Origin of the sequence: Streptomyces sp. NPDC052079, from assembly GCF_040680275.1 — a bacterium.
GTDB lineage: Bacteria > Actinomycetota > Actinomycetes > Streptomycetales > Streptomycetaceae > Streptomyces.
On the sequence record NZ_JBFAWL010000001.1, the window covers coordinates 1 to 55,662 of the forward strand.

Sequence of the window (55,662 nt, forward strand, 5' to 3'; positions counted from 1 at the left end):
GGGCTGCAGCGCGCTTACCGGGGGGGCCCCCCCCCTACCTCCCCCGGTCCCGGGGGCTCCGCCCCCTGGACCCCCGGCCTATGCCCACCCACCACCCGACTCGGTAAGCCCCCAGGGGCGCGGGGAACTGCGCGACGAGCCACCCACCCAGCCGCACCCGGCGCGTGTGAAGGGGGGCCGCCCCCTTTATCTCCCGCCCAGGGGGCGCCGCCCCCTGGACCCCCGGCCTATGCCCACCCACCACCCGACTCGGTAAGCAACAAGTCAAGGACCACCCGATCCCACCCAGGGGCGCGGGGAACTGCGCGACCGGCCGCCCACGGGCCCGCGTCCGGCCGCCCCTCGCGGGTACTCGTACCCCATGGCGACAGAAGACGCCTACACGGCGGAGCCCTTCGTGCCGGACCGCGGTGGCCTTTCCGCCCTGCGCAATGCGGCCGCCAACTGCCGGGGCTGCCCGCTGCACCGTGACGCCACGCAGACCGTCTTCGGCGACGGGAGCGCCGACGCCCGGGTGATGCTCGTCGGGGAGCAGCCCGGTGATCAGGAGGATCGGCAGGGCAAGCCGTTCGTCGGCCCCGGGGGCCGTGTGCTCCAGCGGGCGCTCCCGGAAGCCGGCCTGGACCCCGCGGACGCGTACTTCACCAACGCGGTCAAGCACTTCAAGTTCACCCAGTCCGAGCCCCGTAAGCGCCGCATCCACAAGGCCCCCACCCTGCGCGAGGTGGCCGCATGCGCGCCCTGGCTCGCCGCCGAGCTCGCCGTCGTCGAGCCGGAGCTGATCGTCCTGCTCGGCGCGATCGCGGGAAAGGCGCTGCTCGGCTCCTCGTTCCGGGTCACGCAGGTGCGCGGCACGGTGCTGGAGGAGGAGATCCACGGGCGCCCCGAGCGGCTGGTGCCCACGGTGCATCCCTCCGCGGTGCTGCGGGCGGACGACCGCGAGGCGGCGTACCGGGGACTGCTGGCCGACCTGAAAGTAGCTGCGCAAGCGCTCAAGTAATGGGTAGCATTCGCTCATGCCCCTTACCTTTACGCTCGATCCCGCGGTCACCCCCGCACTGCGCGACGGCATCCTCGACCTGTGGACCGATGTCAGCAACGCGGGCGGGGCGGTCGGCTTCGTGCCGCCGGTGACGCGGGAAGAGATCCGTCCCGAGCTGGTGCGGCAGTTCGCGTCCATGGCGGAGGGGCGCTCCCGTCTCCTCGTCGGGCGCGACGACGAGGGCCGGGTGGCCGCGACGGCGTTCCTCACCCTCAACACCCACCATCTGATGACCCACTGGATCTGGCTCTACACGGTGATGGTCCACCCCCGTCACCAAGGCGAAGGCCACGGCCGTGACCTGATGGCCGCCGCCGAGCAGGCCGCCCGCACCCTCGACGGCGTGGAGGCGATACGGCTCGCCTGCCGCGGCGGCCTCGGGCTGGAGCGGTTCTACGCCTCCTGCGGCTACAAGGAGGTCGGCCGGGTCCCGGACGCTATCCGCGTGGCCCCCGGCGACGACCGGGACGACGTGATCATGCTGCTGCCGCTGACCTGAGGCCCGTACCCCGCTGAAAGATCCCCTGCCGGTCGTGCTTCACTGGACGTCGTCCCTTTGGGACGTATCTGACCGTACGCACGGAAGAGTGGATGAGATGCTCCGCTACACGCTGATGCGCCTCGGGATCTTCGTGGGCTGCCTCGTGGTCGTCTGGGGCCTCGTCTACTCCGGTCTCGCCCCGCGCGGCCTGGGCGACTCCAACGGCCTGTGGATCGTGCTGCTCGCGCTGGTGTTCTCGGCCCCGATCAGCTTCGTGGTGCTCCGCAAGGAGCGGGACCGGGCCTCCGAGCGGCTCGTGCAGCGGGTGAACCGTGCCAAGGCCGGCCTCCAGGCCAACCGCACCATGGAGGACACGGCCGACGACACCGCCCGCTCGCAGGGGCAGGCGCAGGGCCAGACCTCGTAACGTCCGTCACACCCGCGCACCGCACGTCCGCGCCCCGGTTTCCAAACCTCTGGAAACCCGGGGCGCTTTGCGATGTAAGGATGCTTTCGACTCCACGCCTGTCAAAGTAAGGCTTTGAGGATCTCAAAGCTAGGGTGTTAAGGTATCCGGGTGAAGTCAGCAGCCGTGTTCCCCACGCCCCGGAGTGTTCCGCTCGTGGCGCGCCTGCATGTGGACCTCTGCCGGATCACCGCCGCGAACTGTCGTCCCTGACCGACCCTTCGCCGCATCGAGTCCGGCATCCCGCGTCCCGCATCCACGTCACCTTCCTCACGCGTCCCCCGCGGACGGATCACTACGGAGCATGTCCGTGTCCACGAACACGCAGTTCAAGCTGCCCCTACGCGCGCCCTTCTGGGCCCAGATACTCGCCGGCCTCGTCCTGGGCGTCCTGCTCGGCTGGCTCGCCCGCAGCCAGGACGTCTCCTGGCTGGTCACCACCCTGGAGAAGGTCGGCGGCACCTTCATCGGCCTGCTGAAGCTCGCCGTCGCCCCGCTCGTCTTCTTCGCGATCCTGGTCTCCATCACCAACCTGCGGAAGGTCAACAACGCGGCCCGGCTGGCCTCGCGGACCCTCCTCTGGTTCATGATCACGTCGCTGATCGCGGTGGCGATCGGCCTGGTCATCGGCCTGGTCACCAACCCGGGCGCCGGAACCGGCCTCACCCCGGCGGACGGCGCCGCACCGGAGAAGTCCGGCTCCTGGATCGACTTCCTGACCGGCATCGTGCCGACCGACGTCATCACGCCGTTCACCGAGCTGAACGTCCTGCAGATCGTCTTCATGGCCGCCGTCGCCGGTATCGCCGCCCTCCAGCTCGGCGAGAAGGCCCAGCCGATCCTCACCCTGAGCGAGTCCGTCCTCGAACTCCTCCAGAAGGCCCTGTGGTGGGTCATCCGCCTCGCCCCGCTCGGCACCGCCGGCCTCATCGGCAACGCCATCGCCACCTACGGCTGGGACCTGATCGGCAAGTACGCCACCTTCACCGCCGACATCTACGTCGGCTGCCTGATCGTCCTCTTCGGCGTCTACCCGGCGCTGCTGGCGACCGTCGCCAAGGCCGGCCCGGTGCAGTTCTTCAAGGGCGCCTGGCCCGCCATCCAGCTGGCCTTCGTCTCCCGCTCCTCCGTCGGCACCATGCCGCTGACCCAGAAGGTCACCGAGCGCCTCGGCGTGCCCAAGGAGTACGCGAGCTTCGCCGTCCCGTTCGGCGCCACGACGAAGATGGACGGCTGCGCCGCGATCTACCCGGCCATCGCCGCGATCTTCGTCGCCCAGATCTTCGACGTCCAGCTCGGCGTCGGGGACTACCTGCTGATCGCGTTCGTCTCGGTCGTGGGCTCGGCCGCCACGGCCGGCCTCACCGGCGCGACGGTCATGCTGACCCTCACCCTCTCCACCCTCGGCCTCCCGATGGAGGGCGTGGGCCTGCTCCTCGCCATCGACCCGATCCTGGACATGATCCGCACCGCGACCAATGTCGCCGGGCAGGCCCTGATCCCGGTCATCGTCTCCGCGCGCGAGGGGCTGCTCGACCGCGAGGCGTACGACTCCGTCCACGCCTCCCCGGTCGACGACGTCCCGGCCGACGAGTCCCAGCGGGTCCCCGTGGCCGCCTGACCCTCCCGGATTCCGCACGAGGGGCGCTTCCTGCAATCACCGACCGGTGACCGTTGTGGGGAGCGCCCCCTAACCCTGTCCCCCGCATGGTGGGCAATCACCTGCACTTCGCCGCCTGTGGCGGACGCTGCCGCTGTGGCTCGGCATGATGCCGACGCCGGGCGAGCCGGAGTCCTACGGTGCGTCCGGTCTCGCCCACAGCGCCCTGGCCACCCCTTCCCATGTCGTGGCCGCGGTGCTGCTGCTGATCGGCTGCTGCGGTGGTGGCGTTCCTCGATCGTCGAGATCGAGCAGGGGACCAACGAGGTGCCGACCCGCCACGGCGCCATCACCTGAGCCCCGGACGCGGGCCGGCACCACCTGTGGCGTCCCTGGCCGCGGGTCGACCTCGGCGTCGGCACGGTGACGGAGACGGACCGGGCGGACGGCGGCGGCCACGACCTGCGGTAGCGGCGGACCGTACGCTGTGTTCCATGGGTGCCGTGAAGACGAAGCGGATGCCGCGTGCGGTCCGTGAACAGCAGATGCTGGACGCCGCCGTACGGACCTTCGGGCAGCGGGGGTACATGGCCGCGTCGATGGACGAGATCGCCGAACTGGCGGGCGTGTCCAAGCCGTTGGTGTACCTGTACCTGAACTCCAAGGAGGACCTGTTCACCGCGTGCATCCGGCGGGAGGCGAAGGCCCTGACCGAGGCGGTGCGCGCGGGTGCCCGGCCGGAGCTGCCCGCGGACCGCCAGCTCTGGTCGGGCCTGACGGCGTTCTTCACGCACACCGCGCGGCATCCTGACGGCTGGGCCGTGCTGCACCTTCAGGCGCGCACCCATGGCGAGGTGTTCGCCGCCGAGGTGGCCGCGATGCGTGCGGAGATCGTGGCGTTCGTGACGCAGCTGATCCTCGATGCCGCGCGCGAGGCCCATAGGGACCCGGACCTTCCCGAGCGTGAGGTGTCGGGGCTGGCGGAGGCCCTGGTGGGTGCCGCCGAGTCGCTCGCGGACTGGGCCAACGCCACCCCCGGTGTCACGGCGCGGCAGTCGGCGGCCACGTTGATGAACTTCGCCTGGGCGGGGCTGGGCGACCTGATGGCGGGGCACCGCTGGACCCCGCCCGAGGACGACACCCGTGCCGGCGGGGCTCAGGCCGGGCGGACCTCGCCGGTCAGGTGAACCCGGCCGCCGGTGCCGCGCAGTTCGAAGCGGGAGCCCCGTGCCGCGTAGGTGACCGTGCCCGGCAGGAGCACCGGTGCCCTGAAGTCGGCCCGTATGTGCGTCGCGTCCGGGGTGCCGTGGGCGGCGAGGCAGCGGGCGACGGTCCACATGCCGTGCGCGATGGCGCGGGGGAAGCCGAAGAGCCGGGCGGTGAGGGGGTGGAGGTGGATCGGGTTGCGGTCGCCGGACGCGGCGCCGTAGCGCCGGCCGACGTCCCCGGCGAGGCGCCACTCGTCGACGTCGGGCAGGGGCGCGGGGTCCTCGTGGGTGTCGTGGGGGTCCTGCACGGCCGCGGGGGCGGTGGTCCGGTGCCGGGCCAGGTAGGTGCTGTGTGACTCCCAGACGACATCGGCGCCGGCCCGCATCTCCGTGACGACGGTGGCCTGCGTTCCGCGCCGGTGGGGGGCCAGTCCGTCGACGTACACCGTCAGGCCGTAGGTGCCGGCGGACGGTGTCGCCCGGTGCCGGGTGATCCGTATCGATGTGTGGACGAGTCCGAGGAGCGGCAGGGGGAAGGCCCGCCGGCTCATCAGGCGCATGGCCAGCGGGAAGCCCAGGACGTGCGGATAGGTCACCGGCAGCGCGTCCTCGCCGGTCGGAAAGCCGCACACCCGTTCGTACGCGGTGAGCGGGGCGGGGTCGACGCGCAGGCCGGGCAGCACCAGCCGGGTGCGGGGGTGCGGGGCGTCGGGGTGGGGCCGCTTGAGGGGCGACAGCAGGGCGCCGCGGGTGAGGAGCGGCGCGAGGGCGGGGGGACGGGGGAGTTCGACGGTGGGTGCGGGTGCGGAGGTCATGGTGTGTCACGCTCCCAGCAGGCTCTGGCCGCAGACCCGTACGACCTGGCCGTTCACCGCGCCGGAGGCCGGGTGGGCGAGCCAGGCGGTGGTCTCGGCGACGTCGATGGGCAGTCCGCCCTGCGCGAGGGAGTTCATACGGCGTCCCGCCTCCCGGATGAGCAGCGGCACGGCGGCCGTCATCTTCGTCTCGATGAACCCGGGGGCGACCGCGTTCACGGTCACCCCGTGCCCGGCGAGCGCGTGCGGGGCGAGGGAGCGGACCAGCCCGGTGATTCCGGCCTTGCTCGCGGCGTAGTTGGTCTGGCCCGCGTTTCCGGCGATGCCCGCGATGGAGGCGGTGGCGACGATCCGCCCGCCGCGCTTCAGGGCTCCGGCGGCGAGGAGCGCGTCGGTCGTGCGCAGCACGCTCGCCAGGTTCACCTCCAGTACCGAACGCCAGCGGTCGGCGGGCATGTTGACCAGCCGACGGTCGCGGGTGATGCCCGCGTTGTGGACGAGTACGTCGAGGCCGTCGGGGAGGGCCCTGGCGATCCGGGGGCCCGCGCCGGCGGCGGTGATGTCGAGCGGGAGCGCGATGCCGCCCAGCCGGTCGGCGACACGGCGGGCGTCCTCTTCGGCCTGGGGGACGTCGAGGACCACCACCTTGGCGCCGTCCCGGGCCAGTGTCTCGGCGACCGCCTCGCCGATGCCGCGGGCGGCGCCGGTCACCAGGGCGGTGCGGCCGGCCAGGGGGCGGTCGGAGTCGTGGGAGGCGTGCGGGGCGGCGGTTTCGTGGGCGCCGACCTCGATCACCTGGCCGCTGACGTAGGCCGACTTGGGGGAGAGCAGGAAGCAGAGGGTGGATGCGGCGGCGCGGGCGTCGGTGAGGCGGACCAGGTTCACGGTCCTGCCCCCGCCGGTCTCCTTGGCCAGGGAGCGGGTGAAGCCCTCCAACGCCTGCTGGGCGGCGGCCTGATGGTGGTCGGCGGGGTCGAGCGGGGCGCCGAGCACCACGATGCGGCCGCTCGTGGCGACCGACCGTACGACGGGGTGCAGGGCCGCGTGCACCTCGGCGAGCCCCTCGACGTCCCGTATCCCGCTCGCGTCCAGGACGACGGCGGCGGGCCGGCCCGTGGTGTCGTACGGGGCGTGGCCGGTGCGGGCGAGTACGGGGGCGAGGTCGAGGCTGGACGTGCCCGCGGTGAGGTGGAGCAGACCGCCGTCCGGCACCGGCCGGTCGGCCGACCAGCGGAGCAGCGGCGCGGGCCGGGGGAGGCCGAGGCGGCGCGTCAGGAAGCGGCCGGGGGCGGTGCCGGCGAAGCTCAGATAGCGGTCGGCCATGGGGTCTCCGTAAGTGGTCTCGCTGTGCTTACTCTGGAGTAAGGTTACCGGAGGTAATCCTAGTCACCGGTGAGGAGCAGGTCGAGATGAGCACCCCGAAGCCGACTGCCGTCCGGCGCGTCGCGGTCATCGGCGGCAGCCGTGTCCCCTTTGCCCGCTCCGACGGCCCCTACGCCACCGCCTCCAACCAGGAGATGCTCACCGCCGCACTGGACGGCCTCGTCGAGCGCTACCACCTCCAGGAACCCGGCTCGGTGGGCGAGTTCGTCGCCGGAGCGGTGCTCAAGCACGCCCGGGACTTCAACCTCGCCCGCGAGACGGTCCTCGGCTCAGCCCTCGACGCCCGCACCCCCGCCTACGACATCCAGCAGGCATGCGGCACCGGACTCCAGGCCGTCATCGCCGCCGCCAACAAGATCGCCCTCTGCCAGACGGAGGCGGCGATCGCCGGCGGCGCCGACACCGCGAGCGACGCACCCCTCGGCGTCAACGACACCCTGCGGAAGGTGCTGCTGGAGGCGCGGCGCGCGAAGACCTTGGGCGCCCGCCTCAAGGCGCTGGCGAAGGTGCGCCCCGGCCACCTCGTCCCCGACACCCCGCGCAACGCCGAACCACGCACCGGCCTCTCCATGGGCGAGCACGCCGCGGTCACCGCCCGCGCCTGGGGCATCACCCGCGAGGCCCAGGACGAGCTCGCGGCCACCAGCCATCAGCGGCTGGCGGCCGCGTACGAACGTGGCCTGTTCCAGGACCTGGTGGTGCCCTTCCGGGGCCTGACCCGCGACCAGAACCTCCGCCCCGGCTCGACGGTGGAGAAACTCGCCGCCCTGAAGCCCGTCTTCGGCCTCGCCCACCCCGACCCGACCATGACGGCGGGCAACTCGACTCCGCTGACGGACGGTGCGGCACTGGTGCTGCTGGCAAGCGAGGAGTGGGCGCGGGAACGGGGGCTGGAACCGCTGGCGTATCTGACCGCGTACGAGACGGCCGCCGTGGACTTCGTGCACGGGGACGTCGCCGACGGCGAGGACGGCCTGCTGATGGCCCCCGCGTACGCGGTCCCGCGCATGCTGGAGCGGGCCGGTCTCGGCATGGCGGACTTCGACCTGGTCGAGGTCCACGAGGCGTTCGCCTCCCAGGTGCTGGCCACCCTGGCCGCCTGGGAGAAGCGAGGGCTGGCGCCCGTCGACCGCACCCGGCTGAACGTGGCCGGCTCGTCCCTGGCCACCGGTCACCCCTTCGCCGCGACGGGCGCCCGTATCGTCGCCACGCTGGCCACGCTCCTCGCCGAACGGGACGCCCCCGGCCGCGGACTGATCTCCGTCTGCGCGGCGGGCGGCCAGGGCGTGACGGCGATTCTGGAACGGCCCTGACCCGGCCAGGACGTCGTACGTGAGTGATACGTGAGTGACCCTCACGTAACCTTCGACATTGCACAGGCCCGGCCCCGGACCACCCCCGTACCGGCACAGAGCCCCCACGTCACCGCCGTACGATCCCCGCACCGCCCAGTGACAGTCCCCTTCACCGGTGAGCGCCTCGGCGTGCGAGGCACGTACGTCGTGGCATCAAGCAGACGCACTGCACGCCCAGGAGCCGCCCGTGTCCACCGCGCATTCCTCCGCAGCGCATTCCTCCGCCGCTCTCGACGACGACGTCTACGGAGCACCCGTCCTGGTCGAGCCCGACACCCGGCGGCTGGACGGAGTCGTACGGGAAGCGTCCGTACCGCCGTTCGCGAAGCCGGTGCGGCACGGTTCGCTCGCCGACCTGCCGTTCGACAACGCGAACGCGGAACCGGACGCGGTGGTGCTCAGCCGGAAGACGGCGGACGGCAGCTGGCGGGACGTGACGGCGGCGCGGTTCGCCGCCGAGGTGATCGCCGTCGCCAAGGGACTGATCGCCGAGGGGCTGATGCCGGGCGACCGGATCGCCGTCATGGCCCGCACCATCTACGAATGGACGGTCCTCGACTTCGCCGCCTGGGCGGCCGGACTGGTCACCGTCCCCATCTACCCCACCTCGTCCGTCTTCCAGGCCCGCTGGATCCTGCACGACTCCGGCGCGGTCGCCCTGATCACGGAAACCTCCGGCCAGGCCGCCGCGATCGGCCCCGAACTCCCGCACCTGCCCGATCTGCGGCGGGTGTGGGTCGTGGAGAAGGGCCACGTCGACGCCCTGGCGGAAGCGGGAGGGCATGTCCCCGACACCGAGGTGGAGGTGCGCCGGGGCATGTCGGTCCCCGACACCCTCGCCACCCTCGTCTACACCTCCGGCACCACCGGCCGCCCCAAGGGCTGCGCGCTCACCCACGGCAACTTCTTCGCCGAGGTGGACAACGCCATCGAGCTGCTCTACCCCATCTTCCGGGCCCGGACCAGTGAAGAGGCGTCCGTCCTGCTCTTCCTGCCGATGTCCCACGTCTTCGGCCGCATGGTCGCCGTCGCCTGTGTGCGCGCCCGGATACGCCTCGGCCACGCGCCGAGCCTGGCGCCCGAGGACCTGCTGCCGGACCTGGCGAGCTTCCGGCCCACCTGTCTGCTGACCATCCCGTACATGCTGGAGAAGGTCCTCAACACCGCCCGGGCGAAAGCGGAAGCGGGCGGACGGGCGTCGACCTTCGACCGCGCGGTGTCCGTGGCCCAGCGCTACGGCGAGGCCCTGGAGGCCCGGCAGACCGGCACCGGCCCCGGCCCGTCCCGCTCCCTGAAGGCGGCGCGCGCCCTCTACGACCCGCTGGTCTTCCGCAAGCTCCGCAACGCCATGGGCGGCCGGGTCCGCTACGCCATCTGCGGCGGATCCCCGCTCGGCCGCGGTCTCGGCGCGTTCTACGCCGGCGCGGGCATCGAGATCTTCGAGGGCTACGGTCTGACGGAGACCACGGGCGCGTCAACGATCACCCCTCCGCTGAAACCCCGCCTGGGCACCGTGGGCTGGCCGCTGCCCGGCACCCGGATCCGCATCGCGGCGGACGGCGAGATCCTGGTCGGGGGCGAGCATGTGCTGCGCGGCTACTGGGACGCGCAGGCGGGCGGGGTCGTCCCGGCCGCCCCGGACGGCTGGCTCCCCACGGGCGACCTCGGCGAGCTGGACGACGAGGGCTATCTGACCGTCACGGGCCGCAAGAAGGAGCTGATCATCACGGCCGGCGGCAAGAGCGTCGCCCCGGCACCGCTGGAAAGCTGGCTGCGCTCACACCCGCTGATCTCCCAGGTCATGGTGGTGGGCGACAACCGCCCGTACGTCTCGGCCCTGATCACCCTTGACCCCGACGGCATCACCCACTGGCGCCGGATGAACGGCAAGCACCCGGTCCCGGCGAAGCTCCTCGCCGACGACGAGGAGTTGCTGGCGATCCTCCAGCGGGCCATCGACGAGGCCAACAAGATGCTCTCCCGCCCGGAGTCCATCCGCCGCTTCACCATCCTCCCGGAGGACTTCACCGAGGAGGCGGGCCACCTCACCCCGTCGCTGAAGCTGCGGCGCGGGGAGATACTGCGGGACTTCGCGGAAGAGGTGGAGGCGCTGTACGGGGGGTAGGTCACTGTGGCGTGCGGGCGATGAGGAACGCGTGCGGTGTCGTCTCGTCCCGATCCGGTTCGGCGGCGCGCACCGTGCGCTGGACGATGCGGAAGCCCGCCTCCTCCAGCAGCGTGGCGATGCGTTCCGGTTGCAGCCGGCGGAAGTCGAGGGACACCGGGCGGCCGAAGGGGCGGTCGTGGCGGCGGGGTTCGTCACCACACTGGAACGCGAGCAGCAGATGGCCCCCGGGGGCCGGCACCCGACGGAACTCCGCGTATATCGGGGGCAGTTCGTGCTGCGGGGTGTGAATGGTGGAGTAGTAGGAGACCACGCCGTCGAGGGCGCCGTCGGGGAGGTCCAGCCGCTGCATCGAGCCCTGTTCGAAGCGCAGGCCGGGATTCTCCCGGCGGGCGATCGCGAGCATCGCTTCCGACAGGTCGAGGCCGAAGACGGAGAGGCCGAGGGAGGCGAGATGAGCGGTCACCCGGCCGGGCCCGCACCCCAGGTCGGCAACCCGGCCCCCCGAGCCGACCAGTTCGGCGAATCCGGCCAGCTGCGCCCGGTCCAGGGGCATCGCGGCCAGGGCGTCGTGGAACAGGGCGGCGTAGTCCTCGGCGATGGCGTCGTAGAAGGTACGGGTGGCGACTGTGTGGTCGGCGTCGGCAGCGGTCATGGGCGGTGACCTTACCGGCGGCCACTGACACCCATGGAACCCGCCGAACGCATGTGGACAGACGAGCTCGCTACGCCGTCGGGGTGGAAGCGGGGGGCGTGCGCGCCTCCGGGCCGCACATTCCGGGGACGGTGGAACACATCGTGGTCAGCGCCGGACGGGTGAAGGCGGGACCCGGAGAGGAGAGCGCGGAACTGCGCCCGGGGGACTACATGTCGTATCGCGCAAATGTTCCGCTGGTTCCGCCCGCGTACGAGGCATTCGAGCCCGGCACGCAATTCGTGATGATCCTGCAGCACATTCGAGACGCGTACGAGAGAAATGCGCCCGGAATTCAACCAGGGCGCCGTGTCACGGAAAAGGCAGGAGCCCCGTTCGCCTGACGGCGTGGGGCTCCTTGGGTACTGCTAGTCGTTCCCGGATCGGAGGATCAGACCGGGGTGACGTTCTCCGCCTGCGGGCCCTTCGGACCCTGCGTGACGTCGAAGGACACCTGCTGGTTCTCCTCGAGGGAGCGGAAACCGCTCGCGTTGATCGCGGAGTAGTGGACGAAGACGTCGGGGCCGCCGCCTTCCTGGGCGATGAAACCAAAGCCCTTTTCGGCGTTGAACCACTTCACGGTTCCGGTAGCCATAAGCCCTCCTTGGGCTCAAAGGGTTGCCCTGCTCCAGAACCAGCAAGTGTGAAGACCATTCCGCACAACTGCATCCGTCTGAGAACGACGAGAGCCCGCGGTTACATGCTCCGCAGGCTCTGTACTGCAAGGGAAACCAAACTGCAACTTGCGTCGAGCCTAGCACGAGGGCCCCGGAATGCAAGAGAGGGCAAGATCACGTCACCCGAATGTTTGCATGCCCGTCCGTCACACCCGGCGGTTCGTTCAAAGCCGTACGAGGGGGCGCAAGCCCCGCCGCTTCGTGCGAGGGCTAGCCTCACGATGTGGACAATCCTCGCACCCGGCCGCGCGTCGGCCACATCCAGTTCCTGAACTGCCTGCCCCTGTACTGGGGGCTCGCGAGAACGGGCACGCTCCTCGACTTCGAGCTGACGAAGGACACCCCTGAGAAGCTCAGCGAGCAGCTGGTGCAGGGCGACCTCGACATCGGGCCCATCACCCTGGTCGAGTACCTCAAGCACGCGGACCGGCTCGTCGCCTTCCCCGACATCGCCGTCGGCTGCGACGGCCCGGTGATGTCCTGCGTGATCGTCTCGCAGCTCCCGCTGGACCGGCTCGACGGTGCCCGGGTCGCCCTCGGGTCGACCTCCCGTACCTCCGTACGGCTGGCCCAGCTCCTCCTCGCCGAGCGGTACGGCGTACGGCCCGACTACTACACCTGCCCGCCCGACCTGAGCCTGATGATGCAGGAGGCCGAGGCCGCCGTCCTGATCGGTGACGCGGCCCTGCGCGCCAACATGCTCGACGGGCCCCGTTACGGACTCGACGTGCACGATCTGGGCGCGCTGTGGAAGCAGTGGACGGGCCTGCCGTTCGTCTTCGCGGTGTGGGCGGCCCGGCGCGATTACGCCGAACGCGAGCCGATGATCACCCGCAAGGTGCACGAGGCGTTCCTCGCCTCCCGCAACCTCTCCCTGGAGGAGGTCGCCAAGGTCGCCGAGCAGGCGGCCCGCTGGGAGGCCTTCGACGAGCAGACCCTGGCCCAGTACTTCACCACCCTCGACTTCAGGTTCGGCGCGCCGCAGCTGGAGGCGGTCGCGGAGTTCGCCCGCCGGGTGGGACCGACGACCGGGTTCCCCGCGGACGTCAGGGTGGATCTGCTGCAGCCGTGAGGCCGACGGCCCGGCCCACTACCCTGCTGGAAGGTTCCGGCGTACGGGCGTGACGGGGGAGGGGTGGACGCCATGCGGCCGCTCGAAACGGACGAGCCCACGGTCGTGGGGCCCTACCGGCTGCTCGGCCGGCTGGGCTCCGGCGGCATGGGCCGGGTCTATCTGGGCCGCAGTGCCGGGGGCCGTACCGTCGCGGTGAAGATCGTGCACCCGCACTTCGCGCTGGACGAGGAGTTCCGCGCCCGGTTCCGCCGCGAGATCGACGCCGCGCGCCGGGTCGGCGGCGCCTGGACGGCGTCCGTCCTGGACGCCGACCCCGAGGCCCGGGTGCCGTGGGTCGCCACCGCCTACGCGGCCGGCCCCTCCCTCGCGGCGGCGGTCACCGACGCCGGCCCCCTGCCCGCCCACACCGTACGGACCCTGGGCGCGGGCCTGGCCGAGGCGCTGACGGCGGTGCACGAACTGGGCCTGGTGCACCGGGACGTGAAGCCGTCCAACGTGCTCCTCACCCTGGACGGCCCCCTGCTGATCGACTTCGGCATCGCCCGCGCCATGGACGGCACGGCCTCCCTGACCTCCACCGGCGTCTCGATCGGCTCCCCCGGCTATATGTCGCCCGAGCAGATCCTCGGCAAGGGCGTGACGGGCGCGGCGGACGTCTTCTCCCTGGGCGCCGTCCTGGCGTACGCGGCGACCGGCCGGCCGCCCTTCCCCGGCGACTCCTCGGCGGCGCTGCTGTACAAGGTCGTGCACGAACCGCCCGAGCTGGGCGAGTGGGACGGCGACGTACGAGAGCTGACCGAGGCCTGCCTGGACAAGGACCCGACCGCTCGTCCGGCCCCGGCCGAGGTGGCCCGCCGTCTCGCCCCCGAGGGCGGTGCGGCCCGCCTGGTCGCGGGCGGGTGGCTGCCCGGGCCCCTGGTGGAACAGGTCAGCCGGAGCGCGGTGCGGCTGCTGAACCTGGAGGCGGCGGGGGACGGGCCGTCGGGCCCGGTGGGATTCAGCAGGCCGTCGGTGGGCGAGGCGCCGGAGGACGGTCCTCCGGGGGCCGGCGGCCCGTCGGTCGCGGGGGCGGCGGGCGGCGGCTACGGCGGCCCGCCGCACGCCCACACCCCGGCAGCGGCGGCGACCGGAACCTTCGGCCCGCCACCGGTGACGCCGGAACCGGAGGGGCCGAACGCCTCCGGCATCCCGGGACCACGCGCCACACCGCCCGGCGGTCACGCGACGCCGGGGGCCGGTTCGCACTTGACACCGTCCGGCGGGCACGCGACCCCGGGCGCCGGTCCGCACCCCACGCCGGGCGCCGACGCGCGCGCGGCGCCGGGTGCGCAGGTGGCCGAGACCTCGTATGCGCAGGAGGCCGCGGGCTCGTACGCGCAGGGAGTCATGGCCTCCTCCGGGAACACGCCCCCGACCGTGTACGGGCACGGGCCCGCGGACTCGGTCCCGACGTCCCACCCGCCGACCCAGCCCTCGGCACAGCACCGCCCCGGCAAGCTCTCCGTCTCCGTCGCGGCCACCGCCTCCCCCGGGGCCGGCGGCAAGGGCCGGCGCGTGAGCTGCACGGTCGCCCTCGCCGTCGCGGGCGCGCTGGCGGCCGTGACCGTCGGTTCGGTGCTCGTGCTCGACATGTTGCCGGGCACGGGCAACTCGTCCGGCGGCGACGCGGGTTCCGAAGGCGGGGCCCAGGAGCCGCCTGGCACCGTCCTCGCCGGCTACCTCGGCACCTGGGAGGGGCAGGCGAGCTCCCGCGAGTCCATCGCCATTCCCCTCGGCACGTTCCGCGTGACGCTCAAGGAGGCGAAGGTGGGCGAGCAGGTGGGCACCCTGCGGCACACGGACATCTTCGGCGGCGTCTGCGACGACGTCCTGACCCTGAAGCAGGTCACGAAGAAGCAGCTCGTCACGACCTCCGTCGGCGCCAAGTCCAACCGTGACGTCTGCAACCAGGCCGCCCACACCGTCCGTCTCACCCCGGTCGGCGACGACCTAGTCTACGAGTCGGACAGCAAACCCTCCGGCCGCCCGAAGGCCCGGTTGTCGAAGGTCGGTTAGAGCTCACGAGCCGGACGGGGCGGCCTCGTGGAGCCGTACCGTGGCGGCGATCTTCCGTACGACGGAGTCCGGCACCTCGTCGGTCACGCCGTTGGCCCCGAGGAATGACCACCAAAGCAGGTCGCCTTCGGTGTTCTCGAAAGCGAAGGTCAGTGCCTTGCCGTGTCCTGCACGGTCCCGGACTCCGCCGGCCGGCGGCGTCAGCGCGTTTCACGGCTGGGGCTGGCGGTACGGGTTCGCCTGCTGTCCGGCCGACGGCTGCTCTCCTGGCCACATGCACCGCAACGAAACGGTGCCCGAGGTCAGCGCCGGGCAGCGGTGCGGCACCGGCTCACGCGGTTCCGAGCCCGTTCCCGCTGCCCGACTTGAGCCCTTCGACGAAGGCGTCGAACGTGGCAGCCGGGAAGGAGAGGGGACCGTGGGCGGGGCGCTTGGAGTCGCGTATGGCGACTCGGTTTCGCACTGGCGCCATCTCCACGCAGGTGTTGCCGTCGCCGCCGCCCGAGAACGAGGACTTCCGCCAGTGCAGGGGCTCGGTCATGGCACGACTCACAATTCCTTCGTCAACTGGTGGATGAAGTCCAGCGAAGCTGCGGGGTCCAGCGACGCCTTCTCCACTTTACGGAACAGCGTTCGAAGTTGATTCAGCTGAGGTTCTGCGTCGATGAAGGCGGTCCCGGTGGGGAAGTCACGGAGCACGGTGTCCAGTTGGGGCACGGGGCCACATGCGTGCATCATCGAGGCGTCGGCACCGGCGAAGCCGTCCTGGTCGGTGGGGATGACGCGCACCACCGCATGACCGTCCTCGATCTGCGTGAGGATCTGGCGGAGCTGCGCCTGGGCCACCCGGCGGTCGGCCACGCGGACCCGGAGTGCGAACTCGTGGATGATCGTCTCATACGGTGTCGGGGTGTCACCCTCGATCACGGTTCGCCGTCGCATCCGGTGTTCCACACGAGGAGCGAGTTCGGTCTCGGGCAGGCCCGGCATCATGTAGGTGTACACGGCGCGGGCGTAGTCGGCGGTCTGAAGCAGCCCGGGAACGTGCGTGACCACGATCTCGCGCAGGGCAGTGGCATGGTGCTCGACCTCGGCGGTGTCCAGGAACACCGGAGGTAGTACTCCCCGGTAATCCTCCCACCATCCACGCGTGCGGTCGGTGGCCATCGCGACGAGCGCGTCGATCAACCCCTCATCCGTGCAGGCGTAGTGAGCGGCGAGGCGACGTACGCGCTTTTCGCTCACCCCGGCGACGCCGGACTCGATCTGGCTCATCTGTACGGAGTCGGCGCCGAGCAGGTCCGCGACCTCTTTCGACTTCATGCCCATCGCCTCGCGCAGTTTGCGCAGTTCAGTGCCCAACCGCACCCTGCGGGCCGTGAGGTGTCTCTTCGGCGGCAATCCATGCCTCCTGGTTTCAAGTGCGCGGCTCACGTACCTCGTTCGAGTTCAGAGTACGGCAGACGCTTGTAGTTTCCTAAAGTTAGGAAATACCGTCGGTGATGTTCCGCACACGATGCGGAACGGTGTCGGAAGTGCACCGTTTCGCCATGCCTGTCGAAGCGGCGTTGCCACCGGTCGACATCCCTTTTCCTAGTGGAGCTCACTCATGCCCGAAACCGGTACCGAAGAGACCGCCGGCTCCTGGGAGTACACCTTGTCCATCCCCAACGACGCCCGCGCCGTGACCATCTGTCGCCGCACACTGCGGCTCATCCTCACGATGCACGGCCTGATCGGCCTCGTCGACACCGCCGAACTGCTGGCGACCGAGCTGGTCGCCAACTCCGTACGGCACACGAAGGGGCCGGCGGCGCTGCGCGTGCGCTGGGCCGGCGGCGTGCTGCGGATCGGCGCGTGGGACACGGACCCGGAACCCCCCGAGCCGCCGGGGCGCTGGGAGCAGCTCGCCGAGGCGGAGGAGGGACGGGGGCTGGCCCTGGTGCGGGCCTGCGCGGACCTGTGGGGCTGGCAGCCTCACGCGAGGGGCGGCAGCCAGGGCAAATATGTGTGGTGCGACCTCGTCGCGGCCTGACGCATTGATCACACCGACCCAGGCCCGGCTTCCGGGCCCGCTTCCGCCACGAGGCTGCACGTCCTACGGTGTGACGGAGGGGACCGGCCGGGGGACTGTGACAGTCCCCCGCCACGCTCAGCCGGCGCGGGAACGCGTCCTACATGGGGGTCGTGACCATCTGATGCTCTCCGCTGCCTAGGTGCAGCATCCCCTTGCCCGGTGCGATCGGCCCGCCGACCATGCTTCGTGTCGTACGGATGCCGATCAAATCCCCTGCGGACGAGTCCTGCGGCGACAGCAGGACGCCGCGGCGGGCCTTCTTCGCGTCGACCTGCCAGCCGGAGAAGCCATCGCAGATTTCCTCTTCGTCACCGGCGATGACGACGGCGAGCCCTTCCTCGGTACCACGCTCAACGATGCGCTTGAAGACGTCCTCGGCATCGCAGTCGTCCAGTACCTCGGCGTCGTCGACGAGGACGACGATCGGGTCGTCCGTCGTGGCCGACTCGACGATCTCCGCCAACTCGTCCTCGTCGATGTCGCGCCCGGTGAAGACCTTCAGCACACCTTCCCGCCCCTCGAGTTCCCGCAGGGGCGACTGGCGTGGCGCGGCAACTACGAGACGGACACCCTGAGCGAGGTACGACCGGGCGAAGTTCATCAGCACCGTGCTGCGCCCGGACTTGGCCGGGCCGCCGATCACGAAGGCCGGAACGCCTTCGGCCAGATCGGGGCCGAAGGCGGTGAGCTCGTCACCGCCGACGCCCACCAGGGCCCACAGCGGGGAGGCGCTCGTCACGGGGTCGCGCATGGCCCAGGCATCGGCGAAGGAGATCCGGCTGGGCAGGACGTCGACGCGGAACGGGCGGCGGGAGCGCGGCAGCCCGGCGTCCCGGGCGGTCGCCGCCTCGCCGATCGTGACAAGCGCGGCAGCCTGACCCTGACCGGTGGTGTCCTCGTCGAGCAGAGCGAACTGGGTCTCGGTCGCCGTCCCGCTCGCGTAGCCGCGGCCGGGCGGGATCTCCTCGGGGAGCTTGCGCGCGTTGATGTCCAGCAACGAGAAGTCGCCGCGGTCCGCGAGACGCAGGCCGTACTTGTCCTCGGTGAGGGAGGAGATCCGCCCCGTCAGCAGCTGGCGGTCACCGGTGATCACCAAGTGCAGGCCGACGCTCGCGCCCTCGCGCATCATCGCCATCACCTGGTCGGTGAGGTCACCGTGGTTGTATTCGCCGAGCGTGGGCAGCCAGCCTTCCCAGCGGTCGAGGAGGACCACGATGTGGGGCAGCCGCTCGTCCTCGGCCGCGGCGGCCCGCTGCTCCCCGATGTCGGCATAGCCCTTCTCCGCCAGCAGATCCTGTCGCCGGGTGAGTTCGCCGGTGAGCCGATTGAAGAACCGGATGACGCGCTCCTGCTGATTACGGCTGACGACCGCGCCGCAATGCGGCAGCCGAGTCAGCGCGTTCAGGGCGCCGTTGCCGCAGTCGATGCCGTACAAGTGGACGTCGGCGCTCGACAGCTTGCGGGCCAGGGAGCCCGCGATGGTACGCAATACCTGCGAGCGGCCGCTGCGTGGGCCACCGGCGACGAGCAGGTGCCCGAAGGTGGTGAAGTCGACGACCACCGGGCGGCGGGCCTGGTCGGACGGCAGATCCGCGATGCCGTACGGAGCCGCCGGCAGCGCCCCCTGACTGTGCACCTCGGGAATGTCGTTCAACAGCAGCGACTCGTCCAGAGCGGGCAGCCACGGAGAGTGCTGGGCCGGAATGCCCAGGGTCTCGTTGGCCTCCCGGATGGCGTCCACCAGGACCTTGAGATCGGTGATCTCGTCGTCCTCTCGCACCTCGGACTTGGGCTTGGTGAGCGCGGCCCGTCCCAGGTCCCGCCAGGAGAGCTGCCCGGCCCACGGGGCGAGTGCCGCCGGATCGGCGGCACCCGGGCGGCGGCCACCGACGCGGCCGGACTGGAAGGGGATGAGGGAGGCGTGGCCGAGGCGGACGTACGCGCGGCCCGGCGTGCTCTTGGCGATGTGACCGGCATCGGGAGCGTCGATGACGTCGGTCGACTCACCGGCATCGGTCACGCGCAGGGCGATCCGCAGATTGGTGTTGGCGCGGATCTCGGGCGATACGACACCACTCGGCCGCTGCGTGGCGAGCAGGAGGTGAATGCCGAGGGAGCGGCCTCGCTGGGCGATGTTGACGAGACCCGTCACGAAGTCGGGCAGGTCGCGGACCATGGACGCGAACTCGTCGATGACGATCAGCAGCCGGGGCACGGGTGCGTGGGACGGGTCCCGGCGCACCAGATCCTGGTAGTCCTCGATGTCCTTGGCGTCGGCGGCCGCGAGGATGTGCTCGCGCCGCTTCAGCTCCGCGCCCAGCGATTCCAGGGCGCGTTCGACGAGGTGGGCGTCGAGGTCGGTGACCATGCCGACGGTGTGCGGAAGTTTGACGCAGTCCTTGAAGGCGGACCCGCCCTTGTAGTCGACGAGGACGAACGTCATGTTCTCGGGCGTGTTGGCGACGGCGAGCGCGGCCACGATGGTCTGGAGCAGCTCCGACTTACCCGAACCGGTGGTACCGGCGATGAGTCCGTGCGGGCCGTCGCGCCGGATGTCGATGCCGAAGGGACCGTCGTACGACTCACCGATGACCGCCAAGGTGGACTGTCCGCCCATGCGCCAGCGTGCGGCGATGTCGTCGCGCGTCGGGGGCTCCAGCTGCAGCACGTCGAGGAGCCGGCTCGAGGACGGGAGGGCGGAATCCTCGGACTCGCCACTGATGTCACGCAAGGGCGACAGCGCCCGGGACAGCCGGGCGCACCAGGTGGGAGAGACGAGGTCGGGCCGTACATCGGTCCTGCTACGGGTGCCGGTCTGCTCGACGCGCAGCCGCAGTTCGAGGGCCTGCCCGACGGTCTGCTGACCCTGTTGGGCGCCTTGGTGCCAGGCCTGGAAGGAGGGGAAACCGCCGGCGGACGTCTGAGCGGAGTTGATGGGCGAAGCGGCGACGGAGTCGTCGTGGCGCAGCGGCTCGGCGACGACGAAGGCCTGGCACTCGCCGGGCAGGAAGCGCTCTTCCTCGTCCAGGCAGATCGCGTACATGGCGACCGCGGGCCCTTCCCGCAGCAGTCGTACGACACCCGGCAGCGACCTCAGCCGTCGCGAACCGTCCCATACGACGACGATGTCGGGGTCGGAGAAGGCGGGACCGCCACCGCTGCGGTTGTTCTCCTTCAGGGCCTTCTGCCTGGCGTCGAGCAACTGGGTCAGCTCACCGACCCGAGCGCTCACGGTCTCGGAGTCCGTTCCGATCAGGACGTTGACGTCCTGGCCGCTCGTCGGTCGGGCGTGCGGTAGCCAGCGGACCCAGTCCCAGCGCGGCTGTGCCTGGTTCTCGGTGAGCACGTAGAACTGCACGTCCATCGGGCTGTGCAGGACCGCCGTCTGCGCAACGGCCCATCTCGCGAGCGCCTGTGCCGAGTCGCCGGGCCCTGCGATGCCGATGATGCCGAGGTCCTTAAGAGGCAGCGCGACGGGTGAGTCCTCGATCTCCCAAGTGACCTGTCGCTTGTGCTCGTCCTGCTCCGGGTCGTCGAGAACGACCTCGGACGGCACGCGGCCGGTGCCGACCCGAAGGAGCAGATGGTCGGCGTCGGTGCGCCGCCGCTCCCACAACCGGGTACGGGGCCCGGTGCCGAATGCGAGCACGGAGGCGGGATCGGGAATGGAGCCGCGCCGGTCGAGTCGCTCCAGCCGCAGGGCGTCCTGGGCGTCCTTCTCGATCCGCTCCTTGGTCTCCTTGTACTCCTTGACCTGCTTCGCGTGGGACTTGCGTCCGTGCTTCTTGTCCATGAAGTAGTTGCCGAAGAGCATGAGCGGGCTCAACAGCGCCATGATCATGTAGTACCAGCGACCGAAGATCATGACGGACACGACCGCGCCGACCAGCGGGAACAGAGCCATCAGCCAGGGCAGCGGCCGGGCTTCGTACTCCCTGGGCGGAGAAGGCAGCCGAAAGTGGGTCTTGCGCTCCGCCGGGCGCAGTCGCGGAGGCCGGTTGTAGTCGAGCCCGGCGCCGTCGTCCGACCACTTCAGGGCAGCGTTGGGCGGGGAGTAGCGGTCGATCTCCAGAAGCGTGTTGCCGAGGGCGAGTTGGGAGCCCAGGGGCCAGGAGCCGCCGTCGAAGTCCTCGCCGTCGAGCCGGGGGTGGTTGCTGTCCCTGTCCTTCTCCTTCTCCTTCTTCTTGTCAGCTCTGTCCTTCTTCTCGATGCCGTGTAGGGTGACCTCGCAGGCGCCGTCCATGGGAATCGACAATGTCGCGGCGCGCGCGGCGAGTTCGGGATCGTCGATGCGGATGTGCGCGGCCGGGCCGCTGCCGATGTCGTACCGCCCGATGCCCAGCCGGTGCACGGCACCGGCGGCGGAACCGCCGGCCACTCGGAACTCCACCACACCAGTCGGTTCGCCGAGAACGCAGCCGACCGGATCGTGCAGGCTGACGACGGCGCCCTCGCGCAGTGGTGAGCCGGCGATGGTGGTGCCGGCGTCGAGGGCGTGGCCGTCGACGAATGCCTGCGGTGCCCCGCCCGGGCCCGGATGCCCGCTGATGGGGATGATCTGCGCACCACGGGCAACACCGACGTGCCGCGCCAGCTCCCGAGTGATGTCGCCGACCGACGACTCCGGATCGGCGTCGAGCACCACATCGGCGCTGGTCCCGCCGATCGGGTCGACGACGGTCAGACTCAGGTGCACGTTCGTCCTCCTCGCTGGGCTGAGGCCGCTCCCGGAACGCTGAACACAGTGGAGCGACCTTAGCCGCCCCACCTTTCCCCTGTGCAACGGGATGCACAACGGCTTCACCAGTCTGGGATGTGCACTGATTCACGCATCCATTGCCGAGCATCCCAGACATCCAAACAGCCCCACCCGTAAGATCTTTGCTCATGCGGACGTCCGGTGGATGACCGGGCAGACCGCGCCAGTCAAGCCACGGGGGAAGGCCCTGCGGCTACCGCAGCGGGAGGGAGAGGCGTCATGGCCAAGGACACAGACCTTACTTACGCCGAGATGGAGAAGAAGGCCAACGACCTCATCAAGGCGATGGGTGACATGGAAGACATGTTGAAGGCCATCGAGAAGGGCGTCGAGGAGCTCGTCGCCAACGGCTTCACCACCCAGAAGGCCTCCGGCGCCTACGACGAGTCCATCAAGGACTTCACCAAGGGCGCGGCGAAGACCGTCAAGGGGCTGGAGGGACTGTCCAAGTTCCTCACCAACGCCAAGAAGGCGTACGAGGACCTGGACGGTGAGCTGGCCAAGGCCGCCAAGGGCTGAGCCGGGCACAGGCAACACGGTCCGGTGTGACGGGGCGGCACTGCCCGTTGCACCGGGCTGTTTGCAATCGGTGCCGGCTCAGGGCCGGCAGATCGACATGATGGGGGCGCCGTGGCCGGCGAGAGCGATCAGCGGCTCGATCTTGAAGTGATCAAGGAGATGGGCAAAGGGCTCGGCAATATCAAGAAGGCGTTCGACGGCCTGGAGGATCTGGGCGGCAAGTACGAGGACGACTTCGGCAACGGCGAACTGGCCGACATGTTCGAGGACTTCGCTGACAACTGGAAGCTCAGTCGTAAGAGGCTGACCGAGGAGGTCGACGCGTTGGCCCAGATAGCCAAGGCTGCAGGCAAGGCGTACGAGGACATCGATCATCAGCTAGCTCAGGCGCTTCGCGATGCCCAGGATCCGAAGAAGGCGAACTGACTGATGGTGGGAAGGCCGCGCGACTGGCATCCGGTTGCGGACAGTGACCCCATTCCCGGAGACGCGGACCGCATGGCGTCCCTGGGCAAGCAACTACGCAAGACGGCGGACGAGCTCGAACGTCAGATCCGCAATCTGAAGGCCGTCGCAGAGGTGGACGCCTGGGACAGCAAGGCCGGCAACGAGTTCCGCGAAAAGGCCTCGGGCAATGTCAAGAAACTCGAGGCGGCCTTCAAGAGATATGACACCGCTGCCACGGCGATCGGCACGCGGGTCGAGGAAGTAGGCGGCGGACACCAGGACAAGGTCGTTGCCAGTCCGCGAGACTACGCCTCCGACCTCAACCGTGCCCAGGAGATCGCCGATGCTGCGCTCAAGGAGGCGAAGGACGCCGACGAGCGAAAGAGCGCGTCCCAGAAAAGTATTGACAACCTTTCGGGGAAGGACCGAGGGAAAGAGGACGCCGACAAGGACCGCAAGGAGCTTGAGGCGAAGCGGGACGCGGCCAGTGACGAGATCGATGCAGCACGCGAGAAGATCAATGACGCGAAGCGGATCCGTGACGACGCCGCCAAGCGTGCACGCGAGTCCCTGGACGCGGTCACCAACCATGACTCCCTGAAGGACGGGTTCTGGGAGACCTTGGTCGACGACATCGCGACGATCACATCCTGGGTCGCCACAGTATGTGGAATTCTGTCGCTGCTCGTCGGATGGGTCCCGGTCATCGGGCAGGCTCTGGCCGGAGTGCTGGGCGCCATAGCCATGATCGCGACGCTCATCAATTTCGTAGCCACACTCGTTCAGGTTGCCCAGGGAAACGCTAACTGGATGGACGTGGGCAAGGCGGCCCTCGGCTTCCTCATGATGGGTGTCGGTAAGGGCTTTTCCAAGGTCGCAGGCAAGTTCGCGAAGGGGACATTGGGTCGCCTCGGCAAGGCTGGAGGCGCCCGCACCGCACGTGAGGTGAGCCGGGCCAACAAGAACCTTCGCCGGGCGGCCTACAAGGACGCCAAGCTCGGAAGGAGCGACATCCTGAAGTCGCTCAAGGAGCCGTTCACGGAACCCTTCTCGAAGGCATCATGGGCGAAGAACCTGAAGACGCTGAAGCCGGGCAGCGGCAATTGGAGCGCGGTCAGGAACGAGTTGGGCCTGCGCGGTGGGGGAAGTGCCCTCAAGGGACTTCCGAAATCGTTCTCCATGGCCGATCCCGGTGTCGCCTCTGACCTGAAGTCGGTCAAGATGGGAACCGCGGCTTTGGGTGGGCAATTCGATGCCAACGCCGTCAATCAGATCTCCAAGACGGCCAGCCGTCTGTCTGTCGTCGGGTCCGGTATTACGCTGGGCGGGCTGGGCCTGGACGGAAACCTTCAGAAAATGGTTGGAATCGGCTGAGCCCCGTCCGTATCCGCAAGAAAGGACCGAGCATGACCGCACCGGACGATCCCGCTCCGCTGGATGAGACCTTCGAGTGCACCTTTGAGTTCCAGCCGGGCTGGATCGACCTCACGCTGCGCGAGGGGACTAAGGCCGAGGCCAAGGCGCTGGCCACGGAAGTCGTGAACAGGCTCAATCCGCTCGGCCTCGAGATCGAGAAGAGCGCGGTCTTCGACGACATGGTCGAGCGGGCCGTCGACCTCAACGACGACGTGCCCACCCTCGCGGCGGTGTACTACTCCGAGGCGGGGGAGGCCCTCGCCAACCTCATGGTCGACTCGTATGGCGACGAGGGCGTGCCCCGCCCCGGCGCGGAAGAGGTCATCCCTCTGCTTCTGCAATGGGGAAACGGGGAGGTCACAGGGACCCCTCAGATCACTCACCTCGAGTTGGCTGCCGGGCCCGCCGTACGCATCCAGGCCATGCTGCAGGTCAAGCGTATGTTGGGGTTCGGCCGCAAGCTGACCGAGTTCATCAAGTACGCCTTCTTCCCGCCCGGCATGGAGAGTCTCATCGTCGTCACGGTGACCTGGGAAAAGATCGCCCTCACCGAGCAGATCACCGACCTCGCTGATGAAGCGGTGCGGACCATGCGGATCACTCCGCTTTCGACCGGGGGTTCCCCGACTTCCGCCGACGGAGGTACGGCATGAGGACGGCCGACCAGTTCTCCTCGCCGCCCACGGACTACAACGTCGTCGTCCCGGACGGCTGGTTCCAGCTCGCACTCGACCCGCAGGACCGTGACCGGGGCATCGTCGCCCTCGCCGAGCTGACATTCCGCGGCCAGGACAATGTCCCGCACCTCAAGCATCAGTTCATGCAGGACCTCCAACGGAAGGCCAAGGACGCCTACCAGGTCGGCGGCACCGAGCTCTACCTCTCCACGATGGCCGTCGGCCCGGTGCCCCTGGCGTCCTCACTCCTCATCAGTGTCCCGGGTCCCGGTGAATGGCCCGAGACCTCGGACGCCGCTGCGCTGGCAGAGCACTTGGCCGACCGGGGCCGCGGCGAGGACGAAGAGATCAGCGTGGTGGAACTGGACGCGGCGGGTAGCGCGGTACGCCACCGCCGCCGCGAAGCACCCGACCCAGCAAGGCAGTTGGGCAACACGCTACCGACCACGACCCTCACGTACTACGTGCCGATCCCCGCCACCACCCGATGGCTGCTGTTGAACTTCTCAACCCCCGTCGATCAGCTTGCGAACCAGATGGTGGCGCTGTTTGACACCGTGGCGGGGACGCTGCACTGGGGATGACCCGCGATGGGTGAGCCGAGTCATGGGTGAGTCAGAGTGGCGTCCGAGCAGCCAGGGCGAGGTGGTGTGCTGCGGCGGCCGGACGAGCTGGTGGCACGCCCGGGAGGCATGCCGTTGCACAGCACTCACGTGCTACGCCGGGCTCGGCTGTATGCCGACGGGCCGAACTTGCTCGTACGCGACGCCCGATGCCGAGAGCGACGGTATGCCGTTGGTGCTGACGGCATTCGGCGCGTTTTGCTGCCGACCTCCGCATGGGCCATGCCGGTTGCTGCCGGGGCTATGTTCCTGTTCCCGGCAGCCGATGCGGTGGTACGGGTCCGGGCTCGGTGGCGCAACAGACAGCACCGTCGCCTTGCGGTCATGTGAGCTGTCCCGAGTTTCGTAGAGTCCGGTGATCTTGTTTCAGGCGGGCTGCGGGGTGGCTTCCTGTTGTCGCCACCAGTCGCGTTCGTACTCGGCGGGCGGTACGTAGTCGAGGGCGGAGTGGAGCCGTTCCTCGTTGTACCAGGTGACCCACTGGAAGATCGCCCGTTCGACCTGGTCGACGTCCTTCCAGGGACCCTGCATCTCGATCAGCTCGGCCTTGAAGGTGCCGTTCAGCGCCTCGGCCATCGCATTGTCATACGAGTCCGCGACCGAGCCGACGGACGCGGAGGCACCGATCTCGGTGAGCCGGTCGGTGTAGCGGATGGATACGTATTGCGAGCCGCGGCCGCTGTGGTGGATCAGCCCGGAGTCCTTCTTGATCCTCCGTCTCCACAGGGCCATCTCCAGCGCGTCCAGCGGGAGTTCGGTCCGCATATGGTTCGCGACCTGCCAGCCGACGATCACCCGGGAGAAGACGTCCAGGACGAACGCCACGTACGCCCAGCCGGACCAGGTGCGGACATAGGCCATATCGGCCACCCAGAGCTGGTCGGGCCGGCTCGCGGTGAAGTCGCGGTCGACCAGGTCCGGCGGCCTGGGTGCCGACGGCTCCGGCACGGTGGTGCGGCGCCGCTGACCACGGATGACGCCCTCGATACCCAGCTCGGCCATCAGCCGCTCGACGGTGCAGCGGGCGGACTGTGCCGGGCTTGGCAGAGGAGATGGAGGATGCTGCGGACAGTATTGCGGAGACGCTGACTGTGGGATTTTGATGACCGGTGCGACGTTGGCGGAGGGAGTGGTAGGAGCGCGGTGCGGACGCCCTGCGCTCGAAGGGGCCGGCCTCGGCGGAGCGGCTGAGCCCCAGGCAATGGGAGCGGCTGGAGCGGGAGTTGAAGCGGGGTCCGCTCGCGCACGGCTTGGACGACGAGTTCCAGGGGTCGACGCTGAAGCAGGTCAAGTTGTTGATCGGGCGGATGTTTCACGTCGGGTACATGATCCAGAGGGTGTGGAAGCTGTTGCGGCGGCACCGCTGGTCCGCGCAGGTGCCCCCGCGGCGGGCGATCGAACGCGACTGGGGCCCATGAGAAACCCGCGCCAGGCCATTGCCCATTCCTCGCGGTGGGCGTGAACCGCGGTAGCCGCAGGATGGCACGAGGCCGGTGCGATCAGCGGATCGTCAACGGTTGATGGCTTGGATCTCTTGCACTGTCACTGCCTGGTCGTTGCCGAAAGTCCCGTCGGGCAGGTCGCCGCCGGCGCCGCCCGTGCCGGTCCATGTGATCTCCCAGGTCACGGCCGCCTGGAGCTTAAAGGTTCCGTCTCCGGAGGAGCGGAAGTAGGTGATGCCGCAGGGAGGTGTCCGGTCGGCCGCGCCCTTCGCGTAGGGCTCGCCTATGGAGCCGTCCTCGTTGACGGTGCACTCGCCGGACGTGGGATGGGTCTCGGCATCCTCGGTGCCGGGCAGCAGTTCCAGTGCGATCGGTCTGGCTGTGGTCGTGGCCTGGATGTTGAGGCCGGGTGCGTCGAGTGACGCGGTGACGGACACGGGCGCGAACTCGCCCTTGTCCAGCCAGGCCCACGTAGGGAGATTCACCTTGGCCGTGCCCTCGGGGGCGAGTGTCACCTCGGTTCCGGGAACTTTGATCTGCTCATATGCCAGGCCGGCGAGGATCTCGGGGGTGATGGCGTTCTCGATGTCCGGCGTCTCGCCGTTCTCGGCCCAGAAGGGAAGCGTCGCGTTGCAGGCGGTGCGCTCGAGGATGGGGGCGTTCGGATTCTCGACAGGTCCCCACCACATCCCCTCGTCCTGCTTGTCGAGGTTGTAGTTCTTGTATTTGCCGTCCTTGTACATCTGGCGGAACTCGTGCGTGGCCTTCCTCGCATGAGGTGCCTGGTTGGGGTCGCCGGAGATCTGCTTGTAGCCGGCCTCGGTCTCCTTGGCGAACTGCTTCGCAGTCCACTTGGGTGCCAGCCAGCACGCCGGGGGCGTCCAGGAACCTCCCGCGACCGTCACGGATCCGGCGGCGGGGCCGGAGCCGTTCTTCGAAGTGTCGTACGAGATCGCCGTGGCCCTGGCGTAGAGGTCGTCGCCCTCGAGACCGGCGTCGGTTTCTGTACCCTTGTCGACGGGGCCGCCGGCGAACGCACTGTGTGCTGGTGCCAGGAGCAGAGTGGCTGCGAGGCCGATGGTGTACAGGCCGCGGTGGGTTACTCCTTGCACTGCGTGGCCTCCTTCTGGACCTCGATGGTGTCAGCGGTCCACAGGCCTTTTGCCTCGTGGGACGCCGTCATGACGATTTCGAAGAAGTAGTAGTCTTTGTCGCTCGGCTCTGTCTTGAGGACCTCCTTGGTCTTGACTTCTTTGCCGTAGAACTTCGAGTCGTTGTCGCAGAAGGAGACCGAGGCGCGGCTGCCGTCGCCCGCCATCTCGACCTTGGCCCGCGTGTAGCGCTGGACTCCGGTGATGGTCCAGCCGCCGTCGACGTACTGCTGAATCTGCTTCTTCGCATACGACTGGGCGCTGCTGCCGGGCGCGGAGTAGAACTTGTACGCTGCGTCCTCCGCGTCCTGCTGGACGATGCCGTAGTTGACGGCGCGCACGAAGTTCTCCGCGTCGGCGAGTGCCGCTGCCTGCTTGGCATCGGACGGCACGGCGCGGTCGAACTCCATCGTGAAGTCCGAAGGGAAGGTCATCTTCGGACGCTTGATGTGCGGGGCGTTCTCGGACGTACTGGGCGACACCGAAGGACTGGCGTTGCCGGTGTCGGCTCCGGCGATCTTGCCGCCGTCGTTGGAGCCGTCGTCTCCGCTGCCGCAGGCCGTCAGCAACAGGGCTGCTGTTGTGGCGAACGCGGCGGCAACGCACAAAGTGCGGTGCTTCACAGTGAACTCCCCGTGAGACAAAGGTTGGTCAAGAGCACAGACGCTAGCCATGAGGTTGCTGGTTTCGCCAGAGCGAACTATCTCGAGAACCAAGGCATTTCGGTTGTTCGGTGTCATTGTTGCGATGAGCTGTGTCCTGATTGTGCCCAAGCGAGCGACGGGCCCGGACGCTCGATGCGCTGCCTCCGGAGCCGTCGCTGTTCCTGTGCGTGCTTCCGCTCGTTACGGGGCAGGCACGCGCACAGAGGGTACGCCGACGAACAGGGGAGCGGTTTGGAGGGCCCGTTGGCCTGGACCTCGTGGACCAACCGACCGGGTCTCCAAAAGGGTCGCGCTGCCAGCGGGTACTGAGGGGCGTACGCCGAGCCCTGGTCACTGGCATTTCGTCGCTTTCGTCTCGACGAACACCTTGGACGCCTGCCATAGGCCCGTGCCAGCGGGGTGCTTGACCATAATGATCTTGTAACGGTCGAAGTCCTCGATGCTGGGCTCGGTCGTGAGGACCTTGCCGGTCTTGATCTCCTTGCCGTAGAACTTTCCGGCGTCCGCGCAGAACGCCACCTCTACCGACTTGCCGTTCGCGGCGGACTGAAGTTCTCCCGTGGGGCTGGACAGCCTGATACTGGGACGGTCGGTCCTGGAGGAAGCAGTTCCAGGTAGTGAGCAAGAAGAGCAATACGAGCAAGCGGTACACGGCCGAGTTCAAGCGGGACGCGGTCGCGCTGGTCCATTCGTCGGGGAAGACGGTGACGGAGGTTGCCCGGGAGATCGGGGTGAGCCCGGAGGGCCTGCGGAACTGGGTGAACCAGGACAGGGCGGATCGGGGCCAGGGGGTCGCGGGTGCTCTGACCAGCGACGAGAAGGAAGAACTGCGTCGTCTGCGGCGGGAGAACCGGGAACAGCAGCAGACGATCGAGGTCCTGAAAAAAGCTGCGGCCTTCTTCGCGAGGGAGTCGACGAAGTAGCCGTGCGCTACGCGTTCATCGACGCGGAGAAGGCTACCGAGACGAACCCCGGTGGTCACAGTGTCGCCCTGATGTGCAGAGTGCTGGGCGTATCTCGCTCGGGCTATTACGCCTACCTCGCCGCCCGTCCGGCGGCCGAGGAACGGGCCCGCCAGGAGGACGAGCTGGTCGCCGAGATCCGGCACATCCATGACGTGTCGCGGCGGGCCTACGGAGCCCCGAGGATCACAGCCGCGCTGCGGAGGAACGGGCACCGGGTCAACCGCAAGCGGGTCGAGCGGATGATGCGTGAGCACGACATCCGCGGGATCGCCCGCCGCCGGCGCCGCGGCCTGACCCGGCCGGACCGGAAAGCGGCCCCGTCACCGGATCTCGTCGGACGGGACTTCACCGCCACCGAGCCCGGCACGAAACTGGTCTCCGACATGACCTACCTGCCTACGCTGGCCGGCTGGTGGTATCTCGCCACGGTGATCGACCTGGCCACCCGCGAGGTCGTCGGCTATGCGATGGCCAACCATCATCGGGCCGGGCTCGTTGTCGACGCGCTGAGGTTGGCCGCCGGCCGAGGCGGGCTGAAGGAGGGCTGCATTGCGCACTCGGATCGCGGTTCGGAATACACCTCACGCGAATACCGCACTCTCATACGGGAGTTGGGTCTTCGGCAGAGCATGGGAAGAACGGGCTCATGTTACGATAACGCCGCAGCTGAGAGCTTTTTCGGGCTGTTGAAAGCGGAGATCGGGACCACGATCTGGGCATCCCACGAGGCGGCTCGCGCCGACGTCTTCCGCTTCATCGAGGTCGAGTACAACCGCACCCGCCTGCGGAAGCATCCCGTCTACGGATACGTCACCCCGGTCGAAACCAGGGCCCTGACAGCACAAGACCTCACCCCCGCAGCCTAACCATCTGCTGTCCACGATCACGGGGGAACTTCACCCGAGGGCTCCGCCGACTTGCTCGGCTTCTCCGTCCCCTGGCCGGCGCCGGCGATCTTGTCGCTGTCGCCGGATTTGTCGTCCCCGCTTCCGCAGGCCGTCAGCATCAAGGTCGCGGCGGCGGCGAACGCGGCGGCAACGGGCAAAGTTCGGCGCTTCACAGTGGGCTCCCCGTGAGACGAGACGTTTCCAGTGCAGTGACGATATCGGTGGGGTTTTCGGTTTCACCAACGCGAACTGTCCAACGAACAGGCCGAAATGCGGCTAGCGGTTGTGTCGACAGGGCGTACGGCGGAGAGTTGCTTCGCCTACGCTGCGGTCCGTGGTCTTCATCTCGCACCGTGCTCTTCAGGGCAGTCGTGGGCACCGGCTGGCCGCCGGCGTCATGCTCTTCCTCTTCTGGGTCTTCATGGCCGCCGGACTCACCGCCACGGCGGCCGTGGGCCGCTTCGGGTGGCTGCCCCGGCTGGGGTTCGGCGCCGGGGCCGTCTCCGCGTATCTGCTCGTGTGGTGGAGCGCCCGGTTCTGGTGGTCGGCCTTCTGCCAGGGGCGGCGTGAGGAAGCGGTGGCCGGGCCGGACACCTGGCCCTGGCTGTTTCCCCCGGTGCTCATCGGTGTCACTCTCACCGTCTCCGGAGTGGGGGCGCTGGGGCGCGGGGACGGCAGTGGGTGGTTCTCGCTGGGGTTTGCCCTGGTGATCAGTGCTCCTTCCCTCATGGTGATGGCCCTGCAGGTGGGGGAGTGGTTCTCCGGGCGATCGCGCCGCGACCCGGTCGCGCCGGCCCAGCCCGTGGAGCCGCCGCGACCACGGCGGGACTGGGGGCCGGTCGGGAGGTGAGGCAGGAGGCACGGGCGGCTTCCGCGGCTTCTCCGTGGTCAGGCCGCGTGGTCCTCGAAGCGGAATTCGGGGCTGGTGCGCGGATCGATGCAAGCTCCGGCCTCGAGCGCTGTGGCCAGGCGCTCGATCAGCTCGAGTGTGGGGTCGACGCCGCTTTCCTCGATGGCTTCGATGTCCTCTTCGGGGAGCGCCGCACGTCGGGCCAGCTCCGCTGTTGTCCAGCCGAGGGCCGAGCGCCGGTCGTAGACCGCTTGGGCGAAGTCCATGCGGCGGCCCGCGGCACGGTATGCAGGGTCCTCGCGGTGTTCCGGCGGGACCTTCCAGCTGGTGTGGTATCCGCTGCTCATCGGGCCTCCTCGTCCCTACTGTAAACGTCGTGCTCACCGGCCGGTGCGTGTTCCGCCTCGCATTCCTTCCTTGCTCGCTGCGCACGCACGACTTCGTCCCGCTCCCGCATCCTGGTTTTGCGGAAGACCGTGAGGAGGACCGCGCGGCGTCCCCGAGCGAGCCAGTAGGTGACGCGCACCGGTCCGATGCGTAGTTCTCGTAGGCCGTCGCCGAGGTGGCTGGCGAGCGGGAACGGCAAAGCGGGGCCGTCGGTGGCGAGCCGGTCCGCGAAGCGTTCGACGGCTCGGTAGTCCGAATGCGAGAGGGTTTCCAGCCAGGCGCGCACCTCCGGCTCCACTTCGATGGTGTAGAGGCCCGGGGCCGGTGGTTCCGACATGACCGTTCCGTTCGTGGGCGTGAGTTCGTGGACGCGTACGGCGTCCACGTAATCGGGTGGCCGCCGACCCGAGGGCCGAATTGCCCCGACAATCACCCGATCAGGGCCCAGCCGACCGTCCCCGCCTTCCGTGCGTTCCGCCACGAGCCGCGTAAGTCCGTTGGGCTGAGGTGACTGCAGGCCGTCCAAGGCCCTGTCGGGGAGTCAGCCCAGTTTCCCTTCTGTGCCTTCACCACCGCCGCCGGCAGCTTCGCGTCGCTCGGCCGGCCCTGGGCGAGGGAGAAGCCGTTGACCGAGAAGTGGACGGCGACCGTGTCGCCGCTGCGGGTGGCCTGGGTGTGGAGGGTGTGGCTCGCTCCCTGGAAGGTCATTTTCGCGTTGAAGGCCACCGTTTCGTCGCCGGCGCCGTCCGTCGGCTCCTTCGAGGCGACCGAGTCGTAGGCGCTGGTGCCGTCCGCCTTCGCGGTGAAGCCGGAACCGCAGGCGTCCACCGCCTTGCCCAGGCCGGACATCACTTCCTGCGCGCCGCCCGCCGCATAGGTGGTCAGGGTGATGTAGCTGCTGGCATCCCCGTACTTGTCCGTGTCGACGACCCGGGTGAGGTCCGCCTCCGGGTCTTCCAGGGGGAGTTGGTTCATCGCGTGGGCGAGTGGGGCGCAGGCCGGCTTGTCCAGGGTGACCTCGTCCTTGGACTTGGCGAAGAAGAAGTCGTCGGAGGGCTCCGTCACCTTGTAGCCGGTGACGTCGGCCGACGTGAGCATGAGCTTCGCCAGCCGCTCGGCCGGGGTGAGTTGCTTTGCCCGGGAGGTGGAGGGGCGGGGTTCACCGGTCGTCCCGTCCGGGTCCGTGTCGGCACCGCCGCACGCGGTGAGCGACAGCGCGGTGAGCAGGGACAGGGCGGAAGCGGCGGCCGACGTGGTGCGGTTCAAGTGGAGTGCTCCTCAAGGTGTTTGCCTGATGCAGTCCCGTACGTCCCGTTACCGGTCCGGGCGAAGATCACGGGATGTCGACAGCGGACCCTCGTGGGTGAAACGTGCAGGGCCGATGGGTGAGGCGTGCGAAGCGAGTACCCAAGCGCGGTTCGCGCCCGCACAGGCCAGGGCAAGGGTGCGGACCGGTTCCCAACGAGGTTGTTCAAGGGTCAAGTTGCTCCTGTGTAACGGTGTCTGCGATGGGCGTGGTGGGGCACGTCGTGCCTTGAGGGGCCCATGGGTGACTGATACGGTGCGGGGGCTTGACACTCATCTCAGCGTTGGATAGCCGCCCGGGTCGGGTCGGTATGTGTGGGTGAAGTGTCCGGAGTCTCGGGGAACTTGGCAGACATCGTCTTGGGTGTACGGGGAGCGGTCGCGTGAAGATCCAAGAGCGTTCGGGGGCGGGCGGCGGGCGCTCCGCGGCTCCGGTGGGGCCGGTCGTCGGTGACCGGCTTCCCACGCCTCCTCGCGAGCGCAAACCGGCGCTGGCCGCGCTCGCGGTGCTGCTGATCCTCGTCGGGGCGCTGGGCGTCACGACGCTCGTCCTGCGGGCGGGTGAGCGGATCGAGGTCATCAAGCTCACGGACACCGTGCCGGAGGGCGAGGCCATCACGGACGGCCAGATCACGTCCGTGATGGTGAACGAGGACTCCAGCGCCAACTTCGTGCCCTGGGAGCAGCGGGACAGCCTGAAGAAGCTCCAGGCGAAGTCGACCCTGTACAAGGGCACCGTGCTCGTCGGGGAGATGTTCGCCGAGGGCAGCGGTCTGCAGCAGGGTGAGGCGACCGTGGGTGTCTCGCTCAAGGAGGGCCAGTACCCCTCCCACATCAAGTCCGGCGACCATGTCGCCGTGTACCGGGTCGGCGACGAGGAATCCGGTGCCGCGGGTGCCGGCAGCGCCCTGCTCGTCGAGCGCGCCGTGGTCGCCGACGTCACGCGCGGCAATGACGATGTCGTGAGCAGCAGCAACCTGCCGGTCGAGCTGACCGTGGACGCCTCCCGGGCCGCGGCGCTGGCCCAGGCCGCGTCCGCCGGTGAGGTCGCCGTCGTTCTGATCCCCGGCGACTAGAAGGCATCCGAGCAGCCATGGCCCTCATCGCCCTCGCCGCCGACAAGGGTTCCCCCGGCGTCACCACCGCGGCCGTCGCCCTCGCGGCGGTCTGGCCGCGGCGTGTGCTGCTCGCCGAGGCCGACCCGGCGGGCGGTGACCTCGTCTACCGCAGCGCCGCGGCGCATGGCGGGCCGCTCAACCCGAACACCGGGATGCTGTCCATCGCCGCCACCGCCCGGCGCGGGCTGGTGCCCGAGCAACTCTGGGACCACGCCCAGCCGTTGAGCGGCGAACTGGACGTGCTCGTCGGGCTGGGGATCGCCGAGCAGGCCGCCGGGCTCGCCGGTCTGTGGCCCACCCTCGGGCACGCCTTCGCCGCGCTCGCCGACTCCCCGCACGCGCCCGCCGACGTCATCGCCGACTGCGGGCGGATCAGCGGGGACACCCCCGCCGTGGAGCTGTTCCCGCACGCCTCCCTCGTGCTGCTCCTCTCGCGCACCGAGCCGGAGGCGCTCGCGCGCGTACGGGACCGGGCCGCCGCGCTCGCCGGTCGGCTGCACGGCGGTCCGCGCGGTGCCGGAACCCTCGGCAACCCGGTGATCGGCGTCGTCCTCGTCGCCGACACGGGCAACGCCGCCAAGCTCGCCTCGCAGGTCAACGACATGCTCGTACACGCCCGGACGGGTGCCCGCGTCCTGGGCACCCTCGCCGATGACCCGGCCGGTGCCGAGCAGCTGGCCGGGCGCAGACGCGGGCGGCTGGACAAGTCGCTGCTGATCCGCTCCGCGCGCAAGGTCACGGCCGACGTGTACCAGCAGTACGGGGCCGCATGGGCGGCTCACGCGCAGCCCCAGCAGCCGCCCCAGGCTCACGGGGCCGGGCGATGACCGCGGTCGACCACCAACTGGTCAAGCGGTTCCGCCAGGATGCCGGCGACCGGATCGCCGAGCAGCGCCGCCTCGACCAGGTCAACGGCGTATCGCCGATGTCCACCGAGGACGAGCGGCAGTACGCCCGTGCCGTCATAGCCCAGATACTGGAGGAGTACGCCCGCGCCGAGATCAACGCGGGACGTACGCCGCTGGACGCCGCCACCGAGGAGCAGTACGCGGCCGCCGTGCACGCGGCGCTGTTCGGGGTCGGCCGGCTTCAGCCGCTGCTCGACGACCCCGAGGTCGAGAACATCGACATCAACGGCTGCGACCAGGTGTTCGTCGGCTACTCGGACGGGCGTGAGACCCGCGGCGAACCCGTCGCCGAGACCGACGAGGAGCTCATCGAGCTGATCCAGGTGCTGGGCGCGTACTCGGGTCTGTCGTCCCGTCCCTTCGACTCCGCCAACCCCCAGCTGGACCTGCGGCTGCCGGACGGTTCACGGCTGTCGGCCGTGATGGACGTGGCGCGGCGGCCCGCGCTGTCCATCCGCCGGGCGCGCATGGGCAAGGTGTTCATCTCCGACCTGGTGGGCAACGGGACGCTGACACCGGAGCTCGGGCACTTCCTCGCCTGCGCGGTCCGCGCCCGCAAGAACATCATGATCGCAGGCGCGACGAACGCCGGTAAGACCACCCTCCTGCGCGCCCTCGCCAACGAGATCCCGCCGCAGGAGCGCCTCATCACCGTCGAGCGGGCGCTCGAGTTGGGGCTGGACACCTTTCCCGACCTCCACCCCAACGTCGTGGCGTTCGAGGAGCGGCTGCCCAACTCCGAGGGGCAGGGCGCCATTTCCATGGCCGAGCTGGTGCGCCGGTCGCTGCGCATGAACCCCTCCCGCGTCATCGTCGGCGAGGTCCTCGGCGACGAGATCGTGACCATGCTGAACGCGATGTCCCAGGGCAACGACGGCTCGCTGTCCACGATCCACGCCAACAGCTCCAGCGAGGTCTTCAACCGCATCTCCACCTACGCCCTGCAGGCCACGGAGCGGCTGCCGATCGAGGCCAGCCAGATGCTGATCGCGGGCGCGGTGAACTTCGTCGTCTTCATCCAGCGGCGCAACGACCACCACAGCGGCGGCCGCCTCCAGCGCGTGGTCACCTCGGTGCGCGAGGTCAACGGCGTCGACGGACGCGTGCTGTCCAGCGAGGTGTTCGCGGAGGCCGCCGACGGGCGGGTCGTCGCGCACGCCCCCCTAGCCTGCCTGGAGGAACTGATGGCCCACGGCTACCGGCCCAGCGGAACGTGGGGGTGAGCCGATGACCACCGAGGCCGCGTTCGGTTCGCCGGGCGCCATGGGCGGACTGTTCTCCACCATCGTGCTCTACGCGCTCGCCTGCGGTGTCGCCGTCGGCGGCGGACTCGCGCTGCTGATCGTCGCCGTCCGCGGACTGCCGGCCAAGCCCGAGCACGAGAAGCAGAAGGCGGGCGAGCGCGCGGGCGAGCTGCTCCGGTTCGCCGGGCGGCGCGGCTCCCTCGCCGCCCTCGCCGGACTCGTCGTGCTGCTGCTCACCCGCTGGGCGGTGGCCGGCGTCGCCGCCGCCGTCCTCGTCTTCTTCTGGGACCGCCTCTTCGGCGGGGCCGCGGAGGAGCGGGCCGCGATGCGCCGCGTGGAGGCGCTGGCCTCCTGGACGGAGTCGCTGCGCGACACCATCGCCGGTGCGGTGGGCCTGGAACAGGCCATTCCGGCGTCCGCGCGTGCCGCCGCGCCCGTGCTGCGCCCGCACCTCGACGCGCTCGTCGACCGGCTGCGCGCCCGCACCCCGCTGCCCGAGGCGCTCCAGCAGCTCGCCGACGAGATCGACGACGCGTCCGCCGACATCATCGTGGCCGCGCTCATCCTCAACGCACGGCTGCGCGGCCCCGGTCTGCGGCAGGTCCTCGGCGCGCTCGCCAAGTCGGCACGCGAGGAGGTCGACATGCGGCAACGCGTGATGGCGCAGCGCGCCTCGACCCGGCGGTCGGTGCAGATCGTCGTCGCCGTGTCGATCGCGTTCGTCCTCGGACTGTCCGTCTTCAACCGGGACTTCGTCGAGCCGTACGGCACCGCGGTCGGGCAGCTCGTACTCGCCTGCGTCTGCGGTCTGTTCGGCCTCGGGTTCTGGTGGCTGCGGAAGCTGTCCACCATCGAGACGCCCGAACGCTTCCTCGTGCGCGACGAGCCGGCGGTGCGGTTCGTGCGGCCGCGCACGCCCGGCGCCGCACCGGAGCCGCAGCAGGTGCCGTTCCCGCAGGACGAGGGGGTGCGCCGGTGAGCGGCGAACTGACGATGCCGGTGGTCGTCGGCGCGGTCCTCGGACTGGGGATCTACGTCCTGATCCGCGCGCTGATGCCCACCCGGCGCAGTGCGCTCTCCCAGGTCGCCCGCATCGACGCGATGCGGGCGCGCGGCACGGCGCAGGAGTCGGCGCGCACGGCGGCGCGGGACACCGGCCGCTTCGGTTCCCTGCGGGCCGAAGTGGGCGAGCGGGTCGCCGAGTTCTATCTGCAGCAGGGTTGGGAGCAGCGGTCGCTGCGCGCGGACCTCGCCGTCCTGGGGCGCGGCTGGGAGAAGTTCCTGGCGACGAAGGTGCTGCTGGCCGTGACCGGCCTGTTCTTCGGACCGTTCCTCTTCGCCATCGTCTGGCAGCTCGGGTTCAGCGAGAGCCCGGTCGTCCCGGTGTGGCTGGCGCTGCTGTGCGCGGCGCTGTTCTTCTTTCTGCCCGATCTGGAGGTGCGCCGCGACGCCGCCGGGAAGCGGCGCGATCTGCGCCGGGTGATCGGCGCCTATCTGGACCTGGTGTCGATGAGCCTGGCCGGCGGCCGGGGTCTGCCGGAGGCGCTGATGGCGGCGGCCGAGGTGTCCGACGGCTGGGCGACACGGCGCATCCGCAACGCCCTCGCCGACGCCCGTATCACCGGCATCAGCCAGTGGCAGGCGCTGGGGCAGCTGGGCGAGGAGCTGGGGGTGGAGGAGCTGAAGGACCTCTCCGCCTCCCTGGCGCTCGTAGCGGACGACGGTGCCAAGGTGCGGGAGTCCCTCGCCTCCCGCGCCGAGACCATGCGGCACCGGGAACTCGCCGAGATCGAGGGCAGCGCGGGTGAGAAGTCCCAGTCGATGCTCGTGGCACAACTGCTGCTGTGCGCCGGGTTCCTCGTGTTCCTGATCTTCCCGGCGGCGATGAGGGTGTTCCAGGTGTGAGAACCGTGACCCCTGAGCCGTACGTCAGAACTTCCATGGACCGAATGCGAGAGGACAACGCGTCATGAACGGACGTACCTTCCACACCGGCGTCCCCGCCGTGGACTTCCTGGTCACCTTCCTGCGGGCGCGCGTGGAGCGGGCCCGCTCCGGGGAACTGGACCGCGGTGCCTCGGCGGTGGAGTGGGTCATCATCTCGGCGGTCGTCGTGGCGATCGTCGGTGTCGTGGCCGCCATCATCAACGCCGCGCTGAGCGAGGGCGCCAACAAGGTCGGCGACTGCATCAAGGGCGCGGACGCGGGCAAGACCTGCTGACCGCAGACACCTTTTCGACGTTCACGGACAGGTCGGTGCCCGTACGCCGTTGGGTACGCCGCCGGGTGGAGGCCGCCTCCGCCCGCGGCGAGTCAGGCATGACCGCGATCGAGTTCGTCGTGCTCACGCCCGTGCTCTTCTTCATGATCTTCGCGACGGTGCAGTTCGCGCTGTACTTCTTCGCCGATCATGTCGCCCAGGCGGCGGCGCAGGCGGGCGCGCGCAAGGCCCGTGCGACGGCGCACGACCAGCCGGGCGTCTGGCGTGGCGAGGCGCGGGACGTGGTGGACAGCTACATCCGGCAGCTGGGCCCGCGGCTGGTGCTGGCTCCCGATGTGCGGATGCTCCAGCCGGAGCAGAACACCGTGGGTGTGGAGATCACGGCACGCATCCCGACGGTGTTCCCCGGCCTGGACCTGACGGTGCACGCCCGGTCGATGGGGCCGGTGGAGCGGTTCGTGCAGGAGGGGGAGAACTAGATGGACCTCCGGGACCGCGGACTGTCCACCGTCGAGGTGGTCGTCCTCGCGCCGGTGATGATCCTGTTCATCCTGGTCCTGGTGGCGCTCGGGCAACTGGTCGACGGACGCGGCGCGTTGGACGGCGCGGCCCGTGACGCGGCCCGCGCGGGCTCGATCCAGAAGGACCACGGCACCGCGATGGCCGAGGCGAAGGCCGCGGCGGAGGCGAACCTCGAGGACGTCTGCTCGGGCCCGGTGACCGTCGTACAGACCAGCCGGGGGTTCGAGCCGGACACCCTCTTCAGCGTCGAGGTGAGCTGTGAGGTGCGGGGCCTGGCCATGCTGGGCCTGGACATCCCGACGACCCTGACGGCGAGCTTCAGCTCCCCGCTGGACCCGTACCGGAGGTCGGCATGAGAGCGGGTACGCGCGCCCGGCTGGACGACCGGGGCTCGGGCGCCGGGGCGGTCATCGTCTTCGCGCTGGTCTTCCTCTCCCTGGCGGCCTTCGTCATCGACGGGGGGATGTCCGTCTCCAAGCGGGAGCGCGCCGCCGACATCGCGGAACAGGCAGCCCGGTACGCCGCCCAGGACATCGACCGGGAGGCTCTATACGACGACGTGGGCGGCCCGGCGCCGATCAACCACGAGAACTGCGACGCCCGGGTGAAGGCCTTCGCCCGCGAAATGGGCATGTCCGGCCCCGACATCGCGGCGACGCACTGTGTGGCGGCGACCGCGGAAGCCGTGGAGGTCGAGGTGCAGCTGACGTACGCGCCGGTCTTCACGGGCCTGTTCTACGGCGGCGATGTGGTCGTGCACGGTCAGGCGGTGGCGGAGAACGAGGTGGGATAGGGCCTGTCCGACGGATCATGCCGGGGACGCGGGGTCTGGCACGCCCATCTGCGGCGTTGTCGTCGGTCGCCGACTCCCCCACTCCCGACTTCGCTCGAGCGATGGGGGTCCCCCCACTCCCGACTTCGCTCGAGCGATGGGGGTCCCCCCACTCCCGACTTCGCTCGAGCGGGGGGACCCCCATCGCGTCGACTCCCTCCTCCGCCTTGCGGCTGGAGGCACCAGACCCCGCTCACCTGGGTTGCAGGGCGCCGCCCCTTTCCCCCGACTTGATCCGCGTGGACAGGCCCTGAGCCGGGCGGGCCGACGGGGGTCCCGGAACATCCAGCGAATCTGCACATGCTTCATGCGGCGGTCGTCCGCAGCGGGGCACCAGCGGCACCGATGGCTCCGGCGGGGCCCGCTGGGGGCCGGTGCGCGTGAAGAATCCGGGTGGGCCGGTGACCGTGCTGTCAGGGTCGTGAACGCGCAGGCCCCGGCCCGTGCCGCCCCGCCGCCGGCCGACTGGCCGCCCTTTCCCGCGCGTGCTTTGATCAGGGCTCTTCCTCCCCCCACGGAACCCGCTTGTACGAAGGGAAACGCGCGCCATGAACCTCGTCCCCCAGGTGGCAACGGCCGAGATCTCCGACGCCGAACTGGACCACGTCTCCGGCGGCCAGGCCGGTGCCGGCGCCAACCTCGGCCTCGGTGTCAGTGCGGAGGGGGGCGCCGTCGGTATGTGCATCGAGGCCGGCGACGTCTGCATCACCGCGGGTGCCGGCGGCTCCGTCTCCGCGCAGGGCGTCTCGCTCGGCGGCAACCTGAACGGCACCCTGTACTAAAGCGCCCTACGCGCGCACGCCTCTTGGGCCCCTGATCCCGCCGGGATCGGGGGCCCTCTGCTGTCCCCGGCGGTACCACGGGAATTGCAGGGAACCGGGGCGCTACCGCGGAGGTTCACGGGCGGGTTCAAACCGGTGTGGGACGCCGGCGCCCCGGGGCGGGCCCTACGGTCTGGGGTCATGAGGCGCGCCGGAGAGCCACCGGCTCCGCGCCCGGAAGGGGGAAACACACATGAGCATGCGCACAAGCGCCGTCATGGCGACGACCACAGCGGTCCTCGGCTGCACCCTGGCCCTGATGCCCGCCGGAGGCGCGTCGGCGGCCACCGGTCCGGCAGCGAGCGGCAGCGGCGGTGACGTCGGGGCCGCGGCCGCCCGCAACCCCGGGAGCGTGTACCGGACCAGCAACCGGCTGGTGCCACTTCACCAACTGGGGCGGCAGCTTCTACGGCTACCCGAAGGTCGTGCACGTCGTCGGCTGGAACAAGCCCGACGGCTATCCGCAGGTCTTCGTCATCGGCAGCGACAAGTCCGTCTGGACCCGGTGGTCGCCGGCCTCGGACACGAGCGGCTGGAAGGATTACGGCGGGACGTGCAAGCCCAACTACGGGCTCGCTGCCCGCAGTAGCGGGTGGACCATCAAGGTCGCCTGCAAGGGCACCGACAACTCCTGGTGGCACCGCAAGCGCAACGCCAACGGGAAGTGGACGAACTGGACCAAGGGCCGGGGCTTCTGAGAACCCACAACAGGGGGACAGACATGCGTATCCGCACCATCGCCGTCGCCGCCACCGCCGTGGCCGCCGTCCTGACGACCGGCGCCCAGGCTCCCGCCTTGGCGGCCCAGGACTCCGGAGCCGCCGTCGCCGCGTCCTGAGACATCCGCTGGAGGACCGGCGGCGGCCACGCCGGCTTCACCGCCGGGTACAGCTGGGCCTGGAACACGGTGGTCCAGCGGGGCGACGCGGGCAACATGGTCCGTGAGACCAGTGCCTGATCAACAACCACGCCTATTACGGCGGCCCGAAGCTCGCCGTCGACGGGGACTACGGCCCGCGCACTCAGGCGGCGGTCCGCACGCTCCAGGCCAACTGGAGTGCCAGCGGCAGCCATCCCATCCTTGTTGACGGCATCGTCGGCCCGCAGACCTGGCCAGCGCTGCGCGCGGCCTGACCACGTGCCAGTGGAAGGGGGGCAGGGGCGGGCGCAGTCCTTCGACTGCGCCCGCCCCTTGGAGTTCATAGGATCTCTGTAGTCTCAGCAGACCCCTCCTCCGCCCACTCGACCCAGGACACCCGCCATGCCGCGACGCCGCAGCCCCAGCCCGTCCAGCTCGACGGCTCCGAGGAACCGGACCCCGCAGCCGGTGCGGGTGCGGCAGCGGTCGTTCGGGGATGTCGTCAAGGCGTTTCTCGCCTTGGTGGCGCTGCTCGCGCTGGTCGTCGGCGTGCCGCTCGCGCTGGCCATGACCGCGGGCCTGCCCCTCCCGGACACGTTCGAGCCGATGGAGTGGCTGAAGCAGGACATCTCCGTCTCGGCCTTCCTCGGCATCCTCACCTTCGTCGTCTGGCTCGCCTGGGCGCAGTTCACCGCGTGCGTGCTCGTCGAGTTGAAGGCCGCGCTGTCGGGGGTCGGTGTGCCGGGGCGGGTGCCCGGGGCCGGGCCGAGCCAGCTGCTGGCCCGTCAACTCGTCGCCGCGCTGCTGCTCGTCGGCGCCACCGCGGCGAGTTTCACCCCGGGGCTGAGCGGGCTCGGGCAGGGCTTCGACGGCAGCCCGCGGCCCGCCGTCGCCGCCGCACAGCAGACCCCCGGCTTCTTCGCCCAGCAGCAGGAACCGGCAGCCGGCGCCGCGGCCGCCCTCGCCGAGCAGGCCTCGCACGCCGAGACGGCGGGCAGCCCGGCCACGGTGCACGGCGACACCAAGTTCTACCGGATCCAGCCGCCGGAGGGCCGCCACCACGACTCCCTCTGGGAGATCGCCGAGCGGCACCTCGGCGACGGGCGCCGGTACAAGGAGATCTTCCAGCTCAACAAGGACCGCGTGCAGCCCGACGGTTCCCGGCTGTCCGAGGCCAGCCTGATCCGGCCCGGCTGGATCATGGAGATGCCCGGCGACGCGCGGGGCGGCGAACTCGTGGAGATGCCGGGCGAGGCACCCGAGGTCTCTTCCGAGGTGCGGCAGCAGCTCCACGACTACGCCCGCACCGGGGAGCACGCCCGGGGCACAGGCGCGGACGCCGCCCGGGTCTCCGTGCCCGAGCAGCGGCCCGCCCCCGAGCAGCAGCCCGCACACGAGCAGCGGCCCGACCGGCAGCAACACGCCGCCCCCGCCCGGGACTCCTCCGGCCTCGGTCTCCCCGAAGCGCTCCTCACCGCCCCCCTGCTCGCCGCCGGCCTCCTTGCCGCCCTCGGACACCGTCGCCGCCAGGCGCTGTGGCAGTCGGCGCTCGCCGGTATCGGCGGGCGGCGCGGAATGGAGCCGCCCACGCCGGACGGGGACGCCCTGGACGTGCAGGACGCGCTGCTCGTCGGCGCCGACCCCGACGGCGTACGACTGCTGGACCGGTCGCTGCGCGGGCTCGCCGCCTCCCTCGCCGCCGAGTCCCGCCCGCTGCCCACCGTCCACGCGGCCTGGCTCACCGGCGGCGACCTGCACCTCCAGCTCGCCCAGCCGTCCGGGAAGCCGCCGGCGCCCTGGGTGACCGGTGAGGACGAGACGCTGTGGGTGCTCGCCAAGGACGACGCCGAGCGGTACGGCGACGTCGACACCGCCGCCCCGTATCCGGGCCTCGTCAGCCTCGGCACCCTGGACGACTCCCGGCTGCTGCTCAACCTGGAGTCCGTCCCCGGCCTGGTCTCCCTGCGCGGCAGCGAAGCCGACCGGGCCGCCGTGTTCGCCTCCGTCGCCGCCGAGCTGGCGACCAACGGATGGTCGGACCGGATGACCATCACTCTCGTCGGCTTCGGCGAGGACCTCACCCCGCTCGCGCCCGGCCGGCTGCGCCACCTCGACGGCATCGAGGCGCTGATCGAGACCATGGAGGCCGAGACGCGGCAGCGGAGGGGGGCTCTGGGCGCCGCCGGGCACGACTCCGTCCTCACCGGACGCACCGGGCCCGCCCGGCACACCCGTTGGGCCCCGCACCTCGTCCTGCTCGCCACCGAGCCGTCCGCCGAGGACGCCGTCACGCTCGCCGAACTCGCCGCCGACGCGAGCCGCCTCGGCATCGGCTACCTCGTCGGCACCGACAGCGGCGAACTGCCGGGCGCCGCCTGGGAGATGGAGATCACCGGCGAGGGCAGGCTGCTCGCCCCCCTGCTCGGCCTCGAACTCGACGCCCAGCTCCTCCCCGACTCCCAGCAGCGCGCGGTCGTCGAACTGTTCGTCGGGGCCGACCCCGAGCGCGGCCCCGACGGACCGGGCCCCACACCGCCGTTCCTCGTCGACATCAGCGAGCAGGGCCGGCCGGCCGTGTACGCGCGCCTGGTCGGGTCGTACGAGATCATCGGGCTCGACACCCCGGACGACGAGCGCAGCGCTCTGCTCCACGAGGCGCTCGCCCTGCTGCTCCTGCACCGCGAGGGCGTGCACCCGCGTGTGCTGTCCTCCGCGCTGTGGCCGCGCGGTGTCACCGACGACGTGCGCGAGGCGCTCCTCGAGCGGCTGCGCGCCTGGCTCGGCACCGACCCCGACGGCACCCCCCGCCTCGGCACCGACGCCACCGGGCGGCTCACCCTCGCCCCGTCCGTCGTCTCCGACCTGGACGTGCTGCGCTCCCTCTACCACGAGGCCACCCAGGGCAAGGGCGTGGACAGCAGGGCCGTGCGCGGCCGGCTGCTCACCGACGCGCTGGTGCTGGTGCGCGGGCCACTGCTCGCCGACCGGCCCGAGGGCCGTTACCGATGGCTCACCCATGAGATCGTCGACGCCCAGCTCCCGCTGCTCGTCGCGGACACCGGACTCGCGCTCTCCGCGTTCCACATGGAGAAGAACCGCGCGGAGAAGGCCATCGAGGCGATCGACGCCGCGCTGCGCACCGCCCCGTCCGACGAGCGGCTGTGGAACGAGCTGCTGCGCGCCACCCACGCCCTCGACGACCCCGGGCGGCTCACCGCCCTCGCCGCCGATCTGGTCGGACGCAGCGGAGCCCGCGGGCTGCCGGCGCGCACCGAGGCGCTGCTCGACGAACTGCTGCCGGCCTGGCGCGAAGCGGTCGCGGCGGCGGGATGAGCGAGCACCTGGACGTCTGGCTGATCGTGGTCGCCGCGCTGTGGGGCGCGGCGGCCGGCGCGGTGCTGCCCCGCGCGGCCTACCGGTTCTCCGCCCCGTCGGGGGAGGCCTGGCGGACGGCGTGCCCGGCCGGGCACCCGGTCAGCGGCTGGCTCGGTCCCGCCCGGTGCGGACCGTGCGCGGAACCGTCGTACGGGCCGGGCGCCGCTCCCGCCGTCGTCACCGCCCTCGTCTGCGCCGCCCTCGCCGCCGCCACCGGTACCCGGCCCGAACTGGCGGTGTGGCTGCTGCTCGCACCGATCGGCGTCCTGCTGGCGGTCGTCGACTTCCGGGTGCAGCGGCTGCCCGACCCGCTCACCCTGCCGTTCGCGGCGGCCGCCCTGGTCCTGCTGGGGCTGACCGCTCTGCTCCCGGAGCACGCGGGGGAGTGGACGACGGCCCTGCTGGGCGCGCTCGCGCTCGGCGCCGGCTACTTCGCGCTCTTCCTCGTCAACCCGGGCGGCATGGGCTTCGGCGACGTCAAGCTCGCGCTCGGCGCGGGCGCCGTCCTCGGCTGGTACGGCTGGCCGACCGTGATGCTCGGCACCCTGGCCGGGTTCGTCCTCGGCGCGCTGTACGGGGGTGCGCTGGTCGTCGGGCGGCGGGCCGGACGCAAGACAGCGATCCCGTTCGGCCCGTTCCTGATCGGCGGCGCCCTCGCGGGGCTGCTGATCGGCGCGTACGCAGCCTGACGTCAACCGGCGAAAGCGGCTGACGTACGCTGATTCCGTCTGTCCACACCCCTTACGAAAGGGACGCCGGTGACCGAGAAGGCCGACCTTCAGCCCATCCTCGACCGTGCCGCCGCCGGTGGGCGGATCACCCCCGAAGACGCCCTCGACCTCTACCGCGACGCGCCGCTGCACGCGCTGGGCGCGGCCGCCGACGCCGTGCGCCGGAGGCGGTACGCCGGCACCGAGCACATCGCCACGTACATCATCGAGCGGAACATCAACTACACGAACGTGTGCGTCACGGCGTGCAAGTTCTGCGCCTTCTACGCCGCGCCGAAGGACACCGCCAAGGGCTGGACCCGCGACCTGGACGACATCCTGCGGCGCTGCGCCGAGACGGTGGAGCTGGGCGGCACGCAGATCATGTTCCAGGGCGGTCACCACCCCGACTACGGGGTGGAGTACTACGAGAAGCACTTCGCCGCCATCAAGAAGGAGTTCCCACAGCTGGTCATCCACTCCCTGGGGGCCAGCGAGGTCGAGCACATGGCGCGGATCAGCAAGGTGAGTGTCGAGGAGGCGATCACCCGGATCCATGCGGCGGGGCTCGACTCCTTCGCCGGGGCGGGTGCGGAGCTGCTGCCCGCCCGTCCCCGCAAGGCCATCGCGCCGCTGAAGGAGTCGGGCGAGCGCTGGCTGGAGATCATGGAGATCGCGCACGGTCTGGGCGTGGAGTCGACGTCGACCATGCTGATGGGTACGGGTGAGACCAACGCCGAGCGGATCGAGCACCTGCGGATGATCCGGGACGTGCAGGACCGCACGGGCGGTTTCCGGGCGTTCATCCCGTACACCTACCAGCCGGAGAACAACCATCTGAAGGGCCGCACCCAGGCGACCCTCTTCGAGTATCTGCGGATGATCGCGATCGCCCGGCTGTTCATGGACAACGTCGCGCATATCCAGGGCTCGTGGCTGACCACCGGCAAGGAGATCGGCCAGCTGTCCCTGCACTACGGCGCGGACGACCTCGGCTCGATCATGCTGGAGGAGAACGTCGTCTCCTCCGCCGGCGCCAAGCACCGCTCCAACCGGCTGGAGATCATCGACCTGATCCGCAAGGCGGGCCGTGTCCCGGCGCAGCGCTCGACGACGTACGAGCACCTGGTCGTGCACGACGACCCGGCGAACGACCCCGTCGACGACCGAGTGGTCTCCCACATCTCCTCCACCGCCATCGAGGGCGGTACGGCCCATCCGGAGCTGAAGCTCCTCGCCTCCAACTGACGCCGGCGTGCTGACCCTTCACATCGCCGACGCCTCGCCCGAGACGGCCGTTCTGGTCGACGGCGCGCACATCGCCGCCGTCGGCCCGTACGACGAGCTGGCCGCCGCCCACCCGGGCGCCCGGGTGCGGCGGTGGCCCGGCATCCTGACGCCCGGACTGCTCAACCCGTACGGTCCGGAACTGCTGGAGCAGGCGTACCACCCCGATCCGCGCGAGGCGGACCGGCTCGGCAGCGAGCCGGTGTTCGGGGCGCGTGCGCGGGCCCTGCTCGACGCCACCCCGTCCGCGCGGGGCGCCAGCGCACGCCGGGGAGTGCAGCGCATGCTCGCGCACGGCACGGTCGCGGTCGCCGGTGAACTGCGCGGCCGCGCGGCCCTGGACGCGGTGCGCAGGGCCGGGCTCGCCCTGGCGGGCCGTCCGGCCGCCCTGCCCGGGTCCCCGGCGCTCTCCCCGGTGCCGCTCGTGCTGCTGCCGGCCCTCGGCGCCGGGAGGCCCGCACGGTTCGCCGTGTTCGACGTGCCCGACCGGGACGCGCTCGTACAGGAGGGCGCGTCCACGTGCGTGGTCACCGTCGTGGGCGGCCGTATGGTGTACCGGCGCGCGTAGCCGGCGGGGGCCGCCTGCCACAATGGCCGGGTGACCCGAGCCAGCCTGGACAAGCAGCCGCACGAAGTCGCCTCGATGTTCGACGACGTCGCGGAACGGTACGACCTGACCAACGACGTGCTGTCCCTCGGCCAGGACCGGAGATGGCGCAAGGAGGTCGCCAGGGCCGTCGACGCGCGGCCCGCACAGAAGGTCCTGGACCTGGCGGCCGGCACCGGCACGTCGTCGATGCCCTTCGCCCGCACCGGCGCCTACGTGGTGCCCTGCGACTTCTCCCTCGGCATGCTCCAGGTCGGCAAGCGCAACCGCGCCTGGCTGCCGTACACCGCGGGCGACGCCACCCGGCTGCCCTTCAAGGACGACGTCTTCGACGCCGTCACCATCTCCTTCGGCCTGCGCAACGTGCAGGACACCGACGCGGCGCTGCGCGAGATGCACCGGGTGACCAGGCCCGGCGGGCGGATCGTCATCTGCGAGTTCTCGCACCCGACGTGGGCGCCGTTCCGCACCGTCTACACCGAGTACCTGATGCGTGCCCTGCCGCCGGTCGCCCGGTCGGTGTCGTCGAACCCGGACGCGTACGTCTATCTCGCCGAGTCGATCCGCGCCTGGCCCGGCCAGCCCGAGCTGGCCGACCGGCTGAAGGGCGCCGGGTGGTCGCGGGTGGCGTGGCGCAACCTGACGGGCGGCGTGGTGGCGCTGCACCGGGGCTTCAAGGAGGGCTGAGCACGGCGGCGTGCGTCAGGGCATCAGGGGCAGCTGACGGCGGCGTGCGGCGTGTGTCAGGGGCAGCTGAGCACCCGGGCACCGGGGCCGCCGCCGCGCGGCTCCTCCAGTTCCCGCTGGAGGCCGCCCGTGGGCGGCAGGGGCCCCCGGGGTTCGCGCACGCCCCCGCCTCCGCCGTCGCCCTCACCGAAGTCCAACCACACGTGGACCACGGAGTCCCGGGGGACCTCGGTGCCGGGCTGCGGATACTGGCGTACGACGTAGTCCACGACGGTGAGATGGAAGTCCGGGCGGTCCGGGGCGTTCACGGAGAGGCCCTGTGCCCGGGCCGACTCGCGGGCGTCCACGGCCATCAGACCGACCAGACGCGGCACACGCACTTCGGGTGTCCCGAATCCCTTGGGTGTCATACGCACGGACGTCACCCCCCTGCGGTACCGGCAGGGTAGACCGGCGCGACGCCCGCCGGAAGCACCAAGTGGCGTTCCGTGACAATTGGTTACTCTGCGTGACGGAGGTCGAGGCGGTAGCAGTGGGCCTCGCGCCGCGAGACCGGTGTCATGAAGGTCTCGGCCGGCCGCATGCCCAGTCGCCGGGTGACCGCTATGGAGCGGGCGTTGCGGGCGTCCACCATCGCGACCACGTCGCCGACGCCGGCCGCGCGCACCCGTTCCAGGGTCTCCCGGGCCGCTGCGGTGGCGTGCCCCTTGCCCCAGTGCTCCCGCGCCAGCCGCCAGCCGATCTCGATCTCGCCCACCGGGCCCCAGTCGCGTGGCCATGGCTGGGCGCCGGTGAAGCCGATGACCTGCCCGGACTCGTCGAGCATGGTCCACAGGCAGAAGCCGAGCTCGGCGTCGTGCCGGCGCTGGCGGGCGGTGAGCTCCTCGTAGAACGACAGGTCGGCCGCCTTGCCGCCGTGGAACTCCATGACGTCCGGGTCGTCGAAGATCCGATGCCAGGCGAAGGCGTCCTCATGGGTGGGAACACGCAGCCGTACAGCGGGGAGAGCTCGGTTCACGGGGCAGCCCTTCAGCCGGGTGATCAATTCTGCTGAATAGACTGCCCATGTCCAGTGCCGGTCGGCACGCAGATTTCGAACTTGGGGAGATCCCGCCGTGACCGAGCCCCTCTCCGACCACACCGCCGATGTGATCGTCGTCGGCGCGGGGCCAGCCGGCTCCACCACCGCCTACCACCTGGCCCGGTCCGGACTCGACGTGCTCCTGCTGGAGAAGACCGAGTTCCCGCGCGAGAAGGTGTGCGGCGACGGCCTCACCCCGCGTGCCGTGAAGCAGCTGGTGTCGATGGGCATCGACATCTCCGAGGAGGCCGGCTGGCTGCGCAACAAGGGCCTGCGCATCATCGGCGGCGGGGTCCGCCTCCAGCTGGACTGGCCGGATCTCGCCTCCTTCCCCGACTACGGACTGGTGCGCAAGCGCGACGACTTCGACGAGCAGCTCGCCCGGCAGGCCCAGAAGGCGGGCGCCCGGCTCTACGAGCGCTGCAACGTCGCCGCGCCGGTCATCGACGACCGCACCGGGCGCATCACGGGCGTCAAGGCCAAGCTCGGCGAGGAGAAGCGGGAGGTGACCTTCCACGCCCCGCTGGTCGTGGCCGCCGACGGCAACTCCACCCGGCTGTCCCTGGCGATGGGGCTGCACCGGCGCGAGGACCGGCCGATGGGCGTCGCCGTGCGCACGTACTTCACCTCGCCGCGCCACGACGACGACTACCTGGAGTCCTGGCTGGAACTGTGGGACCGCCGCGGCCCACAGGACCGCCTGCTGCCCGGCTACGGCTGGATCTTCGGCATGGGCGACGGCACCAGCAACGTCGGACTGGGCGTGCTGAACACCTCCGACTCCTTCAAGGAGCTGGACTGGCGCGAGGTCCTCAAGGCCTGGTGCGCCTCGATGCCGGAGGACTGGGGCTACACCCCGGACAACATGACCGGCCCGATCCGCGGCGCCGCGCTCCCCATGGCCTTCAACCGCCAGCCGCACTACACGCGCGGGCTGCTGCTCGTCGGCGACGCGGGCGGTCTGGTCAACCCGTTCAACGGCGAGGGCATCGCCTACGCCATGGAGTCAGGGCAGCTCGCCGCGGACGTCATCGTCCAGGCGCACGCGCGGGCGACGCCGGCCCAGCGGGAGATCGCGCTCCGTCGCTACCCGCGGGTCCTGAAGGACACCTACGGCGGCTACTACACGCTCGGCCGCGCCTTCGTGAAGCTCATCGGCAACCCGAAGGTCATGCAGATCGCCGCCCAGCGGGGACTGACGCACCCGATGCTGATGAGGTTCACGCTGAAGCTGCTCGCCAACCTGACGGACCCGACGGGCGGCGACGCGATGGACCGCATCATCAACGGCCTGAGCAAGGTGGCGCCGAAGGCGTGACGTCGTCCGGTGGGGCAGTGTGACCGGTGTTGTCCGCTGCGGCCCCGGGGGCCGGCGAGGCCCGAGACACTGTCAGGGCGGAGATGGGCTCCGGCGGGGTGGCGGACGGCGGCACGGGCGAGTCCGACGGCGGTACGTCGGGTGGCTCGACGCCGTCGGGTCCGGCGGGGACGACTCCGGGATGTCCGGTTCCTCCGGGACGAACGGGGTCGGCGGGGCCGACGACACGTCCGCTGACGCGCGGGCGACGCGGCCGAGAGCAGTCTGGCGCTCACCGGTGCGGGCGCCGGGCTCGGCGCGGGGCGGGATCGCGGGGTGGCGCCGGCGCGCACGGCAGGGCCGGGGTAGCACAGCCTGACGCCGGTGCCCTGTGCGGCGCTGTGGGCGGTCGGAGTCCCAGGTGCGAACTCCGGCTGCCGGTGTCCGCGCCGGGCGCTGTGAGGGGCCGTTACGGGCCTGTACGGCGCTCCGGGGGTGCGCGCGAGGGCCGTCAACCCGCCCCGGGCGGGGGACGATTCGGGCAATCGGGTGATCTTGCCCCTGCTGTGCGCTGTGGGGGCGGCGGGAGAACGAGGGAGGGCCGCTGCCCCCGAGCGGCAGCGGCCCTTCAGCCCGTGTGGGCGCGGCTCAGAGCACGCGCACGGCACCCGACGCCGGGTAGCCGGAGAGGTCCTGGATGACGACGCCCTTGGACGGGTTGGCGGCGTCCAGGTACTGGCCGTTCCCGATGTAGACACCCGTGTGGTACGCGGAGCCCTTGCCGCCCCAGTAGAGGATGTCGCCGACCTGGATCTGGGACAGCGGGATGTCCGTGCCGACCGTCGACTGGTCCTGCGAGACCCGCGGCAGGTCGACGCCGACCTGCTTGAACGCGGCCTGCACCAGGCTCGAACAGTCCCAGGCGTTGGGGCCCGTGGCGCCCATGACGTAGGCGTCGCCGACCTGCGCCCTGAGGAAGGCGATGACCGTCGCGACGCTGCCGCTGGCGGGCGCGGAGGCGGTCGTGGCCGTGGAGGTGGTGGACAGGGTGGGGCGCTCGGCGTCGCGCGCGGCGCGCTCGGCGGCGGCCTTGCGGGCCTCCTCCGCGGCCTTCTTCTTCGCCTCGGCCTTCTCCTTGGCCTCGGCGAGGTCCGCCTTGGCCTGCTTGGCGGCCTTGGCGGCGGCCGCGTCACGCTCGGCCCGCAGCTGGTAGTTCGCGGCGGCCTGCTGGGTGGCGTCCGCGGACTCGGCGACCTGGGCGGACAGGTCGGCCGTCAGGGTGGGCAGTTCAAGGGTCTGCGTCACCGGCTCGGCAGCGTTCGCCGAACCCGACGCGGCGGCCACTGCCAGGGTGCTGAGGACGCCACCGGCAACTCCGGCCCGCATCGCCATGGTGGTCTGGGCGGTGCGGCGGGGTTTCCGGTGGCTGCGTATGGGAGCGGTGTGGGACATGGGAACAACCGGTACCAGGGGCTGCTTCATATCTTCAAGAAACGTGTGCTGCGCCACAGTTGTTCAATCGAGGGCCCAAATCGCGGGCGCGACGTTCTTTATTGACGCCGTAACGGACATTGCGGACGCCCGTGATCGGCCCTTGATCACGCACTTTCATCGTTACGTCCGAATTGCGCTCCGACTACCACTGGTTGGACTGGTTGGCCAATCCCTCCTCTCATGCGGCTCTCATGAATGTGACGGAGGTCACGGAACGACTGTCCCGATCATCGCGTCCGTCGGGGTGCCCGCGACCCGGCGGAGGGCCGGAGTCGACCGCGGGAGGTCGTGATGGCCGTATGTGACGGATTCGTGACGCTCCGACTTCGTGAACGCGTGCACACGTCCACACCTTGCCGCGGCGCCCCTCCGAGGTGTGAACGCGGCCTCTATCAACAGATCAAGTCCAGCGCCAATTTGCATGCAAGAGAAGCCTCTTGATATGGAGACGACCCCTCTGAGCTGCGCTGACCAGTCAAAATGTCACCTTTGGTGATCACGCGGACGCTTGGCGTGCGAAGATCACCGCTCATCCGACTTCATGATCGTTCGTCAGGTGGTGGAGATCACAAAGCTTGTGCGAGACCCCGTGTCGCAGATCACAGACCCACGGGCATAGGATGCGGAGCGGTTGGGCTTGTGACCTGCTTCACATGTTCTCGATCTTCGCCGGGGCGGGCGTGGTTCGTGGGGCAGTTGAGGTGGGCCGGGCCTGCTGCACAACCTCCCCCAGGGGCTCGCTCGCCCCCGGGGGGACCCCATTGCAGTCAGTGCCGACTGAGAGGAGCGAGGAGCGGTGAACGCGTATGCGCCCATCCTCGTACTGGGAGCCCTCGGGGCAGGCTTTGCGATCTTCTCCGTGGTGATGGCCACGCTGATCGGTCCGAAGCGGTACAACCGCGCCAAGCTCGAGGCCTACGAGTGCGGTATCGAACCGACGCCCACGCCGGCCGGCGGCGGGCGCTTCCCCATCAAGTACTACCTGACGGCGATGCTCTTCATCATTTTCGATATCGAGATCGTCTTCCTCTACCCCTGGGCCGTCACCTTCGACGCCCTGGGGCTTTTCGGGCTCGTGGAGATGCTGCTCTTCGTGCTCACCGTCTTCGTCGCGTACGCGTACGTATGGCGGCGCGGCGGCCTGGAATGGGACTGAGGGGCCACTAGTCATGGGACTCGAAGAAAAGCTGCCGAGCGGATTCCTGCTGACCACCGTCGAGCAGGCCGCGGGCTGGGTGCGTAAATCGTCCGTCTTCCCCGCCACGTTCGGCCTCGCCTGCTGTGCCATCGAGATGATGACCACCGGCGCCGGCCGCTACGACCTGGCGCGCTTCGGCATGGAGGTCTTCCGCGGCTCACCGCGCCAGGCCGACCTCATGATCGTCGCCGGGCGGGTCAGCCAGAAGATGGCGCCGGTGCTCCGGCAGGTCTACGACCAGATGCCGAACCCCAAGTGGGTGATCTCCATGGGGGTCTGCGCCTCCTCGGGCGGCATGTTCAACAACTACGCGATCGTCCAGGGCGTCGACCACGTCGTCCCGGTCGACATCTATCTCCCCGGCTGCCCGCCCCGCCCCGAGATGCTGCTGGACGCCATTCTCAAGCTCCACCAGAAGATCCAGAGCTCCAAGCTCGGCGTGAACGCCGAGGAGGCGGCCCGCGAGGCGGAGGAGGCGGCGCTCAAGGCCCTGCCCACGATCGAGATGAAGGGGCTGCTGCGATGAGCGACGTGAACGGCAAGGGCGCGCCCGGTTCCGGAGGGGCCAACCCCGAGAAGGACCTCTCCGCCCAGAACCTCCCCGGCCGGCGGGGCGAGGGCGGCGAGGAGGTCCGCGTCCAGCGCGGGATGTTCGGCGCCAACAACGGCGGCGACACCTCCGGCTACGGCGGACTCGTCCGCTCGGTCCGGCTGCCCGGACCCGCCACCCGCCCCTACGGAGGCTGGTTCGACGAGGTCGCCGACGAACTGGAGGGCGCACTGGAGGAGCAGGACCTGCTCCCCGCCAACGCCATCGAGAAGACGGTCGTCGACCGCGGCGAACTCACCTTCCACATCGAGCGCGAGCACCTGGTCCGCGTGGCGCGGACCCTGCGCGACGACCCCGCCCTGCGCTTCGAGCTGTGCACCGGCGTCAGCGGTGTGCACTACCCGAACGACAAGGGCCGCGAGCTGCACGCCGTCTACCACCTGCGCTCGATCACCCACAACCGGGTGATCCGGCTCGAGGTCAGCGCCCCCGACAGCGACCCGCACATCCCGTCGCTGTTCGAGGTGTACCCGACGAACGACTGGCACGAGCGCGAGACGTACGACTTCTTCGGCATCGTCTTCGACGGTCACCCGGCCCTGACGCGGATCATGATGCCTGACGACTGGCAGGGCTTCCCGCAGCGCAAGGACTACCCCCTCGGCGGCATCCCCGTCGAGTACAAGGGCGCCCAGATCCCGGCTCCGGACCAGCGGAGGTCGTACTCGTGAGCACGCACGCCTCCCCCAGGGAGACCACCGAAGGAACCGTCTACACCGTCACCGGCGGCGACTGGGACGAGGTCGTCGAGACCGCGGCCCGGACCGACGACGAACGCATCGTCGTCAACATGGGTCCGCAGCACCCGTCCACCCACGGAGTGCTCCGGCTGATCCTGGAGATCGACGGCGAGACGGTCACCGAGGCCCGCTGCGGCATCGGCTACCTCCACACCGGCATCGAGAAGAACCTCGAGTACCGGACGTGGACCCAGGGCACCACGTTCGTGACGCGCATGGACTACCTGACGCCGTTCTTCAACGAGACGGCGTACTGCCTCGCGGTGGAGAAGCTCCTCGGCATCGAGGACCAGGTGCCCGACCGGGCCTCGATCATCAGGGTGCTCCTGATGGAGCTGAACCGGATCTCCTCCCACCTGGTGTGCATCGCCACCGGCGGCATGGAACTCGGGGCCACCACGATCATGATCTACGGATTCCGTGATCGTGAACTGGTTCTCGACATCTACGAGCTCATCACGGGCCTGAGGATGAACCACGCGTACATCCGCCCCGGCGGACTCGCCCTGGACCTGCCGCCCGGCGCGGTGGACCAGATCCGCGAGTTCGTGAAGAAGATGCGCAAGAACCTCCCGGAGTACGACAAGCTCGCCACCGGGAACCCCGTCTTCAAGGCCCGTATGCAGGACGTCGGCTACCTCGACCTGGCCGGCTGCATGGCCCTCGGCGCCACCGGCCCGATCCTGCGCTCCACCGGTCTGCCGCACGACCTGCGCAAGGCGCAGCCGTACTGCGGCTACGAGACCTACGACTTCGACATCCCGACCGCCGAGACCTGCGACTCCTACGGCCGCTTCCTGATCCGGCTGGAGGAGATGCGCCAGTCGCTGCGCATCGTCGAGCAGTGCCTGGACCGGCTCCAGCCCGGCCCGGTCATGGTCGAGGACAAGAAGATCGCCTGGCCC

General features: G+C 70.2%; 59 protein-coding genes and 2 pseudogenes (1 of these 61 only partly in view). 43 read left to right on the forward strand and 18 right to left on the reverse strand.

Annotation, left to right across the window (positions count from 1 at the left end; all coding sequences use genetic code 11):
* Positions 1-361: 361 nt before the first annotated feature.
* From AB0L56_RS00005 to AB0L56_RS00030, 6 genes are all read left to right on the forward strand, one after another.
* On the forward strand, positions 362-1,000 hold the full coding sequence (locus AB0L56_RS00005; RefSeq protein WP_365417186.1) for a UdgX family uracil-DNA binding protein: 639 nt from the start codon (positions 362-364) through the stop codon (positions 998-1,000).
* A gap of 16 nt (positions 1,001-1,016) precedes the next feature.
* A complete protein-coding gene (locus AB0L56_RS00010; RefSeq protein ID WP_361030999.1) occupies positions 1,017-1,541 on the forward strand; it encodes a GNAT family N-acetyltransferase in 525 nt (174 codons plus the stop codon).
* A 97-nt stretch (positions 1,542-1,638) separates the two neighbouring features.
* Entirely contained in the window at positions 1,639-1,950 is a 312-nt protein-coding gene (locus AB0L56_RS00015; protein WP_361031364.1) for a DUF4229 domain-containing protein, read from the forward strand.
* 165 nt (positions 1,951-2,115) lie between these two features.
* Positions 2,116-2,202: a putative leader peptide gene (locus AB0L56_RS00020; RefSeq protein ID WP_361031367.1), complete on the forward strand. Its 87-nt coding sequence runs from the start codon at positions 2,116-2,118 to the stop codon at positions 2,200-2,202.
* A 91-nt stretch (positions 2,203-2,293) separates the two neighbouring features.
* On the forward strand, positions 2,294-3,610 hold the full coding sequence (locus AB0L56_RS00025) for a dicarboxylate/amino acid:cation symporter (RefSeq protein WP_365417190.1): 1,317 nt from the start codon (positions 2,294-2,296) through the stop codon (positions 3,608-3,610).
* Between the two features lie 473 nt (positions 3,611-4,083).
* Complete coding sequence (locus AB0L56_RS00030) at positions 4,084-4,776, forward strand: TetR/AcrR family transcriptional regulator (protein WP_361031005.1); 693 nt, start codon at positions 4,084-4,086, stop codon at positions 4,774-4,776.
* On the opposite strand, the gene AB0L56_RS00035 is transcribed toward AB0L56_RS00030, so the two are convergent.
* On the reverse strand, positions 4,746-5,612 hold the full coding sequence (locus AB0L56_RS00035) for a MaoC/PaaZ C-terminal domain-containing protein (protein WP_365417193.1): 867 nt from the start codon (positions 5,610-5,612) through the stop codon (positions 4,746-4,748). The two genes, AB0L56_RS00030 and AB0L56_RS00035, sit on opposite strands and share 31 nt — an antisense overlap.
* Before the next feature lie 6 nt (positions 5,613-5,618).
* Complete coding sequence (locus AB0L56_RS00040; protein WP_365417196.1) at positions 5,619-6,935, reverse strand: 3-oxoacyl-ACP reductase; 1,317 nt, start codon at positions 6,933-6,935, stop codon at positions 5,619-5,621.
* A gap of 86 nt (positions 6,936-7,021) precedes the next feature.
* Here AB0L56_RS00040 and AB0L56_RS00045 point away from each other — a divergent pair, with 86 nt between their 5' ends.
* Positions 7,022-8,308 (forward strand): acetyl-CoA C-acetyltransferase, encoded by a 1,287-nt coding sequence (locus tag AB0L56_RS00045; protein ID WP_365417199.1) that lies wholly within the window; start codon positions 7,022-7,024, stop codon positions 8,306-8,308.
* Between the two features lie 229 nt (positions 8,309-8,537).
* On the forward strand, positions 8,538-10,475 hold the full coding sequence (locus AB0L56_RS00050; protein WP_365417201.1) for a long-chain fatty acid--CoA ligase: 1,938 nt from the start codon (positions 8,538-8,540) through the stop codon (positions 10,473-10,475).
* Position 10,476: 1 nt separating this feature from the next.
* Here AB0L56_RS00050 and AB0L56_RS00055 read toward each other — a convergent pair whose 3' ends face one another.
* Entirely contained in the window at positions 10,477-11,130 is a 654-nt protein-coding gene (locus tag AB0L56_RS00055; RefSeq protein WP_365417204.1) for a class I SAM-dependent methyltransferase, read from the reverse strand.
* Positions 11,131-11,261: 131 nt separating this feature from the next.
* Here AB0L56_RS00055 and AB0L56_RS00060 point away from each other — a divergent pair, with 131 nt between their 5' ends.
* Entirely contained in the window at positions 11,262-11,513 is a 252-nt protein-coding gene (locus AB0L56_RS00060; protein ID WP_365417206.1) for a hypothetical protein, read from the forward strand.
* Positions 11,514-11,560: 47 nt separating this feature from the next.
* Here the strand turns inward: AB0L56_RS00060 and AB0L56_RS00065 are convergent, their stop codons facing one another.
* Complete coding sequence (locus AB0L56_RS00065) at positions 11,561-11,764, reverse strand: cold-shock protein (protein WP_003992177.1); 204 nt, start codon at positions 11,762-11,764, stop codon at positions 11,561-11,563.
* 305 nt (positions 11,765-12,069) lie between these two features.
* Between AB0L56_RS00065 and AB0L56_RS00070 the strand changes: the two genes are divergently transcribed.
* On the forward strand, positions 12,070-12,918 hold the full coding sequence (locus tag AB0L56_RS00070) for a menaquinone biosynthesis protein (RefSeq protein WP_361031023.1): 849 nt from the start codon (positions 12,070-12,072) through the stop codon (positions 12,916-12,918).
* A 72-nt stretch (positions 12,919-12,990) separates the two neighbouring features.
* On the forward strand, positions 12,991-14,976 hold the full coding sequence (locus AB0L56_RS00075) for a protein kinase (protein ID WP_365417209.1): 1,986 nt from the start codon (positions 12,991-12,993) through the stop codon (positions 14,974-14,976).
* Between the two features lie 331 nt (positions 14,977-15,307).
* Here the strand turns inward: AB0L56_RS00075 and AB0L56_RS00080 are convergent, their stop codons facing one another.
* Complete coding sequence (locus tag AB0L56_RS00080; RefSeq protein ID WP_365417212.1) at positions 15,308-15,517, reverse strand: DUF397 domain-containing protein; 210 nt, start codon at positions 15,515-15,517, stop codon at positions 15,308-15,310.
* 8 nt (positions 15,518-15,525) lie between these two features.
* Positions 15,526-16,377, reverse strand: coding sequence for a helix-turn-helix transcriptional regulator (locus tag AB0L56_RS00085; protein ID WP_365417215.1), 852 nt, complete (start codon positions 16,375-16,377; stop codon positions 15,526-15,528).
* Between the two features lie 208 nt (positions 16,378-16,585).
* On the opposite strand from AB0L56_RS00085, the gene AB0L56_RS00090 reads away from it, so the two are divergent.
* The gene (locus AB0L56_RS00090; protein WP_365417219.1) at positions 16,586-17,011 is read left to right on the forward strand and encodes an ATP-binding protein; all 426 of its coding nucleotides are present in this window, start codon (positions 16,586-16,588) and stop codon (positions 17,009-17,011) included.
* A 139-nt stretch (positions 17,012-17,150) separates the two neighbouring features.
* Here AB0L56_RS00090 and AB0L56_RS00095 read toward each other — a convergent pair whose 3' ends face one another.
* Positions 17,151-21,749 (reverse strand): FtsK/SpoIIIE domain-containing protein, encoded by a 4,599-nt coding sequence (locus AB0L56_RS00095; protein ID WP_365417221.1) that lies wholly within the window; start codon positions 21,747-21,749, stop codon positions 17,151-17,153.
* A gap of 282 nt (positions 21,750-22,031) precedes the next feature.
* On the opposite strand from AB0L56_RS00095, the gene AB0L56_RS00100 reads away from it, so the two are divergent.
* From AB0L56_RS00100 to AB0L56_RS00120, 5 genes are all read left to right on the forward strand, one after another.
* On the forward strand, positions 22,032-22,331 hold the full coding sequence (locus AB0L56_RS00100) for a WXG100 family type VII secretion target (RefSeq protein WP_365417223.1): 300 nt from the start codon (positions 22,032-22,034) through the stop codon (positions 22,329-22,331).
* Between the two features lie 111 nt (positions 22,332-22,442).
* Positions 22,443-22,757 (forward strand): hypothetical protein, encoded by a 315-nt coding sequence (locus AB0L56_RS00105; RefSeq protein ID WP_365417225.1) that lies wholly within the window; start codon positions 22,443-22,445, stop codon positions 22,755-22,757.
* Positions 22,758-22,829: 72 nt separating this feature from the next.
* Positions 22,830-24,152, forward strand: coding sequence for a hypothetical protein (locus tag AB0L56_RS00110; protein ID WP_365417226.1), 1,323 nt, complete (start codon positions 22,830-22,832; stop codon positions 24,150-24,152).
* A 32-nt stretch (positions 24,153-24,184) separates the two neighbouring features.
* Positions 24,185-24,847, forward strand: a complete 663-nt coding sequence (locus AB0L56_RS00115; protein ID WP_365417229.1) for a hypothetical protein — start codon at positions 24,185-24,187, stop codon at positions 24,845-24,847.
* Positions 24,844-25,455 carry a hypothetical protein gene (locus AB0L56_RS00120; RefSeq protein WP_365417232.1) on the forward strand — a complete coding sequence of 204 codons (612 nt, stop codon included), beginning with the start codon at positions 24,844-24,846 and terminating at the stop codon, positions 25,453-25,455. Before AB0L56_RS00115 ends, AB0L56_RS00120 begins: the two co-directional genes overlap by 4 nt.
* A 405-nt stretch (positions 25,456-25,860) precedes the next feature.
* Here the strand turns inward: AB0L56_RS00120 and AB0L56_RS00125 are convergent.
* Positions 25,861-26,520, reverse strand: a pseudogene (locus AB0L56_RS00125) (IS3 family transposase); the annotation flags it as partial.
* 224 nt (positions 26,521-26,744) lie between these two features.
* Here AB0L56_RS00125 and AB0L56_RS00130 point away from each other — a divergent pair.
* The gene (locus AB0L56_RS00130) at positions 26,745-26,912 is read left to right on the forward strand and encodes a winged helix-turn-helix domain-containing protein (protein ID WP_365417234.1); all 168 of its coding nucleotides are present in this window, start codon (positions 26,745-26,747) and stop codon (positions 26,910-26,912) included.
* Between the two features lie 92 nt (positions 26,913-27,004).
* On the opposite strand, the gene AB0L56_RS00135 is transcribed toward AB0L56_RS00130, so the two are convergent.
* From AB0L56_RS00135 to AB0L56_RS00145, 3 genes and pseudogenes are all read right to left on the reverse strand, one after another.
* Positions 27,005-28,048 (reverse strand): hypothetical protein, encoded by a 1,044-nt coding sequence (locus AB0L56_RS00135; protein WP_365417237.1) that lies wholly within the window; start codon positions 28,046-28,048, stop codon positions 27,005-27,007.
* The gene (locus AB0L56_RS00140) at positions 28,036-28,710 is read right to left on the reverse strand and encodes a hypothetical protein (protein WP_365417240.1); all 675 of its coding nucleotides are present in this window, start codon (positions 28,708-28,710) and stop codon (positions 28,036-28,038) included. The genes AB0L56_RS00135 and AB0L56_RS00140 overlap by 13 nt, the downstream gene beginning before the upstream one ends.
* A 372-nt stretch (positions 28,711-29,082) precedes the next feature.
* A pseudogene (locus tag AB0L56_RS00145) lies at positions 29,083-29,301 on the reverse strand (hypothetical protein); the annotation flags it as partial.
* Between the two features lie 68 nt (positions 29,302-29,369).
* Here AB0L56_RS00145 and AB0L56_RS00150 point away from each other — a divergent pair.
* The gene (locus AB0L56_RS00150; RefSeq protein WP_365417243.1) at positions 29,370-29,675 is read left to right on the forward strand and encodes a transposase; all 306 of its coding nucleotides are present in this window, start codon (positions 29,370-29,372) and stop codon (positions 29,673-29,675) included.
* A 2-nt stretch (positions 29,676-29,677) separates the two neighbouring features.
* On the forward strand, positions 29,678-30,583 hold the full coding sequence (locus AB0L56_RS00155; protein WP_365417247.1) for an IS3 family transposase: 906 nt from the start codon (positions 29,678-29,680) through the stop codon (positions 30,581-30,583).
* A 17-nt stretch (positions 30,584-30,600) separates the two neighbouring features.
* On the opposite strand, the gene AB0L56_RS00160 is transcribed toward AB0L56_RS00155, so the two are convergent.
* Positions 30,601-30,777 (reverse strand): hypothetical protein, encoded by a 177-nt coding sequence (locus AB0L56_RS00160; protein WP_365418882.1) that lies wholly within the window; start codon positions 30,775-30,777, stop codon positions 30,601-30,603.
* 161 nt (positions 30,778-30,938) lie between these two features.
* Between AB0L56_RS00160 and AB0L56_RS00165 the strand changes: the two genes are divergently transcribed.
* On the forward strand, positions 30,939-31,454 hold the full coding sequence (locus tag AB0L56_RS00165; protein ID WP_365417250.1) for a hypothetical protein: 516 nt from the start codon (positions 30,939-30,941) through the stop codon (positions 31,452-31,454).
* Between the two features lie 38 nt (positions 31,455-31,492).
* Here the strand turns inward: AB0L56_RS00165 and AB0L56_RS00170 are convergent, their stop codons facing one another.
* From AB0L56_RS00170 to AB0L56_RS00180, 3 genes are all read right to left on the reverse strand, one after another.
* Positions 31,493-31,801, reverse strand: coding sequence for a transcriptional regulator (locus tag AB0L56_RS00170; protein ID WP_365417252.1), 309 nt, complete (start codon positions 31,799-31,801; stop codon positions 31,493-31,495).
* The gene (locus AB0L56_RS00175) at positions 31,798-32,178 is read right to left on the reverse strand and encodes a type II toxin-antitoxin system RelE/ParE family toxin (protein WP_365417255.1); all 381 of its coding nucleotides are present in this window, start codon (positions 32,176-32,178) and stop codon (positions 31,798-31,800) included. Before AB0L56_RS00175 ends, AB0L56_RS00170 begins: the two co-directional genes overlap by 4 nt.
* A 92-nt stretch (positions 32,179-32,270) precedes the next feature.
* Complete coding sequence (locus tag AB0L56_RS00180; protein ID WP_365417258.1) at positions 32,271-33,107, reverse strand: hypothetical protein; 837 nt, start codon at positions 33,105-33,107, stop codon at positions 32,271-32,273.
* 422 nt (positions 33,108-33,529) lie between these two features.
* Here AB0L56_RS00180 and AB0L56_RS00185 point away from each other — a divergent pair, with 422 nt between their 5' ends.
* From AB0L56_RS00185 to AB0L56_RS00265, 17 genes are all read left to right on the forward strand, one after another.
* Positions 33,530-34,222, forward strand: coding sequence for a hypothetical protein (locus AB0L56_RS00185; protein WP_365417261.1), 693 nt, complete (start codon positions 33,530-33,532; stop codon positions 34,220-34,222).
* A gap of 17 nt (positions 34,223-34,239) precedes the next feature.
* On the forward strand, positions 34,240-35,091 hold the full coding sequence (locus tag AB0L56_RS00190; protein ID WP_365417264.1) for a hypothetical protein: 852 nt from the start codon (positions 34,240-34,242) through the stop codon (positions 35,089-35,091).
* Entirely contained in the window at positions 35,088-36,395 is a 1,308-nt protein-coding gene (locus AB0L56_RS00195) for an ATPase, T2SS/T4P/T4SS family (protein ID WP_365417267.1), read from the forward strand. The genes AB0L56_RS00190 and AB0L56_RS00195 overlap by 4 nt, the downstream gene beginning before the upstream one ends.
* Before the next feature lie 40 nt (positions 36,396-36,435).
* Entirely contained in the window at positions 36,436-37,395 is a 960-nt protein-coding gene (locus AB0L56_RS00200; protein WP_365418767.1) for a type II secretion system F family protein, read from the forward strand.
* Between the two features lie 14 nt (positions 37,396-37,409).
* The gene (locus tag AB0L56_RS00205) at positions 37,410-38,321 is read left to right on the forward strand and encodes a type II secretion system F family protein (protein WP_365418770.1); all 912 of its coding nucleotides are present in this window, start codon (positions 37,410-37,412) and stop codon (positions 38,319-38,321) included.
* 64 nt (positions 38,322-38,385) lie between these two features.
* Positions 38,386-38,637 carry a hypothetical protein gene (locus tag AB0L56_RS00210; RefSeq protein WP_106412990.1) on the forward strand — a complete coding sequence of 84 codons (252 nt, stop codon included), beginning with the start codon at positions 38,386-38,388 and terminating at the stop codon, positions 38,635-38,637.
* Between the two features lie 98 nt (positions 38,638-38,735).
* The gene (locus tag AB0L56_RS00215; RefSeq protein ID WP_365418774.1) at positions 38,736-39,116 is read left to right on the forward strand and encodes a TadE family protein; all 381 of its coding nucleotides are present in this window, start codon (positions 38,736-38,738) and stop codon (positions 39,114-39,116) included.
* Positions 39,117-39,515 carry a TadE/TadG family type IV pilus assembly protein gene (locus tag AB0L56_RS00220; RefSeq protein WP_365417270.1) on the forward strand — a complete coding sequence of 133 codons (399 nt, stop codon included), beginning with the start codon at positions 39,117-39,119 and terminating at the stop codon, positions 39,513-39,515.
* A complete protein-coding gene (locus tag AB0L56_RS00225) occupies positions 39,512-39,952 on the forward strand; it encodes a pilus assembly protein TadG-related protein (protein WP_365417273.1) in 441 nt (146 codons plus the stop codon). Before AB0L56_RS00220 ends, AB0L56_RS00225 begins: the two co-directional genes overlap by 4 nt.
* A gap of 587 nt (positions 39,953-40,539) precedes the next feature.
* Positions 40,540-40,773 (forward strand): hypothetical protein, encoded by a 234-nt coding sequence (locus AB0L56_RS00230; protein WP_361031080.1) that lies wholly within the window; start codon positions 40,540-40,542, stop codon positions 40,771-40,773.
* Between the two features lie 353 nt (positions 40,774-41,126).
* The gene (locus AB0L56_RS00235) at positions 41,127-41,510 is read left to right on the forward strand and encodes a hypothetical protein (protein WP_365417276.1); all 384 of its coding nucleotides are present in this window, start codon (positions 41,127-41,129) and stop codon (positions 41,508-41,510) included.
* Between the two features lie 259 nt (positions 41,511-41,769).
* Positions 41,770-41,946 carry a peptidoglycan-binding domain-containing protein gene (locus tag AB0L56_RS00240; RefSeq protein ID WP_365418777.1) on the forward strand — a complete coding sequence of 59 codons (177 nt, stop codon included), beginning with the start codon at positions 41,770-41,772 and terminating at the stop codon, positions 41,944-41,946.
* Between the two features lie 127 nt (positions 41,947-42,073).
* The gene (locus tag AB0L56_RS00245) at positions 42,074-45,004 is read left to right on the forward strand and encodes a BTAD domain-containing putative transcriptional regulator (RefSeq protein ID WP_365417280.1); all 2,931 of its coding nucleotides are present in this window, start codon (positions 42,074-42,076) and stop codon (positions 45,002-45,004) included.
* On the forward strand, positions 45,001-45,735 hold the full coding sequence (locus AB0L56_RS00250) for an A24 family peptidase (protein ID WP_365417283.1): 735 nt from the start codon (positions 45,001-45,003) through the stop codon (positions 45,733-45,735). Before AB0L56_RS00245 ends, AB0L56_RS00250 begins: the two co-directional genes overlap by 4 nt.
* A gap of 69 nt (positions 45,736-45,804) precedes the next feature.
* A complete protein-coding gene (gene mqnC / locus AB0L56_RS00255) occupies positions 45,805-47,004 on the forward strand; it encodes a cyclic dehypoxanthinyl futalosine synthase (protein ID WP_365417286.1) in 1,200 nt (399 codons plus the stop codon).
* A 7-nt stretch (positions 47,005-47,011) separates the two neighbouring features.
* Positions 47,012-47,611, forward strand: coding sequence for a hypothetical protein (locus AB0L56_RS00260; RefSeq protein ID WP_365417289.1), 600 nt, complete (start codon positions 47,012-47,014; stop codon positions 47,609-47,611).
* 30 nt (positions 47,612-47,641) lie between these two features.
* A complete protein-coding gene (locus AB0L56_RS00265) occupies positions 47,642-48,337 on the forward strand; it encodes a demethylmenaquinone methyltransferase (RefSeq protein ID WP_361031099.1) in 696 nt (231 codons plus the stop codon).
* Positions 48,338-48,393: 56 nt separating this feature from the next.
* On the opposite strand, the gene AB0L56_RS00270 is transcribed toward AB0L56_RS00265, so the two are convergent.
* Positions 48,394-48,747, reverse strand: a complete 354-nt coding sequence (locus tag AB0L56_RS00270) for a PASTA domain-containing protein (RefSeq protein WP_365418779.1) — start codon at positions 48,745-48,747, stop codon at positions 48,394-48,396.
* 89 nt (positions 48,748-48,836) lie between these two features.
* Complete coding sequence (locus AB0L56_RS00275; protein WP_365417292.1) at positions 48,837-49,355, reverse strand: GNAT family N-acetyltransferase; 519 nt, start codon at positions 49,353-49,355, stop codon at positions 48,837-48,839.
* A gap of 97 nt (positions 49,356-49,452) precedes the next feature.
* Between AB0L56_RS00275 and AB0L56_RS00280 the strand changes: the two genes are divergently transcribed.
* Positions 49,453-50,736, forward strand: a complete 1,284-nt coding sequence (locus AB0L56_RS00280; protein WP_365417294.1) for a geranylgeranyl reductase family protein — start codon at positions 49,453-49,455, stop codon at positions 50,734-50,736.
* A gap of 627 nt (positions 50,737-51,363) precedes the next feature.
* Here the strand turns inward: AB0L56_RS00280 and AB0L56_RS00285 are convergent.
* A complete protein-coding gene (locus AB0L56_RS00285) occupies positions 51,364-52,197 on the reverse strand; it encodes a C40 family peptidase (protein ID WP_361031108.1) in 834 nt (277 codons plus the stop codon).
* 808 nt (positions 52,198-53,005) lie between these two features.
* Between AB0L56_RS00285 and AB0L56_RS00290 the strand changes: the two genes are divergently transcribed.
* The 4 genes in view from AB0L56_RS00290 to AB0L56_RS00305 are tightly spaced (at most 13 nt apart) and all read left to right on the forward strand, a layout consistent with a single transcriptional unit that may run on beyond the window.
* Entirely contained in the window at positions 53,006-53,365 is a 360-nt protein-coding gene (locus AB0L56_RS00290) for an NADH-quinone oxidoreductase subunit A (RefSeq protein ID WP_007490928.1), read from the forward strand.
* A gap of 13 nt (positions 53,366-53,378) precedes the next feature.
* The gene (locus AB0L56_RS00295; RefSeq protein WP_030565381.1) at positions 53,379-53,933 is read left to right on the forward strand and encodes an NADH-quinone oxidoreductase subunit B family protein; all 555 of its coding nucleotides are present in this window, start codon (positions 53,379-53,381) and stop codon (positions 53,931-53,933) included.
* A complete protein-coding gene (locus AB0L56_RS00300; RefSeq protein WP_361031113.1) occupies positions 53,930-54,688 on the forward strand; it encodes an NADH-quinone oxidoreductase subunit C in 759 nt (252 codons plus the stop codon). The genes AB0L56_RS00295 and AB0L56_RS00300 overlap by 4 nt, the downstream gene beginning before the upstream one ends.
* A protein-coding gene (locus AB0L56_RS00305; protein ID WP_365417299.1) for an NADH-quinone oxidoreductase subunit D crosses the window boundary here: on the forward strand, positions 54,685-55,662 show its 5' portion. The gene runs 342 nt beyond the window's last position; 978 of the gene's 1,320 nt are visible here — the first part of the coding sequence; it begins with the start codon at positions 54,685-54,687; its stop codon lies off the right edge, out of view. The genes AB0L56_RS00300 and AB0L56_RS00305 overlap by 4 nt, the downstream gene beginning before the upstream one ends.

What these genes read in the sequence shown, in the direction of transcription:
- AB0L56_RS00285 (WP_361031108.1), bottom strand. Translation starts at nt 52,197, where the DNA reads ATGAAGCAGCCCCTGGTACCGGTTGTTCCCATGTCCCACACCGCTCCC.
- AB0L56_RS00225 (WP_365417273.1), top strand. Translation starts at nt 39,512, where the DNA reads ATGAGAGCGGGTACGCGCGCCCGGCTGGACGACCGGGGCTCGGGCGCC.
- AB0L56_RS00025 (WP_365417190.1), top strand. Translation starts at nt 2,294, where the DNA reads ATGTCCGTGTCCACGAACACGCAGTTCAAGCTGCCCCTACGCGCGCCC.
- AB0L56_RS00210 (WP_106412990.1), top strand. Translation starts at nt 38,386, where the DNA reads ATGAACGGACGTACCTTCCACACCGGCGTCCCCGCCGTGGACTTCCTG.
- AB0L56_RS00300 (WP_361031113.1), top strand. Translation starts at nt 53,930, where the DNA reads ATGAGCGACGTGAACGGCAAGGGCGCGCCCGGTTCCGGAGGGGCCAAC.
- AB0L56_RS00120 (WP_365417232.1), top strand. Translation starts at nt 24,844, where the DNA reads ATGAGGACGGCCGACCAGTTCTCCTCGCCGCCCACGGACTACAACGTC.
- AB0L56_RS00030 (WP_361031005.1), top strand. Translation starts at nt 4,084, where the DNA reads ATGGGTGCCGTGAAGACGAAGCGGATGCCGCGTGCGGTCCGTGAACAG.
- AB0L56_RS00230 (WP_361031080.1), top strand. Translation starts at nt 40,540, where the DNA reads ATGAACCTCGTCCCCCAGGTGGCAACGGCCGAGATCTCCGACGCCGAA.
- AB0L56_RS00090 (WP_365417219.1), top strand. Translation starts at nt 16,586, where the DNA reads ATGCCCGAAACCGGTACCGAAGAGACCGCCGGCTCCTGGGAGTACACC.
- AB0L56_RS00075 (WP_365417209.1), top strand. Translation starts at nt 12,991, where the DNA reads ATGCGGCCGCTCGAAACGGACGAGCCCACGGTCGTGGGGCCCTACCGG.
- AB0L56_RS00040 (WP_365417196.1), bottom strand. Translation starts at nt 6,935, where the DNA reads ATGGCCGACCGCTATCTGAGCTTCGCCGGCACCGCCCCCGGCCGCTTC.
- AB0L56_RS00190 (WP_365417264.1), top strand. Translation starts at nt 34,240, where the DNA reads ATGGCCCTCATCGCCCTCGCCGCCGACAAGGGTTCCCCCGGCGTCACC.
- AB0L56_RS00080 (WP_365417212.1), bottom strand. Translation starts at nt 15,517, where the DNA reads ATGACCGAGCCCCTGCACTGGCGGAAGTCCTCGTTCTCGGGCGGCGGC.
- AB0L56_RS00200 (WP_365418767.1), top strand. Translation starts at nt 36,436, where the DNA reads ATGGGCGGACTGTTCTCCACCATCGTGCTCTACGCGCTCGCCTGCGGT.
- AB0L56_RS00045 (WP_365417199.1), top strand. Translation starts at nt 7,022, where the DNA reads ATGAGCACCCCGAAGCCGACTGCCGTCCGGCGCGTCGCGGTCATCGGC.
- AB0L56_RS00170 (WP_365417252.1), bottom strand. Translation starts at nt 31,801, where the DNA reads ATGAGCAGCGGATACCACACCAGCTGGAAGGTCCCGCCGGAACACCGC.
- AB0L56_RS00035 (WP_365417193.1), bottom strand. Translation starts at nt 5,612, where the DNA reads ATGACCTCCGCACCCGCACCCACCGTCGAACTCCCCCGTCCCCCCGCC.
- AB0L56_RS00295 (WP_030565381.1), top strand. Translation starts at nt 53,379, where the DNA reads ATGGGACTCGAAGAAAAGCTGCCGAGCGGATTCCTGCTGACCACCGTC.
- AB0L56_RS00015 (WP_361031364.1), top strand. Translation starts at nt 1,639, where the DNA reads ATGCTCCGCTACACGCTGATGCGCCTCGGGATCTTCGTGGGCTGCCTC.
- AB0L56_RS00215 (WP_365418774.1), top strand. Translation starts at nt 38,736, where the DNA reads ATGACCGCGATCGAGTTCGTCGTGCTCACGCCCGTGCTCTTCTTCATG.
- AB0L56_RS00115 (WP_365417229.1), top strand. Translation starts at nt 24,185, where the DNA reads ATGACCGCACCGGACGATCCCGCTCCGCTGGATGAGACCTTCGAGTGC.
- AB0L56_RS00205 (WP_365418770.1), top strand. Translation starts at nt 37,410, where the DNA reads ATGCCGGTGGTCGTCGGCGCGGTCCTCGGACTGGGGATCTACGTCCTG.
- AB0L56_RS00175 (WP_365417255.1), bottom strand. Translation starts at nt 32,178, where the DNA reads ATGTCGGAACCACCGGCCCCGGGCCTCTACACCATCGAAGTGGAGCCG.
- AB0L56_RS00110 (WP_365417226.1), top strand. Translation starts at nt 22,830, where the DNA reads ATGGCGTCCCTGGGCAAGCAACTACGCAAGACGGCGGACGAGCTCGAA.
- AB0L56_RS00010 (WP_361030999.1), top strand. Translation starts at nt 1,017, where the DNA reads ATGCCCCTTACCTTTACGCTCGATCCCGCGGTCACCCCCGCACTGCGC.
- AB0L56_RS00220 (WP_365417270.1), top strand. Translation starts at nt 39,117, where the DNA reads ATGGACCTCCGGGACCGCGGACTGTCCACCGTCGAGGTGGTCGTCCTC.
- AB0L56_RS00270 (WP_365418779.1), bottom strand. Translation starts at nt 48,747, where the DNA reads ATGACACCCAAGGGATTCGGGACACCCGAAGTGCGTGTGCCGCGTCTG.
- AB0L56_RS00005 (WP_365417186.1), top strand. Translation starts at nt 362, where the DNA reads ATGGCGACAGAAGACGCCTACACGGCGGAGCCCTTCGTGCCGGACCGC.
- AB0L56_RS00055 (WP_365417204.1), bottom strand. Translation starts at nt 11,130, where the DNA reads ATGACCGCTGCCGACGCCGACCACACAGTCGCCACCCGTACCTTCTAC.
- AB0L56_RS00245 (WP_365417280.1), top strand. Translation starts at nt 42,074, where the DNA reads ATGCCGCGACGCCGCAGCCCCAGCCCGTCCAGCTCGACGGCTCCGAGG.
- AB0L56_RS00250 (WP_365417283.1), top strand. Translation starts at nt 45,001, where the DNA reads ATGAGCGAGCACCTGGACGTCTGGCTGATCGTGGTCGCCGCGCTGTGG.
- AB0L56_RS00100 (WP_365417223.1), top strand. Translation starts at nt 22,032, where the DNA reads ATGGCCAAGGACACAGACCTTACTTACGCCGAGATGGAGAAGAAGGCC.
- AB0L56_RS00065 (WP_003992177.1), bottom strand. Translation starts at nt 11,764, where the DNA reads ATGGCTACCGGAACCGTGAAGTGGTTCAACGCCGAAAAGGGCTTTGGT.
- AB0L56_RS00195 (WP_365417267.1), top strand. Translation starts at nt 35,088, where the DNA reads ATGACCGCGGTCGACCACCAACTGGTCAAGCGGTTCCGCCAGGATGCC.